This window comes from Sheuella amnicola, assembly GCF_010499255.1.
GTDB classification, from domain to species: Bacteria; Pseudomonadota; Gammaproteobacteria; order Burkholderiales; family Burkholderiaceae_B; genus Zwartia; species Zwartia amnicola.
Genome location: NZ_JAAGRN010000001.1, coordinates 346,029 through 402,738, shown reverse-complemented (window position 1 = coordinate 402,738; position 56,710 = coordinate 346,029). Strand labels below are relative to the sequence as shown.

The window sequence follows — 56,710 nt, the reverse complement described above, 5'->3', positions numbered from 1 at the left end:
TTCCCGCCGGACAACAATTGATGGGCTTTGCACAATTGTCCGATAAGGGCGAAACGGCCTGTGGCAACTGGATTTATTCGGGCATGTGGAACAAGGACGGCAATATGACAGCCCGCCGCGATCCGACCGATGCCTCCAGCCAGGGCTTGGGCCAAACGCTCAAGTGGGGCTTTGCGTGGCCAGCCAACCGTCGCATTATCTACAACCGCGCTTCGGCCGATTTGCAAGGTAAGCCTTGGGATCCGAACCGTGTCGTGTTGAAGTGGGAAGGCGATAAGTGGGGTGGGGCCGATGTGCCGGATATGCGTCCTAATGCAAAACCGGACGAGAACGTCATGCCCTTCATCATGAATCCTGAAGGGGTGGCGCGTTTGTTTGCGCCTGCCATGGCGGATGGCCCGTTCCCCGAACATTACGAGCCGTTCGAGTCCCCCTTGGATAAGAACCCGCTGCATCCTAACAATCCCAAGGTCAAGTCCAATCCTGCCGCCCGCGTCTACAAGGGTGACATGGAAGTCTTTGGCAGTAGTAAGGACTTTCCTTACGCAGCGACAACTTATCGCTTGGTGGAGCACTTCCATTACTGGACCAAGCATGCTCAGCTCAATGCCATAATTCAGCCTGAGTCCTTCGTTGAAATCAGCGAAGCGCTTGCCAAGGAAAAGGGCATCAAGGGCGGTGATCGCGTCAAGGTGACATCTGCTCGCGGTTGGGTGCATGCCAAGGCGGTTGTGACGATTCGCATGAAGGGACTGAAGGTTGATGGCAAGACTGTTCACCACGTCGGCATACCGATCCATTTCGGATTCAAGGGGCAGACTAAGCAGACCCAGCTTGCCAATACGCTGACTCCGTTTGTCGGCGACGCGAACTCCCAGACGCCTGAATTCAAGGCTTTCCTGGTTAACATTGAAAAGGCATAAGGAGAGACGACATGGCTAAGCAAGCATTACACGTCGTCGCCTCATCCGCCACGACAATGAAACCACCTGCAGATGCGGCCAAGACGACAAAAGTCGCCAAGCTGATCGATATTTCTACATGTATCGGTTGCAAGGCATGTCAGGTCGCCTGTATGGAATGGAATGACACGCGTCCTCCCATCGGCGAGAACAACGGCACTTACAACAACCCGACCGATCTGACACCTCAGGCCTGGACTGTCATGAAGTTCAACGAAATCGAAAACGCCCAAGGCGGAATCGATTGGTTGATACGCAAAGACGGCTGCATGCACTGTGAGGATCCGGGCTGTCTGAAGTCTTGTCCGAGTCCCGGTGCCATTATCAAACTAGATAACGGCATTGTGGATTTCAATTCCGACAAGTGCATCGGCTGTGGTTATTGCACTGCTGGATGTCCGTTCGATGTGCCGCGCATTTCTCCTGTGACTAACAAGGCGACCAAGTGCACTCTGTGTTCGGATCGCGTATCCGAAGGGCAGGATCCGGCCTGTGTTAAATCATGTCCGACACAGGCGCTGACCTTTGGTCCCAAAGAAGAGCGTATCCAGTACGCGAACGAAAGGATCAAGGACCTCAAGGGCCGCGGATACGACAAGGCGACACTCTACAACCCGAAAGGAGTGGGTGGCACGCATGTCATGTACGTATTGCCTCATGGCGACAAACCGACTGCGTACAGCGGATTACCGGCCGATCCGACCATCGCTCCGACCGTGGGTCTCTGGAAAGGGATCATGAAACCGATCGCCTTGATTTCCATGGCTGCAGCCGCCTTTGCCGGCGTACTGCACTATGCGGTCAAGGGGCCGAATACGGTCGAAGAAGATGAATCAGATGAACAGCACAAGGCTTAAGGAGAACAACCATGTCTAATCAAAACGGTTTGGTTCGTTACACCGGGTCGCAACGTCTGAATCACATGGTAGTGGCCTTGTTGTTCGTGGTCGCCGGCTTGTCCGGTCTGGCGCTGTTTCATCCGTCTATGTTCGGGCTGACGGTTCTTTTCGGTGGTGGGTCTTGGACGCGCATTCTGCATCCGTTTTTCGGTGCGGTCATGTTCGTCGCGTTTGTCGGAATGTTCTTCCGATTCTGGCATCACAACCTCATCACCAAGAACGATCGTCAGTGGTTAAAGCAGATAGGAGATGTGATAGGCAATCATGAAGAGCGCCTGCCGGAAGTCGGGCGCTATAACGGTGGCCAGAAAGTAGCCTTCTGGGTGATGGTGATTTCGCTGATTGCCTTGGTGGTTACGGGCGTGATGTTCTGGCGTCCATATTTCTCCCAGTACTTCACTGTCGATGTCAGACGCATCGCGGCTGTTGTGCATGCGATTGCTGCCTGGGCGTTGATAATCACCGTGATCGTCCATGTGTACGCGGCGATTTGGGTCAAAGGCACTTTGTCGGCCATGAAAACCGGAATGGTTAGCCGTGCCTGGGCACGCAAGCATCATCCCGGTTGGTACAAGGAAGAAACCGGTCAGAAATAGTTGTTGTTGACAGGTCGGATCGGAACGCGCAAACACTGATATGCTTGCGATTCCGGTCCTTTTTATTTGAGTGGATGCTATGACGGTTTCAGCCGTAAAAATTATTCAGCCTGGCGAAATTCAGGGGATGCCCGATGACGATACACCTTTGTTGGTGTTGGCTGATGCGAAATCTCTCTTCACTGACCGAGCCGCTCGCCTTGATCAGTTGTCCGTGCGGGAACAAGGATCGCCGTGGCTTGAGTTTTGCGCACAATTGTCGCGCGCCCAGGCGGCCAGTTTGAATCTTGTCGATTCAGCACCGGTATCCGAGCATGTGGTGCGCGAATCCTTCAAGCATCATATGCCTCCGCTTTCGATTTCATCCGCTCAGCCGGGGCCGAATTTCACTTCGGTGTTGTCATCGATTTGCAAGGCAATCAAGCAAGTCAATTCATCTGAAAAAGTTTTGCAAGCTGTAGAAGGGCTGCTGAAACTTGCGCCTCAGGACCAGATGGCCCAGGCGCATGCCATGCTAGAGGCTGATGATGCGAAAGTGACTGTTGAATACGCGCCTTTTATTGGTGCCGCATTGCAAGTGATCTGGACAGTTCGGGCAAGACAACTCGAGTCGCTCGTATCATTGCATCATGGTGAATCTGGTCTATGTCCGGTGTGCGGATCACATCCAGTGGCCAGTACGATCAGAATGGGAGATCGTGCAGGTCATCGATATTTGAATTGCTCTTTATGCAATGCGGAGTGGTACGCCCCTCGAGCCCGTTGCACTAACTGCGATACGCCCAAAGAGGTTTCAATGTTCGGTCGTACGCGTGATGATGCTGTTCAAGGCGAATGCTGCGATGATTGCAAGGGTTATTTGAAACTGATGTTGCAATCTAAAGACCCCCTGATCGATGCAATGGCTGATGACCTGGCAACGTACTCATTGGATGTCGCTTTGGCGGATGAGGGCTACATGCGTACGTGCCGCAATCTTTTTTTTATTTCCTGACTTAAATTCATACACATACCTGAATAATGAACAATATAGACGTGGCGCGTGCGCCCGTGACAGACCTGCTTTCCAGGATTCCTTCCGTAGACCGACTATTGTCTTTGCCTGATTCCCTGTGCATTCAGTCCACTTACGGTCGACAGTCATTTATTGAAGCAACGCGTACCGTTTTGGATTCGATGCGAAAGGATATTTTGAATGGATCCACGCATCTAGACATCTCGGAACAGTCGATTCTGGGGCGTATAGATCAATATCTCATCGACAGACAAAAACCCAAATTGCGGCAAGTCATCAATTTGTCCGGCACGGTGTTGCATACCAATCTCGGCCGTGCCGTGATGCCCGCCGAAGCCGTTGAAGCGATGGTGGCAGCTGCAACTGAACCGTGTGCCCTTGAATATGATTTAGGCGAAGGCAAGCGTGGCGACCGCGACGAGATTGTCGAGGAATTACTTTGCGAATTGACGGGCGCCGAAGCGGCAACGGTTGTCAACAACAACGCGGCTGCAGTTTTTTTGTTGTTGCAGGCATTATCAAACCGCAAAGAAACCATCGTTTCCCGTGGCGAACTCATTGAAATAGGCGGAGCGTTCAGGATTCCCGACATCATGAAGCGTGCCGGAGCCAAACTTGTCGAGGTTGGCACCACAAACCGGACTCACGCAAAAGACTTTCAGGAAGCATTGGGTCAAAAGACTGCGCTCATCATGAAAGTGCACACGAGCAATTATGTTGTTCAAGGTTTTACGGCTGAAGTTCCCGAAAAACAACTGGCAGATATCGCCCACAGTCACGGCATACCTTTTGTTGTTGATCTAGGTTCGGGCACACTGATCGATCTAGCGCTTTACGGTCTGCCGACCGAGCCCACTCCCGCGCAAGCAATAAAAGTGGGTGCCGATCTGGTCACTTTCAGCGGCGATAAATTGCTTGGAGGCCCACAGGCCGGCATCATCGTAGGCAAAAAGGAGTTGATTCAGAAGATTAAACGTAATCCTCTGAAAAGAGCATTGCGAGTCGGCAAAATCACGCTTGCCGGTCTTGAGGCTGTTTTACGGCTTTATCGTCATCCAGAAGCGTTGCCGCAGCGCTTGACGGTACTCAAGCAGCTTACGCGCAATGAGACGGACATACAAGAACAGGTCATGCGTTTGATCGAAAAACTACGTCCTGTATTTGCTTCGTTATCCTTGGAGTTGCGGTGCCTAGCGGTGAAGTCGCAAATCGGTTCGGGTTCATTGCCTGTTGAGCGGTTATTGTCTGCCGCCCTGATGATTCAGCCGTTGAGTAAATCCGCTGAAAAATTAATTCTACGCATCGAAAGATCTTTGAGAGCAGGCCAGACTCCCGTGATTGGGCGTGTGCAGGATCGTGCCTTGTTGTTTGATTTGCGCTGTTTGCGTCCCGATCAGGAGGCCGACTTGATCGCTCTGATGACAGACGCGTTGAAACGTTCTACAGAATCCAAATGATCATCGGAACTGCCGGCCATATCGATCACGGTAAAACTTCTTTAGTCAAAGCGCTGACAGGCGTAGATGCCGATCGGCTTCCTGAAGAAAAAAAGCGGGGCATCACAATCGAGTTGGGCTTTGCGTATGCACCGACCTCTAGTGGTGAAATGATCGGATTCGTGGATGTTCCGGGTCATGAAAAATTTGTTCACACCATGGCTGCCGGTGCCTGCGGAATGGATCATGGATTGATCGTGATTGCCGCCGATGACGGCATCATGCCTCAAACGCGTGAGCATTTGCGTATTCTGGATTTGCTTGGCATCCCGGGATTGACTGTCGCGATCAACAAGTCTGATCTTGTCGACGATGATCGTTTGCGTCAGGTTCAATACGAGATCAAGGCTGAACTTGCACAATCCAGATTTTCCACAAGCCCGCTGTTTACAGTTTCATCCCATACTGGGGCCGGAATCGATTCATTGCGGAATCATCTTTTTGCGATCAATCGATGTGCGGATAAAAAGTCGGGTGACTATTTCAGGCTTGCCGTAGATCGTGTTTTTGTCGTTAAAGGGATGGGGGTCGGTATCACGGGCGCAGTCATTTCCGGACATGTTCAAGTCGGTGATTTGTTAGTGACGTCCGGCTCAAATCATCGTGTCAAGGTGCGTTCGATCCATGCTCAAAATCAGTCCGTCGAGCGGGCAGAGGCGGGTAGCCGCTGCGGCATTGTCTTATCAGGCATAGAAGTTAAAGATATCGAGCGTGGAGAATGGCTCTTGTCGGAGGAAATTTCCGACTCCAGCAAGCGAATCGATTGCAAGCTTTTCATGCCGGCAGACTCTTCCCGATCATTGAAGGATGGTGAACTTGTTTTGTTGCATCACGGTACAACACATGTTTCGGCCCGCATGATATTGCTTGATGCAGCCGAATTATTGCCCGGTCAAACATGTAAGGCGCAGTGTGTCTTATCACGGGCACTGCCTTTTTGCTGGGGTGACAGGCTTGTGCTGCGCGATGGAAGCGCCCGTCATACTTTGGCCGGCGCGCGTGTTCTGGATACGGATCCACCTGTGCGTGGCCGCAAAAGATCCGAAAGGCTCTCTCAATTGGATGCCATAGATTGTGCCGATTCTCATGATGCGATTGCTGCACTTTTGTTAATGTCAGATCAACCTTTGAACATGACGCATTGGGCGCATGCAACGAACCAGTCTTTCGACTCGCTCAAATTAATATTGAAGTCTCGAATCGCTGAATCGCACATCGTAGATTCCCAATGTTTCATTTGCAGTCAATCGTTTGCGGATGATCTCAACCTAGTTGTGCATCGATGCCTTGAAAAGTTTCATCTTTCGGATCCCGATGAGCCGGGCCTTGGGGTCGAGCGTTTGAGGCGTATGTGCCGCCCCGATTTGACACAGCAGTTCTTCCATTCATGGATCAAATCGCGCATAGAGCAAGGTGCCGTTGCCACATCGGGCAGTTTTATACATCTGCCAGAACATCAGGTTGTGTTGAGCGAATTGGAGCAAAGCTTGTGGGACAAGGCGTATCCTGTTTTACTTGAAGGTGGATTCGATGCGCCGTGGGTGAGGGATGTGGCGCATTCAATTGATGCAACCGAGGACGCTGTGCGCCTATTGTTCAGAAAACAAGCACGCCAATCGCATTTGACCCAGGTCGTCAAAGATTTGTTTTACCCTCAGGCGACCATGAATAGAATCGCTGATACGATGCAATATTTAGTTTCTACTCATGGGTTTATTACTGTAGTGCACTTCAGGGATAGCCTTGGTATCGGCAGAAAGCGGGCGATCCAGATACTCGAGGCCCTGGACAGGATCGGATTTTCCAGGCGGTTGATTTCTGTATCACGCAGCGCTCAGACGACAGATAAAGATCAGCGTATTATTAGAAATGCTAATCTTTTCGGTTAAAAATAGTTTGACAGTTTTTAAGTTTTATTTACGGAAGAGTCGCGATCCCGGGTGGGACGTCCGGACTTCAAATCCGGGAAGGGCTGTCGTACAGTCCTTGGTGGGTTCGACTCCCATACTCTTCCGCCATCGATCATATCGGGATGGGTCTTATGAGTGAGGTGCGCGGTTGCTCATTTCCGGACGACTTGTTGTATGACAGCGATCTTAATCTCTGGTTTCGTCAGGTAGAAAAGGACACTTTCGAAGTCGGCATCACGGTGTTCGGACACGCATTGTCGGGTGACCTTTACATGTTCAATCCCAAACCAATCGGTAGAGAAATTGAAGCTTCGCGAGCATTCGCTCTTGTTGAGGCGGCTAAAACGGTATTGCCGGTACGTACGCCATTCGATGCCATCATCGTAGAAACCAATCCGGATCCTCAACAGAGACCTAGCATCATTAATCAGGCGCCTTATCAAGCCTGGCTGGTCAAGCTGCGAGCTTTACGCTGTGGCGAGGCTAATGAAATCTTGTTGCATGGTGACCAGGTGGCACATCGCGCGAGATCGCTCATGGATATGTTCAATTTTGAATCGCTGGATACATACGTAAAGGGCTCGGCTTCTTGAAAACATTGATCATCCAGCTCTGGCAATCAAGCTGTGACGATGTCAATCGCGCAGCGACCCCATTCGTGCTTGCGTTAACGGCTAGGGCAATGGAAATGACTGTTGAAATACATGCGCTAGGCGCCAGTATCGAAATGTTTGTCTCGAACAACGATCGTCGTCATCTACTAGTGTGGCCACTGATGCGTCCTTTGTCACAGTACATCCAAGATGCACTTGATGCTGGCGTGGTGATTCAAGCATGCAGCTCGGCTTTGCGCGATCGAAGTTTGATGCCGCAGGATTTGATTGCCGAATGCGGTCAGGTGATCGGTATGGTTTCCATGCTTGAGCGTGCAACGGCTCCGGATACGACCGTGTTGACTTACTGAAGCTAGCCGGCAATTTGCCAGAATGACGGCAAAAAACATTCCGCAACAAGCAATGGGGTGTTTTGGCGCCAGAACACCGATCTTCTGGCCAGTAATTTATCGTATGAACAAGCCTTTTTAAGTACCCTATGACAAGTTGCATAAATAGGCATTTGCCGGTTGATTTGGCAAACTTCGAAGGCGGATCGGACGATTGACCTGTCCTGATAAAGAATATCGGCCAGTGGTCGACTTTGTAATTTTCTGATGCCTTGCCAGATACCGTGAGAGGCGATCAAAGGTGTGACGCTACGCGCAACAACGCAGTCCAGGCCATTGATGCTCATGGCGACTTCCCGCACCCAAATCGGCGAGCGGACGTGGCGTAACAGGCCGGTTGATTCGTCAGGCGTCAGTCCTGAAGCGAATTCAGCAAGCACACGCAACTCGAGTGAGCCAAATGACCTCAAGCCGGCAGTTAAAGCCCCCGGGCGCATCAGCCATTTTTTTTGAGTGGACGTAACAGCCGGACGCGGATGTGACGTCCAGATCGATTGATGGTGATTTCTGATCATGCTGTGTATTATCGCAACTTATGGAAAAAGTACGAATTTCAAAACTTCTGGCCGAACGCGGCCTTTGTTCCCGCAGAGAAGCGGATACCTTCATTGAGCGCGGCTGGGTCAAGGTAGACGGCAAAATTGCTGCATTAGGAGAACGGGCTTTACCGAGTCAGGTGATCACTCTGGATCGCGCCGTTTCGACCCAGCAAAGCAGTCTGGTTACCATTTTGCTTCATAAGCCGATCGGCTATGTGTCCGGTCAGGCCGAGGATGGGTATACCCCCGCTGTAGCGTTGATTCAGGAGCAGTCACGTGCGCAAAATGATCGGAGTTCAGCACGCTTTCAACGCAATCATTTGCGGGGGCTCGCAGTTGCCGGGCGGTTGGATATCGATTCGACGGGGTTGCTGATCTTGACGCAGGATGGCCGAGTCGCCAGACAATTAATCGGAGAAAATTCTGATATCGAAAAAGAGTATCTGGTCCGAGTGCAAGGAAAACTTGATGATCGTGGCCTTGAGCTTTTGAACGATGGTTTATCGTTGGACGGCAAACGTTTGCGCCGAGCTCAAGTACGTTGGCAAAACGATGATCAGCTTCAATTCATACTTAAAGAAGGCAAGAAGCGTCAAATACGCAGAATGTGCGAATTAGTCGGACTAAAGGTAATAGGCCTCAAGCGTGTTCGCATCGGTCGTGTCAAGCTTGGAGATTTACCGCTTGGACAATGGCGTTATCTCAGAGCCGACGAATCGTTTTGAAGCGGATCGCATTTAGTCTGTTTTATTTTCAACAGTGAATCCGGCGCGATCGTCTTGTCCGAGTTGATTGGATAGCCAGGGCAGTGCTTCTTTCATGCTTGCCGCAAGCGTCCAGGGCGGATTGATAACAAACATTCCGCTACCATGAAGTCCAAGCCCGTCGGGGGATGCGCGATGCACTGTGATTGTGGCGTTTAGCCATGTTTTGGCGCCTAGCTTCTCAAGTTGACGTGGCAGTTCGATTGCTTCGCGACGTTGCACCAGCGGATACCAGACAGCATAGCAACCGGTCGGAAATCGTTGCATAGCGTCTTTGACCGTATCTACAACCCGACGATAATCCTTTTTATCCTCGTAGGACGGATCAATCAGAACGATTGCTCTGCGACTGGGGGGAGGGACATGGGCTTTGAGACCGGCGAATCCGTCACTTGCAAACAAGGTCGTCTGCTTAAGCGTTCTGGCACCACGTTGCTCCAGATTCTTTCTGAGTACATCAGCCTCGGTCGGATGCATTTCGAATAATCTTAATTTGTCGATTTCGCGACAATGTTCGAGTGTGATCCAGGGCGATCCGGGATAAATCCTGAGTTCACCATCGGGATTCAACTCCTTTATCACGTCTAGGTAGTCGCGAACCGCGGGTGGGCATTTGGTTGTTTTCCAGATTTTTCCGATTCCGTCTGCGAATTCGGACTTCTTTTGAGCCCATTGCCCCCCAAGATCGTACAGACCGGCTCCGGCGTGCAAATCAATAAACCAGTAGGGCACATCTTTCTGGTTGTAATAATCAATGATTTGCTTCAAAACCATGTGTTTAAGCACATCCGCATGGTTTCCGGCATGAAATCCGTGTCTGTAACTAAACAATGGGCGCTCCGTGATTAAATTGTGATCAATAAATGCTGTTCACGTTGGTTTTCAATAAGGGCGAATCTGGTCGATGCTATCGGTAATCACCGCATCAATTCCCCAGTCCAGCAACTCTCTGGCTCGATCGCTATCGTTGACGGTCCAGGCAGCGACTCGATAGCCGGCCGTTTGTAAGCATTCGAGAACATCTTTCGTAATGGCTTCATGGTGCAAGTGAACCGAAACACAATCCAGGCCGGATAAGATGTCTTGCCAGTTTACGGGTAATTGTTTTGATAAGAATCCGCGGGGCAGTTCGGGTGCTTGAATACGAGCGGACTGAAGTGCCTCGATCGAAAACGACGTCAGCAGAGGGGGGATGTCAGCCTTGGCCCAAAGCTCCCGGGCGGCACTGGCTACCAGGCGGCCGGTGAGCTGTTCGACACCGGGTGAGGGTTTGATCTCGATATTGCTAGCCATTCCGTTGGCAACGGTAAATCTAGCGATGGCTTGCAGCGTTGGGATGGTTTCGCCGGCATATTTTGCGGAATGCCAACTACCCGCGTCGAGTTGTGCCAACTCTGAAAAACTTAGTTTTCCTGCCGGCCCTTGGCCGTTCGACGTGCGGTCCAAATCACTATCGTGGAGCAAAATCACAACTTCGTCAGCTGACAATTTTGCATCGTATTCAGCCATTTTGTAACCCATTTCTACCCCAAGCCTTATGGCGGACATGGTATTTTCAGGCGCCAGTTTTCCGGCACCTCTATGCGCGATCAATTTTGGATAAGGCCAGTTGACGGCTTGGGACATAGGGCAATCTCGCGTGTTTATCAATGCAAATGCAAGCATACCTCACCGAGTGGTAAACTTTATCGCCCTTTGATCGCCTCTTATATAAGGTGTGCGCCAGATCCATGTTTGATTTCATCCGTAACCATAGCCGCTGGATGCAGTTGATCCTTTTATTGCTGATCCTGCCTTCTTTTGTTTTTTTCGGAGTTCAGAGCTACACCAGTTTCATGGCCAGCGAGCCCGAGCTCGCTTCGGTCGACGGTCAGGCCATCACGCTTGGTGAATTCAACCAGGCTCGGCGTTATGAGCTTGAACGTTATCGCAGCATGCTCGGCGGACAGTTCGATGCAGCAGCGTTCGACACGCCTCAATTTCGCGAACAATTGCTTAATCAGCTTATAGATCAGCGTGTCATTTCCACAGCCGCTACAAAAGGTCAATATTCTGTTTCCGACGAAACACTGCGGCGTACCATCGCAAGCATCCAGTCGTTGCAAGTAAACGGCCAGTTCTCTACTGAGCGATACCGACAGGTCTTGGCAGGGCAAGGAACCACACCAGCCGCTTTTGAAGCTGGAATGCGTCGCGATCTCGCTTTGGCGCAGGTTTTGCAACCGATTGGGCTGACTGCGAGCGTTCCAGCCGAAATTCCACAAAAATTGATCGCATTATTAACTGAGCAAAGAACGATTTCCAGACTGGAATTCAAGTCGTCCGCATACGAAAACTCCATAAAGGTCGACGATAATCAAATCAAGTCCTGGTACGACGCAAATCAGGCTAAGCTGCAGATTCCGGAAAATCTCGATGTTCAATACATCGTTCTAAATGAAGCCGCCGCCACGCGCGACATCAAGATTTCCGAAGACGATATCGGCACATACTACAAACAGAATCTATCCCGCTATGGTCAACCTGAGCGTCGCAAAGTCCGCCACATCCTGATAGAAGTGCCTGCGGGTGCCGACGAAGCCGCCAAGACTGAAGCACGTAAAAAAGCTGAAGATCTTGCTAAGCGGGCTTCCGCCGATCCCAAGACGTTCCCTGCGCTTGCCAAAGAGTTTTCACAAGATCCCGGCTCTGCAAGCGAAGGTGGTGATTTGGGCTGGATCGGCAAAAACATGCTAGTTCCCCAGGTTGAGGACGCTGTTTTCACCTTGTCCAAGGGGGTGGTGTCTGGCGTGGTTGAAAGCCCGTTCGGCTTGCATGTCATTCTGATTGACGATATTCAGGCTGCAACACCAAAACAGCTTTCCGAAGTCAGGGAAGATATCGTGAGTGAGATCACCAAGCAAATCGCCGCTGACCGCTTTGCGACGATGGCTAACAAGCTGACTAAGTTGATTTATGACCAGCGAGATAGCTTGAAGCCGATTTCCGATGAACTTGGTTTGCCACTGCACCAAGTTGACGGCCTATCGCGCGATGGCTTGCTCCATACTGAGCAGCGTCAGCCCGGTTCTCCTGCGTATACGGATTTGGATAGAACCGTGCTGGGGAATCCAAAAGTCAGACTGACAGCGTTCTCAACAGAAGTTTTGAAAGATAAATTCAATTCCGGTGCGATTGAGTTGTCACCCGACACTATCGTTGCATTGCGCGTGACAAAAGTGAATCCCGCAAGCACACCGCCACTGGCTCAAGTCAAAGATTTCATCCGCAAAATTCTAGTTAATGAAGGTGCCACTAAGGCTGCTCGTGAAGCCGGAGCCAAAAAACTGGATGAACTGAAGTCATCGGCCAAGCCGGATACTAAAGGATTTGAGCCTGAGCAGGTTGTCACGCGTCAGAATCCTCAGAAGCTCACACAGGTACAGCTTGAAGCTGTCATGAAGTTAAAGAACGAGAACTTGCCCGTATTTGTGGGTGTAGATGATGAGTCGGGCTTTGCCATTCTCGAAATGACGAAAGTCGAACCTGGACCCGCGCCTGAAAAAGGCCAGATCGATCAGTTGAAATCCCAGTTGTCGCAAGCTTGGGGCGCAGCCGAAGAACAAGCTGCACTGAAGATTTTGCGTGCTCAATACAAGGTCAAATTGCTTCCGGACGCATCACGTTTGATTAAGGGCGAGCTGGACGAGGCCAAGCTTTAAGCAGCATTGGCCTTAGGGCTGACAGCACAGTTTCCATCATGATGGGCTGTGCTGCTTCATTAGGATGAATTCCATCGGATTGAAACATTGAACGGTCTGCTGCAAAACCTTCAAATAAAAATGGAACAAGCCCGGTTTTGAACTTTACGGAAACTGCCGAAAACATTTTTTCAAAGGCTTCAGTGTATTGTTTGCCGTAATTCGGCGGTATTTGCATACCGATCAGCAAGACTTGCGCTCCTGAATCCTTTGACAGATTCACCATTTTTTCGAGATTGCCTTGCGATGCCTGAAGTGACAGGCCTCGTAGCGCATCATTGGCTCCCAACTCTATGATGACCAGGTCCGGCTTTTCTCTGGACATCAGTGTGGGAAACCTTGAGGCGCCCCCACTGGTCGTATCACCGCTAATGCTTGCATTGACAATTGTTACGGCTATATTTTGCTCGGCTATTTTTTGTTCCAGCAATTTGACCCATCCGGAATTTCTTTTCAAGCCGTACTCTGCGGATAAACTATCGCCTACAACGAGGATTTTTATTTTTTCCGCGCTCTGTGTTTGCGCCTCGACACAAAGCGGAACAAAAAATAAAGCGGTAAAACTTGAAATCAGTTTGCGGCGGTAACGAGAGAATTCTTTCATGTCTGTTCAACATTCTATCGAAGTGGTCGGGTTGTCTAAACAAGTTTCGGAAGCAACAGGGATGCTGACGATTCTGGACAACATTCATTTTACGGTTTCGCCCGGTGACTCCGTTGCAATTACCGGCCCCTCTGGTTCTGGCAAATCAACTTTGCTCGGACTGCTCGCTGGATTGGATACGCCTACCTCCGGCGATGTGATTGCCCAAGGGCAAAGTCTTTTTACGATGGATGAGGATGGCCGTGCGACCTTCAGGTCAAAACATGTTGGATTCGTTTTTCAATCTTTTCAATTATTGCCAAACTTAACCGCACTGGAAAACGTCATGTTGCCGCTGGAACTGGCAGGTAAATCCGATCCTGAACCGGCCAGGAAAATCCTTGAAGACGTCGGTTTAAGCCATCGTTTGAACCATTTTCCTTCGACTTTATCGGGTGGTGAGCAGCAACGGGTTTCAATTGCAAGGGCATTCGTTCAAAATCCGGAAATTCTTTTTGCCGATGAGCCTACCGGCAGTCTGGATGAGGCGACTGGTGCAAAGATTATCGATTTGATGTTCAGGCTGCACCGCGAACGCGCAACAACACTGATACTCGTGACCCATGACCCGGTTCTAGCAGCACGCTGCAAGCGACAGATCACCCTACATTCGGGCCGTTTAATGCCAGCCGCGTGATGGGCAGGGTTAACCCAATGTTTGATGTGGACTTTGGAACATAATTAAGTTGTTTCTTATGGTTCGATTGGTAGAATAACCAGATCGACATGTACGGAGCGGTTCGCATGAAATGGATTGGGCAAATTGCCTTCCTTTTTTCTTTAATCATGAGCATTCAAGCAACGGCTCAGGAGCTCCCCGCTGCCGAGCTTAAAGTCTTGGGAGGCCTAAGTTCGCGCCCGACTTACAAAGAAATCGAGTTGCCCTTCTGGACAAAAACAATTCCGACCGACTCCAAGGGACAAATTACTGCGGAAGTGAAGGCTTACGACGACATGGGGTTGAAAGGCCCTGAACTTTTCAAGCTGATGAAGCAGGGAGTCATTGAGTTCGGTGTTGTGCCGTTTTCATATTACGCCAATGAGTTCCCTGTTTCCGAAGCAATTGATATTGCGGGACTGGCAACCGACCCCAAAACCGCTCGAACGGCTGTGAGTGCATATACCTCCGTTCTATCCAAAGCTATTTCCGGATCTTATCAATCCAAGCTTCTGGGGGTGTCTCCTTATGCCCCACAGGTTCTTTTTTGCAACTTTCCGATTCAAAACCTTCAAGGATTGCGTGGAAAAAAAGTTCGAACCGTCACAAGATCGCAATCCGAATTAATCGAAGCGCTGGGTGCCAAGAGTACGACAGTCGCTTTTAATGATGTTCCATCTGCATTCAAGAATAAGTCAATCGCTTGCGCAGTTGCAGGTGCGATGTCTGCTTATCAGGCCAAGTGGTATACGGTGACAACACATATATATGCGTTACCGCTAGGCTGGAACATGGAGGCGCATGCTGTCAACCAAAAAGCCTGGGATCAGCTCGATCCGGCTGTTCAGGGATTTTTGACTGCAAAAATATCCACACTCATCGATAGTCTCTGGAATTTTTCTTCACAGCAAACACAACTCGGCTACGACTGCAATACCGGCCAAAAAGCTTGCCCGTTTGGTTTAAAGGGAAAGATGAAATTGGTTCGACCGTCCCCGGACGATATTGCCTTGGCTAAAAGGCTGTCCATGCAAAAAGTTGCACCAAAATGGGCCGCTCGCTGCTCATCCCAATGCGTCAGCGATTTCAATCAAACAATCGGCAAGACTTTCAAATTCACGCTTAAAAAATAGCCTGGGGTTCCGACTTAATTGCTTCAGGTCATCCTTTAACGCGGACAATCCTTTGTATTTGAGGCACTCGTCGAATAGATCTAAAAACCTGAGCCAGGTGCTTGCGACTATCAACTTGTACAGTCAGATTCAGAACAATATCTGCCATGGCATCGTCTGTCATTGTTACGTGGATGATATTTGAATCTGCTTGTGCAACCTCTGCAGCAATACGACTTAAAACACCTCTCTCGTTTTTAGCCATGATGTCGATTCGGGCAGAGAAGTGTTTTGCAGTTTCCTTATCCCAGGCGATATCCACCCATCGATCGGGCTCTTTTGCGCGCGCCCGCATGGCCACGGGACATTCGGCCGTATGAACGACCAAACCGTGTCCTACGCGAATACCGGCGATAATGGCATCGCCCGGCAATGGACCGCAACAGGGTGCTAGCTGGACTGCCTGACCTTCGTTGCCGTGTATGGTAATAGGGATACTACGGGCGGCTACGATTTGTTCGTCTGCTGCCGCAGTGGTTGCGATCAAGGGGTGGTCCGGTGTAAGCATCCTGGCCACGACAGCTGCGAGACGTTTGCCCAGGCCGATATCGGACAGAATTTCTTCTCTCGATTTTGCGCCGCTTGAACGGGCGAGCTTATCCCACACAGCATCATCTTTGGCTGGCATGATCTGATTGAGTTCACGCAAGGTTTGTTCGAGCATTTTTTCGCCGAATGCAACGGATTCGTCATACTGAACTGTTCGCAAATAGTGTCTGATTTCCGATCGTGCGCGTCCGGTTCTTGCGTAATTCAACCATTGCGCGCTTGGACGTGAAGTCGGTGAAGTGAGGATGTCTACGGTGTCACCACTCGAAAGCTCGCGTCGCAGAGCCGCCGGTTCACCATTGATCTTGCAGCCACTCGCTGAGTTGCCAACGTCCGTATGAATCGTATAGGCAAAGTCGACAGGCGTTGCGCCTCTGGGCAAGGAAACGATCTTGCCTTTTGGCGTAAATACGTAAACTGCGTCCGGAAACAGATCGACTTTGACGTGCTCAAGAAATTCGCCCGAGTTGCCTGTTTGGCTTTGTATGTCAAGCAGGGATTGCAATGATTTGCTTGTGCGGGACTGAATATCGTGCAGGGATGCGTCTTCTGACTTGTAAAGCCAGTGAGCCGCCACGCCTTCCTCGGCGACTTGGTGCATGTCGTGTGTTCGAAACTGAAACTCTATCGGAGTGCCGAAAGGACCGACGAGTGTCGTGTGCAAAGACTGGTAACCGTTTACTTTCGGAATCGCAATGTAATCTTTGAATTTTCCCGGAACAGGGCGATATAGCTGGTGAATGATGCCTAGCGCGAGATAGCATTCCGGCAGTGTGTTGACGATGACTCGAAAGCCATAGATATCAAGCACATTGGAAAACGATTTATTTTGTTCGACCATCTTGTGGTAGATGCCATAAAGCGTCTTTTCTCGGCCATAAACTTCAGCGTCAATGCCGGCAGCGGGCAGGGCATGCTCGATCGTTTCGTTGATACGGGTCAAAACTTCCCGCCGATTACCGCGGGCAGCTTTGACCGCTTTTTCGAGCACTCGGTATCTGTTTGGATAGATGGCTTCGAAGCATAGATCCTGAAGCTCCCGATAAAGCGCATTCAAACCCAGTCTGTGCGCGATTGGAGCATATATATCAAGTGTTTCCCGTGCGACACGTCTGCGTTTTTCAGGGCTGACGGCATCGAGTGTGCGCATGTTGTGGCATCGATCGGCCAATTTAATCAGGATGACTCGAATATCGCGCGCCATGGCGAGAAGCATTTTGCGAAAGCTTTCAGCCTGCTGTTGCGCCTTCGTTGCGAATTCCAGCCTGTCAAGCTTGGACAGCCCGTCGACAAGATCGGCAACGTCATTGCCGAACTTTTCGAGAAGCTCCTGCTTGCTTATGCCTTGATCCTCCATGACATCATGAAGCAGGGCAGCACAGATCGCATCATGATCCAGCTTCCAGCCGGCGCAAATCTCGGCAACGGCGATCGGATGCGTAATGTACGGGGATCCGCTTGATCGAAACTGTCCGAGATGGGCTTGATCGGAAAAGCGATAAGCCTCGCGAATCAGATTGACTTCTTTGGGGGAAAGGTAGGTTTCGAGAACTGACTGAAGACGCGCCATCGTGGCGATGGGGGGTTCATTCTCGGTTTCGACAGGTTTGGCCGAACCAGCAACGGCTACTGTCTTGTCTTCGGATTCACTGCTTTGTTTCTTTGTAAATCGCGTGCCGGCTTTAAGTGCGGCACGCAGCCCGGATGACGCATATCGGAAACCGGGGAAAGCCATGATGTTGATCGATCAGGTCGGAACCTTGCGCAACATTTCCAGTCCTGTCAGGCCGGCTGCCATTTCACGCAAAGCGGTGACGGTGGGCTTGTCTTTGCTGTCGATGCGAGGTGCATGGCCTTGTGCAAGCTCACGCGCACGGTAGGTTGCGACGAGGGTCAGCTTGAAGCGATTGGGGATTTTTTCGAGACAATCGTCAACGGTAATGCGTGCCATGTTAGTCCTGTTAATGTTGAATATCAGCCAAAGTATAACGGCTAGCCAATCGATGTTTGTCCGGGTTGGAGACCAAAAGTCGAAAAGAACTCAGCGTGTCTGTTCGATTGGCTGTTATAGCGAAGTCTTGCGGAATGTATGATTAGTTCAAGATCCCGCAGTGCAACGCTAAAGTCTTGATTAATAATAACATATTCATACTCGGATGCGTGCGAGATTTCTTCGCTTGCGGCAAGAATCCGCTTCGAAATGATTTCCTGCGAATCCTGTCCACGAAGCTGAAGCCTTTCTTCGAGTGCGACGATTGATGGCGGCAGGATGAAAATGCCTATTGTGCCGGGAAATAGCTTTTTGACCTGGCGAGCACCTTGCCAATCAATTTCAAGCAGGACATCTTGTCCATTATGCGTAGCCTGATCAATTAAATCCCGGGGCGTGCCATAGTAGTTGTCATGAACCTTTGCCCACTCGATAAATTGATTTTTGCGCTGAAGATCAAGGAATTCATCGACACTTAGAAAACGATAGTCTTTGCCATCGACTTCGCCCGGGCGCGGTGCACGCGTGGTGCAGGATACGGACAATCTGATCGATTGATCCTTTGCCAACAGCGCATTGACCAGGCTTGACTTGCCGGCTCCGCTTGGGGCAGAGACTAAAAATATGTTTCCTGCGGCCAGTGTCATGAGTGAAAATGAAAAAAGTTATAAATTGACGTTAAAGCATAGCATTGTCGTCGTACCATTTTCATCATCACACACTTCAAAATGACAGGAACAGACCATGTCGATATCCCCGCTGATTAAAGCCAATGAACTACACCAACTTTACGTGCAAGACCCCGGTCGCGTGCTGATTCTGGATTGCCGTTACGATTTGGTCGATCATGATTTGGGGCGACGCCAATATGGTGAATCTCATATTCCGGGCTCGGTCTATGTCAGCGTTGATCAACTAATGAGTGATCCAAAAACCGGAAAGAACGGCCGTCATCCTTTGCCGACGCGTGAGACTTTTGCCAAACGCCTTTCGCAGCTGGGTGTTACTGGAGATACCACTATCGTTGGTTACGACAGCACGGGCGGATCTTATGCTTCCCGACTCTGGTGGATGGCAAGGTGGGTAGGACATTCAAAGGTTCGGGTTCTGGATGGCGGCTTACAGGCCTGGGTTGCGGCAGGTTATTCGCTGACAACCGATCTGCCTGCTGCGCGTCCAGTATCCGATTTTAAAGTTGGAGAGCCACTGGCTTCCAAAGTTGATTATGCATATGTTCTTGCAAGTCTCAAGCAACCCGAACAGTTGATTATCGATGCGCGCCCGAATGATCGTTTTCAAGGCCAGAACGAAACATTCGATGCAAAAGCTGGGCATATGCCTGGCGCAGTTAGCCGTCCCGCAAAGGATAATCTCGACGCCAGCGGTTTTTTCAAGGATCGCGCAACACTCACTTCGGAACTGAAGGCTCTGATCGGTGATAGAACGCCCAGCCAAGTCATCGCTAGTTGCGGCTCTGGCGTTGCAGCTTGCCATTTGTTATTGTCAATGGAGATTGCCGGGTTTTCCGGAGCTTCGCTTTATGGCGGGTCGTGGAGCGAATGGAGCGCTCAGCCGGATTCTCCGGTTGAAACCGGACCTGGCCGGTAATGCCGCGAGTCGAAAGTAAACACGCAAAAGAGGAAGATAAATGTCGAATTTGAAAGTTGCTGTTGTGACAGGCGCGGGTTCCGGTATCGGACGTGCGACCTCTCTCGCGCTGGCTGCCGCCGGTTATCAAGTTGCCCTGGCCGGTCGTCGCGCCGACAAGCTGGATGAAACGCGCCAATTGGGCGGAGCAAACCAGGACAGGCTGCACCCGATTGTCACCGATGTGACTGACGAGCAGTCGGTTGCTGCGCTTTTTGCAGAAATCAGCCGCCGCTGGGGGCGGTTGGATGTTTTGTTCAATAACGCTGGGCGTGGTGGTCCTCCAGTGCCGATTGAAGACTTACCAGTTGATGTCTGGAGGGATATCGTCAATATCAATTTGACTGGTATGTTCTTGTGCGCTCAAGGTGCCATCCGCATCATGAAATCACAAAATCCCATGGGCGGGCGCATCATCAATAATGGCTCGATCTCTGCTCATGCGCCAAGGCCATTTTCAATCGGCTATACAGCGACCAAACATTCCGTAACCGGCCTGACCAAGTCTATTTCGCTCGATACGCGTAAATACAATATCGCCTGCACCCAGATCGATATCGGTAACGCTGCGACCGAAATGACTGATCGCATGGCAAAGGGCGTTTTGCAACCTGATGGTTCGACTCGTGTCGAACCCAGGATGGATGTCAACCACGTTGCCCAATCGATCGTTCAGATCGTGGGCTTTCCACTTGAAACGAATGTGCAGTTCATGACAATCATGGCCACAAATATGCCTTATCTTGGGCGTGGTTGATCGCTTATCGACACGCTTACTCGATATTCATCGCTTGTTCGCGCATTTGTTCGATCAAGAGTTTTAAATCCATGGCGGCGCGAGTCATTTCGAGACTTCCCGCCTTGGATCCGAGCGTATTCGCTTCACGATTCATTTCCTGAAAAAGGAAATCCAGTCTCTTTCCGGTGCTTCCCGAATTTTTCCCCGTCGATTTTGTTTTTTGCTCTGACAAGAGGAACTCGAGTTCGGACAAGTGCGATTTAAGTCTTGCCAACTCTTCCGCGACATCTATTCGGAGTGAAAATAGACTTGATTCACCGGCGATTCTTTCTGATAGCTCAGCACCGGAGATATGAGTAAACCCGGATGGAAAGGCGTTTTGAATCGTTTCGCGCAGTTTGTTGGAGAGCTTTTCCCGTTGTTGCTGCAATAACTCGGGCAAATGCGATTCAACCATAATTACGATTTCACACACTTGTTTCGACGTTTCGAGCATGGCCATCGCAAGGCGTGAGCCCTCTCGCAATCTGGCTTCGGTGAGTTGAACTAGTGCAGGCTCAAGCGCTTGCATGCAAGCATTGGCCCAAAGTTGAGGGTCGATTGCAGTTTGTTGCTGATCGCTTGCCAGCGAGATGATTTCAGGCAGTTGTGGCGAATTGGTTTCAGGCAAATAACGCCTGACATGACTTAGTTGGTCAGCAATGTTCGTGAGCGCCTGTTCAGTGAGTCTTTGCTCAAGCGCGGGTACATTGCGCGCAAAACTTGCGCGTACCTCGACTTTTCCTCGCGCGAGGGATTTAGAAATTCGGTCCCTCATTGGTTGTTCCGCGAAACGCAGTTCGTCCGGCATTCTGAACTGAATGTCCAAATACCGGCTATTGACGGATTTAAGCTCGACAGTGACGGACCCGAAATCCATGGTGGCCTTTCCCTGGCCGAATGCGGTCATGCTTGCTGTCATTTCTTTTGCTCGATTCCGATTGCCGACCCATCTGGATTGCGTGGATCCGATGCGCCGTAAAACTGTTTATTTTCGTACTGCACTGTTTGCACTCTACCCATGGTCGGCATCACCTTCACATCGTGCCCCATGGCCTTGAGCTTTTCGATCGTATCCGGGCTGATTCCACGCTCGACCCTTAAAAAGTCTGGCAACCATTGGTGATGCATGCGTGGCATGGATGCAGCTTCAGCGATGTTCATTTTAAAATCGATGACGTTTACGATATTTTGCAGCACAGTTGTAATGATACGTGCTCCGCCGGGCGAGCCTGTCGCAATCCACGGCTGGCCATCACGCATCAGGATGACTGGTGTCATCGAGCTAAGAGGCCGTTTACCGGGAGCAACCGCGTTTGCGTCTCCACCGACAAGTCCGAAAGCATTGGCGACCCCGGGTTTAATCGAAAAGTCATCCATTTCGTTATTGAGCAAAATACCTGTGCCGCCAGCTACGATGCCTGATCCAAAGTTCAGATTTAATGTGTATGTCGTGCTCACTACATTGCCACGATCATCCATGACTGAGAAGTGCGTTGTCTGATCGCTTTCGTAGTTTTGCGGCTGACCGGCTTTGATGTTTTTGCTGGGAGTCGATTTTTCGATGTTGATGAGTGGCGAAATAGAATCGGCGTATTTCTTTGATACGAGTCCCTTGCCCGGCACTTTGAAAAATTCCGGATCACCTAGGTGCTCTGCGCGGTCGGCGTAAGCAAGTCGCGCGCTTTCAGCCATCAGATGAATGCTTTTCGCACTACCAAATCCGTAATCCTGTAGAGGATAGCGCTCAAGAAGATTCAACATCTGAATAAGATGAATGCCTCCAGAGCTTGGAGCTGGCATCGAGAGTATTTTGATGCCTCGATATGTACCCTCGACCGGCTTGCGCTTTACTGTTTTGTAATTCGACAGATCTGCAAGCGTCATTGTCGACACACTATCAGTCAGTGATCGGACGATATTCTTGGCGATCTCGCCTTCATAAAATCCTTTTGCTCCATGTTGGGCGATCAGGTTCAAAGAATGCGCCAAATCCTTTTGAATCAGTAGGTCGCCTGATTTATAGGGCTCTATTTCTGCGGCAGGACATTCTTCTAGACGGCACGTTGATGCAGGTGATTTGTGCTTGAAGAAAATCGCTTTCGTGGCGGGCCAGCGCTCGAGGTGAGTGCGCTGGTTGTTGAATTGTTCAGCCAGTACCGGACTAACCCTGAATCCTTCAGTCGCCAGTTTGATTGCCGGCGCCATCACTTTGGCTAACGGCATAGTGCCATGTTCAGACAATGCCTGAGTCAATCCGGCAACGGTTCCGGGAACGCCAACGGAGTAGGGCGTGCGAGTTGATTTCCCCGCAATCACATTGCCCTTGTCATCGAGGTACATATCCCTGGTCGCAGAAGCAGGAGCCACCTCGCGAAAATCCAGGGCGATTGATTCCGATTTTGCTGAATCGTGTATGAGCATGAAACCGCCGCCACCCAGATTGCCCGCATTCGGCAGGACGACCGCAAGAGCAAACCCGACCGCGACAGCCGCATCGACTGCATTTCCGCCTTGTCGCAATATCTCAGCACCCGCCTGGGTCGCCAGGTGTTGTTCCGTTGCGACCATTCCTTTCAAACCCCACACAGGCTTGAATATTTCGAATGAATTGTCATATTTGACGACTGCAACATCCTGAGGCGCTGAGCTTGATTGGACTGCAGGTGATTGTGCAATCGAGGCAGGGATGGGCAGTAAATATGCCAAGGCCAGACACGTCGCGACCGCCTTGCGTATACTAGGGTTTCGATTTTTCATTGTTTTTCCCACGAAATTAGAGAATTCATTGTGTCAAATACTAGCATTGCGGACAATACGCCAAGACCTTCCGGACGTGCAGTCGATGCATTGCGCATGGTCAGAATTCAACGCAAGTTTACGCGTTACGCAGAGGGATCGGTGCTAATTTGCATGGGAGAAACCCAGGTCTTATGCACTGCAAGCGTCCTGGACAAGGTCCCACCATTTTTAAAAGGCAAGGGGCAGGGATGGGTGACTGCAGAATACGGTATGTTGCCACGGTCGACCCATACCCGAAGTGATCGTGAGGCCGCACGCGGCAAACAATCCGGGCGCACTCAGGAAATCCAGCGATTAATCGGCCGCAGTCTGCGGGCAGTCATGGATATGACAAAACTTGGCGAACGCACCATTCAAATCGATTGTGATGTTTTGCAAGCAGATGGCGGAACCAGGTGCGCGAGCATCACCGGCGCATGGATTGCAGTTGCGGATGCTGTGGATAGTTTGATCACAGGAGGATTGTTAACCAGCAATCCTCTGATCGATTCGGTCGCAGCTATTTCTGTGGGCAATGTGGGAGGGCGTGCGGTTCTGGACCTGGACTATCTGGAGGATTCCGGATGTGATGCAGACATGAACGTTGTCATGACCGGATCCGGGAAATACGTTGAAGTGCAGGGAACGGCCGAAGGACGCACTTTCGACCGGAACCAACTGAACGACTTGCTTGGCCTAGCTGAAGCTGGTATCCGTCAACTGACAGAACACCAACTTTCCAGCCGCCGTTAGGCGACAAACCGCTTAAACGGTTCGTCCTCCATCGACCGGTAATTCGACGCCGGTCAAAAAGGATGCCTCTTCCGATGCCAGGAATACAGCTGCGTTTGCAATATCGCTCGGTACGCTCAAGCGTCCCATTGGAATGGTCGAGATAAATCTGGCGCGGTTTTCAGGCGTGTCCGGGACTCCCATGAAGTCACCCAGCATGCCTGTATCACCCATTACCGGGCAAATAACGTTCACGCGGATGTTATCCGGCGCCAGTTCGACGGCAAGCGACTTGGTCAATAGGTTGGCCGCACCTTTGGATGCGTTATACCAGGTCAATCCCGGGCGCGGACGAATGCCGGCAGTAGATCCAACGTTGATGATGCAACCGGATTTTTTGGCGCGCATCATGGGTACGACTGCGTTAATCATGTGATAAATGGCTTTCACATTCACATCAAAGCAACGATCGAACGTAGCTTCATCAACATTGAGAAATGGCTGATTTTTGTGGGTATAGCCTGCGTTGTTCACAACGATGTCCACGCCACCGAACTGACTGATCGCCAAGGCGACAGCGGCATCAACATCGGGGCGCTTGCTGACGTCGCAGCGAATGGCGACTGCAGACGATCCGATTTCGGCGGCAACTTTGCGCGCACCTTCCTCGTTCAGGTCGGCGATGACGACTTTCGCGCCTTCGCGTGCATACATACGTGCAGTTTCAGCGCCGAAACCACTTGCTGCTCCGGTAACGATCGCTACTTTATTTTTTAATCGCATTTTTAAATCTTCCAGTTTGCCGTATTGATTAAGGCTTTGCCAACAAGGGACCCAGCTTGTCCTGTTTACGAATATTCCAGACAGTTTGAATCAATTGTTTGACCTGATTATCAGTTGCGGCGCCAAGATAGGTTCCCAAGCGCATGGATTTATCTTCGATTTCGGGACGGGAAAGTGTATTGCCCGGATCACCTTTGGGCTCGTCGACACGACCTTCGAACACACGGCCATCACGGGTTTTGACAGTGACTTTGCCAATCCAGCGCTGCGGATATGCGGTATCGACTTCTTCGTCCAATTCCATCGTAACAAGGTCGCGGAACGCGGCGACTTCCTGATCTTTGAGCGCACGATCGAAGTTAGCGAGGTCTGCCGAGTTTTTCAATGCGATCAAGGCAAGAACCGTACCCATGGAAAACTTGGACTGATGTACCGTTTGTGGATCGGTGACTGGACCAAGCACGTCAATTGCACCCTGATGCACACGCGTAATGACTGATGCAATATCGCTTGCCTTCAAGCCGTGTTCACGCATGACGAATTGCAAGGCATCTGCTGCCGGATGAGTATGACGGCATGAGGCATGGTATTTGAATGATGTTTCCGCCAGCGCCCAGCGTGTCCCGAGACGATCGACCAGTTTGGCTGGATCTGCGTCAAGTGACATGCCTGCGCCCATGCCCTGCAAGCCTTCAAGAATACGACGCGCACCTGTAAAACCGTCCTGTGCCAGATAGGCGGCAGTCAATCCACTTGCGGCTGCATGAGCTGTATGCAATTGTTTCGAGTCGGCGGCATCCCTCAAGAACTCCCATAAACCAGCGGCCTGTGTGCCACCCGAACCAATTGCATTGAGCATTTGCTCGGGATTCAGCTTGAGCAGGCGTCCCACTGTAACGGCGGCAGCCACCGTGCCGGCAGTTCCTGTCGTATGAAAAATCTTGTAATGCGAACGACCTAAAAACTCGCCAATACGAATGCCGACCTCATAGCCAGCTACTGCAGCTGTTATGAGTTCTTTGCCCGATGCCCCGATGGCCTGAGCCACCGCGATTGCAGGGGGGAACACAACTGCTGCCGGGTGGAAAACAGAGCCGTTATGCACATCATCCTGTTCGACAACGTGGGCTGCGGCGGCATTCACCATGGCTGCGAACATGGGTGAGGTCAGGTGACGATTCACATAGTCTTCCGACTGTCCGTTTGCCGGACCCATGAGTTCCGCGTACTTGGCGATCGCCTTGACGGGACGGGCTGTCGAACCGGCCAAAATCGAAGCCATGGTGTCAAGCAGCAAATCTTCGCAGCGACTCGCTACGGACTCAGGGATGTCCGCAAAGTTCAAACCAGAAGCAAATTTTGCCAATTCCGCACTTGGGTGCAGGACGCTTGGCGCACTTGGCGATCGTAAGGCCGTCATAATGAATCTCCGTGGTTTTTATTGGAATGATTAGAACGAACGCGGCAAGCCGAGAACGTGCTCTGCCACATAAGACAAAATCAAATTGGTCGAAATCGGCGCCACCTGATAAAGGCGTGTTTCGCGGAACTTGCGCTCGACATCATATTCGCAGGCGAAACCAAATCCACCATGGAATTGCAAGCAAGCATTCGCGGCTTCCCAGGATGCATCGGCGGCAAGCAGTTTTGCCATGTTAGCTTGCGTGCCGCAATGTTGCTTGGAATCGAACAGGCGGGCTGCTTCGTAACGCATCAAGCTTGCGGCTTCCACATTGATAAACGCACGTGCGATCGGGAATTGAACGCCCTGATTTTGACCGATAGGACGACCGAATACGACACGATCCTTTACGTATGCAGAAACGCGATCGACGAACCAGTAACCGTCACCGATACACTCGGCGGCAATAAGCACGCGCTCTGCATTCAATCCGTCGAGAATATATTTAAATCCTTTGCCTTCTTCGCCGATCAGGTTTTCAGCTGGAATTTCAAGGTTGTCGAAAAAAAGTTCGTTTGTTTCATGGTTAACCATGTTCAGAATGGGACGCACTTCCATCCCTTTACCAATCGCCTCACGAAGATCGACGATAAAGATCGACATGCCTTCGGATTTTTTAGCAACCTGGTCCAGAGGGGTGGTCCGTGCAAGCAAAATCATCAAGTCAGAGTGCTGGATGCGGGAGATCCATACTTTTTGACCGTTGATGACGTATTTATCGCCCTTTTTGACAGCAGTTGTCTTGATTTTGGTTGTGTCAGTGCCGGTGGTAGGCTCTGTGACCCCCATGGATTGGAGTCGTAATTCACCTGCAGCTATTTTGGGCAGGTAAAGATTCTTTTGAGTCTCGGATCCATGGCGCAACAAGGTTCCCATGTTGTACATCTGGCCATGGCATGCACCCGAGTTGCCGCCGGATCGGTTGATCTCTTCCATAATGATGGAGGCCTCGGTCAGGCCAAGTCCGGAACCGCCGTATTCCTGTGGAATCAAGGCTGCAAGCCAGCCGGCTTGGGTCAGAGCGTTAACAAAATCTTCCGGATAACCACGTGCTTCGTCAATTTTGCGGAAATATTCATCGGGGAATTGTTTACACAGGTCGCGAACGGCGTCACGGATGTCTTGGTATTTGTCTGAGTGCGAAGTCATGAGGTTGTCTTATGATTGCGGTTGATATACAAGCGTTAATGTGCCCCAGGCAGCGATAATTGCCAATTGACGTTTAGTTAACACGGGCTTTTTGATTGATTAAGTTCAGGCTTGAAACATGGCAAACCACTTCGATTTAACCGACTTGCAGCTTATCGTGAATATTGGCGACGCCAGCAGTCTGACACGTGGAGCAGAAAAGTCACATCTTTCTCTGCCTGCTGCCTCAAACCGCGTAAAAAATCTTGAGGATCATTTTGGTACGCGCTTGTTTCATCGAAATAGCCAAGGCGTGACCTTAACGCCTAGTGGAGAGGCTTTTTTAAGGCACGCAAGGCAAGTTCTGCGTCAAATCGAGCATTTGCGTGGCGACATTCATGAGTATGCACGGGGTATCAAAGGGCAAGTCAGGATGATGGCCAACACGACAGCCATGACAGAGTTCATGCCAGCCGTGTTGAGCAGTTATTTAGCCTCACATCCGGATGTCACTGTTGAGTTGCGTGAACGATTGAGTTATCTCATCGTCAAGGCCGTTTCAGAAGGGGCGGCAGACATTGGTATCGTGGCCGGAAGGCCGGCTGCCTCCGACCTCGAGTTTTTGCCCTATCAGGAAGACCGGCTTGTTCTCGTGACGCCTTTAGACCATCAGCTTGGGGGCCTTGACGAGGTGTCGTTCGCCGATACGATGTCTTTTGAATACGTCGGCCTTTCTGAGTGGAGTGCAATTCATGCCTTTCTGATCCAGGCTGCGAACAGTATCGGTCATCCTTTCAGATTCAGGGTGGAAGTGAGTAATTTCGAAACGGTTTGTCGCATGATCGAAAAGGGAGTTGGAATCGGCGTGGTTCCGGAGCGGGCCGCACAGCGATATGCGCAACGTCTAAATATTAAATTGGTTCGAATTTCGGACGAGTGGGCAGAACGCAAATTGCACGTATGCGTGAGAAGCCTGGAACAGTTGCCTGTATTTGCACGCGAACTCGTCAACATGCTGACTCGTGATGTTCCCCAGCAAGTTTTGACCAGTACCCAATTTAAGTCGAAAAAAACATGACCATCCTGAATCAAGTTGTGCTTGCGTCAAGCAATCCCGGAAAAATCAAAGAGTTTTCTGCCTTACTCAACCCGTTGGGAATTGAACTCATACCACAATCGACGCTTGGTATTTCAGATGCCCAAGAGCCATTCCTGACTTTTGTCGAAAATGCTTTGGCCAAGGCTCGACATGCAAGTCATTATTCGGGTCGCGCCGCCATGGCCGACGATTCCGGGATTTGCGTCTCTGCACTGCAAGGTGAACCGGGAGTGCATTCGGCCCGCTTTGCCGAGCAAGAGTTTGGATCGAGATCTGACGAAGCCAACAATCGCAAGCTCATAGGGCTGTTGCAGGATCAAGCCGATCGTTCGGCGTGGTATGTCGCAGTCTTGGTTTTGGTCCTCAGGGCCGATGATCCACAGCCGATCATCGCCCAGGCAATCTGGAAAGGCCAAATAGTCGACCAGCCTCAGGGAAACAATGGATTCGGATACGATCCTCATTTCTATCTTCCTGAAGAAGGATGTACTGCCGCATCCTTATCGATTGAGCGCAAAAACCAAATCAGCCACCGGGCGAAAGCTTTGAAAATGCTTCATGCACAGCTCATCGAGCACAATCTGATTGCATGAAAAAAGTCATTGAAATCGTCTCGGAATCGAGTCTAAAAAATAATCATCGAGTCGCTGGCGTATCCGGCGTGGGTGAGGCGGATTTTTCAACGCCGCACTTGATGGCGTTGCCGCCATTAACACTCTACGTTCATGTGCCTTGGTGCGTTCGCAAATGTCCTTATTGTGACTTTAATTCTCATCAGGCTCCGGACTCTTTGCCTGAGGAACTTTATCTGAAGGCGCTTGAGGCGGATTTGGAGCAGTCCTTGCCCGAGATATGGGGGAGGCAGGTTCATGCCATATTCATTGGAGGTGGCACACCAAGCCTGCTATCCGAAGGCGCGATCGACAAGATGCTTGCCATGTTCAGATCAAGGTTGTCCGTTTGGCCGGATGCAGAAATTACGCTTGAAGCCAATCCCGGTACTGTCGAGGCAAACCGCTTCTCATCTTATGCGGAAAGCGGAATTAACAGGTTATCGATTGGCATTCAGTCATTCAATGATCATGCCTTGAAGAAACTGGGTCGCATTCATGATTCTGCGCAGGCCCGCAAGGCGATCGACATTGCGCAGCGAGCGGTGCCGCGTATCAATCTTGATCTGATGTTTGCTCTACCGGGTCAAACTCTTGCTGAGTGCATCGCCGATGCGAACCAGGCACTTTCATTCGGCACAGAACACTTGTCCATGTATCAGCTGACGATCGAGTCGCAGACAGTATTTGCAAAATATCCTCCTGAGTTGCCTGAAGATGACTTGTCAGCCGAAATGGAACAAACGATCGAGCAGATGGCCAGTCAGGCTGGGTTTGAGCGTTATGAAGTTTCGGCCTTTGCTAAAAAAGGCGCACGATCGAGACATAACCTCAACTATTGGGAGTTTGGTGATTATCTTGGTGTCGGGCCCGGGGCGCACAGCAAAATTTCTTTTCCCGATCGAATCATCAGATATGCCCGAACTCGCAATCCTGAGTCGTGGATGCAGGGCTCAATCGCAAGAGATGGATCCCATCTTTCCGAAACGCGCTCTTTGACCGCTCAAGATCTGCCGTTCGAATTCATGCTGAACGCGCTTAGATTACGGGAAGGGGTGCCGTTATCGCTGTACACTGATCGTAGTGGTCTGAATGTGGCGACACTATCGCGCCCCCTCCAGACGGCGATCCAAAAAGGCTTGCTATTTCCTGATCCCACGCGGTTTAAGGCAACACAGCAAGGCTGGCTCTTTTTAAACGAACTGCAAAGTTTGTTTTTATAATTGCACCATTAAAGTGCATATTATTTGCACCAATATGGTGTTTAAGCACTATTATGGTGCTTATATAACTAATTTTATGCGTGACCGCTTAGTTAAAATAGCTGGCATGAAATTTGCTTAAGCAATATCAAACAGTGAATTTTTGTTTTATCACTAACAATTCAACAACCACATTTACTTGTACCGGAGCCAAAATGAGCACTCCTCAAGATGTTCTGAAAATGATCGCTGAAAATGAAGTCAAATTCGTCGACTTCCGTTTCACGGATACCATGGGCAAAGAACAGCACGTTTCCGTGCCTGTTAGCCAAATTAACGAGGATAAACTCAAGGAAGGCCAGGCTTTTGATGGCTCTTCAATTGGCGGCTGGAAGGGTATCGAAGCTTCCGACATGCTGCTGATCCCAGACATGGCTACGGCCAATCTGGATCCTTTCCGTGAAGAATCGACGCTGATTCTGACTTGCGATGTCGTTGAACCGACCGACATGAAAGGCTATGAGCGTGATCCACGCTCTTTGGCCAAGCGGGCCGAAGCCTACCTGAAGTCGAGCGGTCTGGGTGATACCGCCTTCTTTGGTCCTGAACCAGAGTTTTTCGTATTTGATGGCGTCACCTGGGGTGATGACATGTCAGGCTGCTTCCTCAAAATCAAGTCTGATGAAGCATACTGGTCAAGCGGTATCGACAGCGAAGGCGGCAATCTTGCCCATCGCCCGAAAGTCAAAGGCGGATATTTCCCCGTTCCTCCCGTTGATTCAATGCAGGATATGCGCTCCGAAATGTGTATCCTCCTCGAAGAAGCCGGCATCCCGGTCGAGGTGCATCACCACGAGGTCGCAGGTGCGGGTCAGCTTGAAATTGGTACCAAGTTCAGCACGCTGGTTCAGCGCGCCGACTGGAACCAGTTAATGAAGTACATCATTCATAACGTTGCGCATGCATATGGCAAGACGGCTACTTTCATGCCCAAGCCAATCGTTGGCGACAACGGTTCGGGCATGCACGTTCACCAGTCGATCTGGAAAGATGGCCAGAACCTTTTTGCCGGCAACGGTTACGCAGGACTGTCCGAATTTGCAATGTATTACATCGGCGGCATCATCAAGCATGCTCGCGCATTGAATGCCATCACCAATCCCGGCACCAACTCCTACAAGCGTTTGGTTCCGCACTACGAAGCACCGGTCAAGCTTGCCTACTCGGCACGTAACCGTTCTGCGTCGATTCGCATTCCCTACGTCGGCAATCCCAAAGGTCGTCGAATTGAAACGCGTTTCCCCGATCCTTTGGCCAACCCATACCTGTGCTTCTCAGCACTGATGATGGCTGGTCTGGATGGTGTTCAGAACAAGATTCATCCTGGCGATCCCGCAGACAAGAACTTGTACGATTTGCCACCCGAAGAAGACGCAAAGATCCCGACAGTTTGCAGTTCGCTCGAGCAGGCGCTCGATGAACTCGATCGTGATCGCGAGTTCCTGACCCGTGGTGGTGTGTTCACCAATGAAATGCTTGACGCGTATGTCGCTCTGAAGATGCAGGAAGTTAACCGCCTGCGTATGACGACCCATCCGGTCGAGTTCGACATGTACTACAGCCTGTAATTAGCTGAAAAGGGGGTCGGCTCAACTTCAACCGACCCGACTCCCATGAAGTTCGTAGAAGCCTATGACCTACTTGCTACAACAGTTCTATTACTGAACTCTGAGGGCGAGGTGGTTGTGGCGAACTCAGCCGCCGAAGCAATGTTTGGGCGGTCGAGACGCCATTTGATTGGTCAGCCAGCCGTTCAGCTGTTTGATCGTGATCCATCAGTCGAGCAATCTATTCGCCAAGCTTGCCAAGGCGAGTTAGCTGATTGTCGTCAATTTGCAATGATCCGTCGCGGTTTCGAGCCTGTTGAAGTAGCGGTGACTTCCATTGCGTTGACTCAACAACCATGGAGTGCATTGCTTGAAATCAAAGATATCGAGCAAAGTGTCCTGGTCGACCGTAGCGTCAGAATTGTCGAGGAAATCGACAAACAACATGAGCTTTTACGAAATCTCGCGCATGAAGTAAAAAATCCGTTAGGCGGATTGAGAGGAGCTGCGCAATTACTCGAGTCCGAGTTGCCGGACCCTTCTCTGCAAGAATACACGCGCGTCATTATTTCCGAAGCGGACCGTCTGCAGACACTGGTTGATCGTTTGGCCGCGCCACAACGCATGCCGGTTCAATGGCAATCCGTCAACATCCATGAAATTTGTGAGAGGGTCTGTGCGCTGATACGAGCGGAATTCCGGGATGTTGCGATATTGCGTGACTATGACGCTTCGATGCCGGAGTTCAAAGCAGATCAGGCACGACTGATGCAAGCTCTGTTGAATGTGGTCCGGAATGCGGCTCAAATTCTCAGTGCTAATCCAGCAACGACTTCACCACGGATTACGATTAAGACACGAGTCGCACGTCAAGTGCTGCTTAAGCATAAACAACATCGAATGGCTGTTGTCGTTTCTGTTATCGACAATGGCCCTGGTGTACCGGATACGTTGAGAGACAGGATTTTTCATCCGTTGGTCACTGGACGTGATGGTGGCACAGGCTTGGGCCTAAGCCTGGCACAAGACTTTTTGCAACAGCACGGTGGCGTGATTGAGTTCGATTCGCACCCCGGTCATACAGAATTTAGATTGTTATTGCCCCTGGAGCCCTTATGAAACCAGTTTGGATAGTCGATGATGATCAGGCCATTCGCTGGGTCCTCGAAAAGGCCTTGAGTCGTGCCGGAATACAGACAAGAAGTTTCGCTTATGCAAGCGATGTGACCGAAGCGTTAGCAACTGACGTTCCCTGCGCATTGATTTCGGATATCAGGATGCCGGGAATGAATGGTCTTGAACTGCTCAAGAGTGTCAAGCTTAAGCATCCATCCTTGCCGGTGATCATCATGACGGCGTTTAGCGATCTGGATAGCACGGTTTCGGCTTTTCAAGGAGGAGCATTCGATTTTCTCGCTAAACCTTTCGATGTGAATGAAGCCGTAGCCTTGATTAGCAGGGCGATTCAAGAGTCGGTGACGGAGAAAGCGAGCGATGCGCCTGCACCTGTATCTGAACCTCAGGCTAAAGGGCTGTTGACGCAATCTTCATCAGTTGCTATGCAGGAGGTGTTTCGAGCGATAGGAAGACTTGCACAATCGAACGTCACTGTTTTGATTACCGGAGAGTCAGGCACGGGTAAAGAACTTGTCGCGCATGCCCTTCATAGTCATGGAATTCGGGCAAAGGGTCCGTTTGTTGCATTGAATACCGCCGCGATTCCCCGCGATCTTCTCGAGGCCGAGCTCTTTGGTCATGAGCGTGGCGCTTTCACCGGTGCAAATACACTTCGTCGTGGTCGATTTGAAGAAGCGAGTGGAGGAACTCTGTTTCTGGACGAAATCGGCGATATGCCATTTGAGTTGCAGACTCGTTTACTGCGGGTACTTTCCGATGGCACTTTTTATCGTGTGGGTGGTTCGCAGCCTATCAAAGTTGATGTTCGTATAGTTGCGGCAACGCATCAGCCACTTGAAGCTCATGTTCAGGAAGGAAAATTTCGTGAAGATTTGTTTCATAGGTTGAATGTTATCCGCTTGCGCTTGCCTCCACTCAGAGAGCGACGCGAGGACATTCCCGAGCTTGCGCGTCACTTTTTGAGCTTGAGCGCACGCGCGTTGGGTGTTACTGTCAAACGTTTATCGGATGAAGCGATCGAAGCCCTGGTTCAGTTCAATTATCCTGGAAACGTTAGGCAACTTGAAAACTTCTGTCACTGGATAACGGTCATGGCACCCGGACAAACAGTCGATTATGTTGACCTACCTCCCGAGGTAAGATCAATCAATGAATCGACTCCCCAGATTGGCGAAACAGTTCAATCGATGGTCTCAATTCAATCATGGCAGCAACTTTTGTATCAGGACGCCAATCTCAGGCTTTTAAAGTCCGAGCCAGAAGTTTGGGCGACGCTCACTAATCAGTTTGAACAAACATTGCTTAAAGCTTCGCTGGATGTGTCTCGTGGACGTCGAGTTGAAGCAGCGACCAGACTCGGTCTTGGTCGCAATACGATTACTCGCAAGCTGCGTGAGCTTGGTATGGATCGGTCGCTGATTGAAACCAGCCAGTAAATTCACCATTCCTGATTTCGCCGATTCTATCGCCTACAGTTTTCGCTTCTTCTAGGCTATGAGTCACCATCAGGGCAGTACAGTTTGTTGATTTCAGGATGTCACGCACTTGTTGCGCAAGCGCAGCGCGTAAATCCAGATCAAGATTTGAAAATGGCTCGTCAAGAAGCAATAATGCAGGCGAGGGTGCCAGCGACCTGGCAAGGGCAACACGTTGCTGCTGCCCGCCAGATAGTTCGTGAGGATAGCGCTTGCCCATTTGACGCATACTGACCAGGTCCAGCATATCCTGTATTCGCCTGTTTTTATCGGCATGACTTAGCTTGTTTAATCCGAATCCGATATTGCCTTCAACGGTCAAATGCGGAAACAGTGCATAGTCCTGAAACATCAGGCCGATATGTCGATCTTCAACGGGCATACTGTAACCGGGGTTCGCAATCAAATTCCCGTTCATGTAAATCGAACCAGAAGACAAAGTCTCGAATCCGGCAATAGCACGCAGCAAGGTCGATTTGCCGCAACCGGATTTGCCCATAAGACAACCAATTTCCCCCTTGTCTAGCTCAAGTGTCAAATTTCGGATAAGTGACCGGCAATCACTGCGATCATTAATATTGATCGATAGATTATTGATGGATAGATATGAATTCATGATTTCAATTGCCTGACTTGTTGTAGTCTCGTCAAGTAAATCAAGGGGAGTATTCCGATCAGTACTATCAGCAATGCTGCAGTCGCACCGTCTTCATAGCTTCCTCTCGAGGCATCTGCATAGAGTAATGTGGCTAAGGTCTCAGTGCCGATCGGTCGCAAGAGTAACGTGGTCGGAAGCTCTTTCATCGTTTCGACAAATACAAGCAGTGCGGCACTGAGCAAGGCCGGTCTGAGCATTGGGATATGAATCAAAGCAAGTATCGATGTCGCGCTTCGTCCAAGGGTACGAGCCGCCTGGTCCAAGCGAATTGAAATGCGTCCGTATCCAGCCTCGATATTACTGACTGCCATACCCAGAAATCGTATCGTGCATGCGGTGACAATCCCGGCACTGGTTCCCAGCATGACAAGGTTAGCGTTTCGAATTTCAAAAAAATGAGCAATCTGCTTGAAAAAGCTATCCAGAAAAGAGTAGGGCGACAATAATCCGATCGCTAATACAGTACCGGGTAAAAAATATCCAATCTTGGTCGAATTCAAAATTAGATTATTTGGATGATTCCGGTCGGTGCGCTGTTTGAATCGAGTCATCAGCCATACGACAACGGTTGCGATAATGATCACGATCAATGTCACTATCATTGAGATTTTGAAAGAGGAAGCCGCAGCTGCAAGCAATTCACGACTAAAAATCGGTTGATGAGAGGCGCGCTGAATCACTTGGTGCAAAAGATATCCTGCAGGCAGAACGAATCCTAGAAGAACTGGTACCCAACCTAATGCAACGATCACTGACCCCTTCAATCCTCTCAATGGTTTAGGCTGCATGGGGTGTGAGTTTTTAGGCTGCGAATATTTAATGCGATGTCTGGACAATTTTTCGATCGATGAAACAATCAGCATCATCAAAACGAGCATCAATGCGATTCGAGCTGCGCTCGTCAGATCCCCTTTCGATATCCAGGTAACGTAAAGTTCGACCGTAGCGGTTCGCACACCCAGAAACTCTGAAGCACCGACATCATTTACGACCTCAAGCAGAGCGATGCCGACGCCAGCAGCAATTCCGGGCCTTGCATGCGGCAGTGCCAATCTCCAGAATACACTTTTTGATGAGGCCCCCAAAATACGCGCAGACTCGATCAGGTTTGCCGGTATTGTCAAAAACATTGCCTTGCTGCTGATATAAACATAAGGAAACAAAACAAATCCAAGCAATAGAATCGCCGCGAAGATGTTTCTGATGTCTGGAAGTTTCAAATCCTTTGGACTAGAAATGTCGAGTGTTGATCTGATGAGCGTCTGAATCGGTCCGAGAGGATGGAGTAGATCCAGGTAAGAATAGGCCATGATGTACGTCGGTATAGCCATGGGCAAAAGCAGGGCAAACTTTAATATCTGCCGACTTCTGAATTGGTAAGCTGTTACCAGCCAGGCCAGACCAGTCCCCAGAATGGCGACAAGAAGCCCCACACCGGCAGATAGAATGACGGTTTGAGCAAACGACCTTAAGCGCTGAAATCCTAACAATTCGCTCCATGCGGCTTGATCGAATTTGAATCCAATGGTCAGTATCGATAAAACCGGCACCATGATCGTTAGTGCAACGATTGCAGGTAACAGATTTTTAAATTTGACGAGGGTCATTAAATAAGACTTTGCTTAAGTCATGAATTTGTATCATTTTAATGCAAACGATAACGATTCGTATTTGAATATAATAGCATACGACTTTTTATTCGTTTCTATCGATTCAGTCTATTGATGTATAAAATTCAATAGTCATTACACAAGGAGCTACTTCTATGCCGAAATCAATCATTCATACCAATGCAGCACCGGCTGCGGTCGGTCCGTATTCGCAGGCAGTGGTCGCCCCCACAGGCACAACTATTTATCTTTCCGGGCAAATAGGTTTGGTTCCGGCAACCGGTGAAATGATCTCAGACAAATTCGAAGACCAGGTTAGACAATCATTTGCAAATATGAGTTCTGTAGTCGAAGCTGCCGGGGGCAGGCTGGATCAGATTGTCAAGCTGACCCTGTTTCTGACCGACCTTGGGCAATTCGCAATTGCCAATGGCATCATGGCCGAATTGTTGCCTGAACCATTTCCTGCCAGATCGACAGTAGGAGTAGCCAGCTTACCCAAAGGTGCGCAATTCGAAGTCGAAGCTATTCTCGTTATCTGATTGGTCTGGCCACGTGAGTTCGTGGCGATGAATCAAAATTTCATGACCACTGCATCCTCAACAGCCAAGACCTTATCAGCAACCGAGGCTAAATTTCATCGTCTCGGTTTGTTGACCCCGCAAGATTTCATTTTGCATCTTCCAATTCGTTATGAAGACGAAACAGAGATTCAACGCATTGAAAATATACACGCGGGGCAGCGTGCTCAAATTGAAGCGGTCGTTATCGACTCACAGGTCAGGTATCAACCCAGGCGACAATTGTCAGCGACTGTTCAGGATGAAAGTGGATCCATCTCACTTCGGTGGATGACTTTCTATCCGAGTCAACAGCAACAAATGCAAGCCGGTCGGAAATGGAGAATACGTGGTGAGGTCAGAGCAGGTTTTCACGGGCTGGAAATCATCCATCCGAAAATTTCAGCCCCAAGCTCTCCGCTACCGGCTGCGCTGACCCCCGTATATTCAACTACGGATGGATTGCCTCAAACCGCTTTGCGCAAGGCTATTTCCTCTGCGCTGATTCACGGTGACGTTACCGATACATTACCGTCAGTTATTCTGAAAAAACTCGGCTTGATGCCGTTTGAAGATGCTATCAGGATATTGCATGCTCCCTCGCCCAACGAGGATGCCCAATCCCTGATTGAACATCATCACCCGGCCTGGTTGCGCATTAAATTCGACGAATTACTTGCCCAGCAACTTTCGCTTGCGGCGGCAAGAGAGTCGCGAAGGCAGAAACGTAGCCGCCCTTTAGCAAAAGCGCCCGGTTCTCTAAGCCTATGTGAGCGTCTTATTGCGGCTTTGCCTTTTAAACTGACCGATTCTCAAGTCCGTGTCATCAATGAAATATCGAACGATCTGACAAGATCATTTCCGATGTACCGCTTGCTCCAGGGCGATGTCGGCAGCGGAAAAACTATTGTCGCAGCCTTGACTGCACTGCAAGCGATTGAAGCTGGTGTGCAGGTCGCCATGATGGCGCCTACGGAAATCCTTGCGCAACAGCATTACGAAAAAATCAAATCCTGGTGTGAGCCATTAGGCGTCAAGGTATTTTGGTTAACCGGCAGCATGACTTCCAAAAGCCGAAAGCTGGCGGCACAGGCAATCGAAGATGGCACGGCACGTTTCGTGATCGGTACACAAGCCCTCATTCAGGATACGGTGCATTTTAAAGAGCTAGGTTTGATCATTGTTGATGAACAGCATCGCTTTGGCGTTGGACAACGCCTGTCACTCTCGCGTAAAGGAGAGACAGGCGACACTGTAAGCTCTCAGTTCGAAGCCGCCAAAGATCAGGATCTCGTTCCTCATCAGCTGACAATGAGCGCGACCCCTATACCGCGCACACTCGCCATGACGTTTTACGCGGATCTGGAAGTATCGTCCATTATCGGCCTTCCTCCTGGGCGAACTCCTGTCACGACAAAACTGATCGCCGATTCAAGGCGAGATGAAGTGATTGCACATGTCGCCAATGCGGCTGCACAAGGAAATCAAATCTATTGGGTTTGCCCGCTGATAGAAGAAAGTGAAGCGCTTGAGCTTCAAACCGCAGTGGATACTCATCAAGCTCTGTCCATGGCATTGCCGAACTTGAACGTTGGTCTTGTGCATGGTCGAATGTCCAATGCGGACAAAGCAACAACCATGCAGGATTTTCGTAATGGCATCACTCATGTACTGGTTGCGACGACAGTGATCGAGGTCGGAGTGGATGTTCCGAATGCTTCTCTGATGGTGATTGAACATGCAGAGAGATTCGGTCTTGCCCAGTTACACCAATTACGTGGCCGAGTCGGCAGAGGACATGCTACCTCAGTGTGCGTGCTGTTATATCAAACGCCCTTGTCCTTAATTGCAAGGCAGCGTTTGCGCGCAATGTATGAAACGCAAGACGGCTTTGAAATCGCCCAGCGCGATCTTGACCTTCGTGGTCCGGGAGAATTACTAGGATCCCGGCAATCCGGCGTGGCGTTGTTACGATTTGCCGATTTGGCGGAAGATGGCGGTCTGGTTCAGGCAGCAAGGGAAATGGCTGTCATGCTGAGACAAAAACATCCGGACATCGCCGAAAAGCACCTGAATAGGTGGATGAGAGGCAAAGAAGATTTTCTTCGTAGTTGAATCGTTGGTGACCAAACATGACACTTACTGAACTTAAATACATTGTTGCGGTTGCACGCGAGCGTCATTTCGGACGTGCGGCCGAGGCCTGTTTCGTTAGTCAGCCTACCTTATCGGTTGCGATCAAAAAGCTTGAGGATGAGCTGGGCGTGACCATCTTCGAACGTGGCGGTACAGAAGTCGGTGTGACTAATATTGGCCTTCAACTTGTGTCCCAGGCTCAAAAGGTCCTGGAAGAGAGCGCAAGCCTTAAAGAAATTGCGCGTCTCGGACATGACCCGCTTGCCGGGGCGTTGAGAGTGGGCGTCATTTATACGATCGGACCCTATTTGTTGCCGCGACTTGTTCCAATGCAAATCGAACGTACGCCTCAAATGCCATTGATCCTCCAGGAAAACTTCACACATCGTCTGGTGGAGCTGCTCAAGCAAGGGGAAATCGACTGCGCCATCATGGCGCTACCGTTTCAGGATTCAGGGTTGGTTACGCAACCACTTTACGACGAGGATTTCGTCGTAGTTGTACCGTCCACGCATCCATGGACCAAGCGGCAAACTATTCCTTCGAATGACTTGAAGCAAGAAAACATGTTGTTGCTTGGCGCCGGCCACTGCTTTAGAGATCAGGTACTTGAGGTATGTCCCGAGTTGTCGCGATTTGCAGCAGCTAGCGAGGGAATTCAAAGAACATTCGAAGGATCGTCGCTTGAAACCATTCGTCATATGGTTGCAGCCGGAATCGGGATTACGGTCATGCCGAAGTCGGCCGTTCAATCAATCGACAGACAAAGTAAATTACTTACGTATCTACCATTTTCGAAACCTGTTCCGCAAAGAAGAGTGGTATTAGCCTGGCGAAAGAGTTTTACTAGAATGGCCGCGATTCAAGCCTTAACATCGGCTATTTATGCATGCGGTCTCGAAGGAGTCACCATGCTCGAGACGCCTTTTGGTGATTGATTTAGGTCATCTCGCTTTAAATTTATCTGGACTTGTCAATTTTGAACCTGATTATCGACCGCCTGAATTTGTACGCCAAACTTGTGAGGTTAGATAAACCTATCGGCATATTGTTACTTCTGTGGCCAACGCTTTGGGCGCTCTTCGCTGCATCCAATGGATGGCCTGAAACTCGTTATCTGGTTATTTTTATTTTGGGTACCGTGTTTATGCGTTCAGCGGGTTGTGCGATGAACGACTATTTTGATCGAGATGTTGATTTGCACGTCAAACGAACAAAGGAACGTGTACTGACCTCAGGAAAAATACAGCCACATGAAGCACTATACGTCGCGGCATTTCTTGGTTTACTGAGTTTGGGCCTGATAACCTCGCTTAATGGTCTGACATGGTTTCTTGCCTGCATTGCAGCCGTACTGGCCGTCACGTATCCGCTGATGAAGCGGTTCTTTGCCATTCCGCAAGCTTATCTCGGCATTGCATTTGGTTTCGGGATTCCTATGGGATTTGCCGCGATTTCAGGTGAAATTCCCTTTGCAGGGTGGTGCATGCTTATCGCCAACATTTGCTGGTCAATTGCGTATGACACTGAGTACGCCATGGTGGATCGCGATGACGATATTCGTCTTGGCCTGAAAACTTCTGCGATTACATTTGGACGCTACGATACCGTATGGGTTGGTGTATTTTATTTGCTCACTTTGCTTCTGCTTTGGATCGCCGGTCGTTCGCTCGGCTATGGTGCGCCATTCAATATAAGTTTGCTGGTGGCTGCAGTGATCGCATGCGTTCATCTTTATTGGATCAGGGATCGCGATAGACAAGCTTGTTTTAGAGCTTTTCTGCACAATACTTGGATCGGCATGACTATTTTCATCGGAATTTTTGTTGAGACAACACTTAGTCGTTAACACATCATTTAATTTTCAAATTTGCACACAAAATGAATACTTTTCCAAAAATAACAGTGATCGGTGGTGGCAATATGGCGAATGCCTTGATCACCGGATGGTTAAAACAGAATTGTCCCCAGCAATCTCTTCAAGTCATTGAAGTATCCGAGGAGTTACGCAAACAGTGGCAGGGCAGGGGTGTACGCGCGTGCTCGCTGCCTGATGCCTCTCTTGCCGAATCGGACGTCTGGATATATGCCGTAAAACCTCAACAAATGCGTGAAGTTGTTTTATCGACCAAACCATATCTGGGACAAAATACTCTTGTCATCAGCATCGCTGCAGGTATTTCTATTGACTCGCTTTCTAAGTGGCTTGGATCGGATACTGAGCCTTACAAGCACATTGTTCGTTGCATGCCAAACACGCCTGCACTGGTTGCCGCAGGTGTGACCGGAATGGCTGCATCGGATGAAGTGAGCGAATCTGAAAAACAAACAGCCACTAATCTGCTAAGTGCAGTAGGCGAGGTCGTCTGGGTTGAAAACGACCATGCAATCGATGCGGTCACTGCGCTATCCGGAAGTGGCCCGGCTTACGTATTTTTGTTTATCGAATCCTTGATTTCTGGTGCGATGGCTCTAGGTTTGACCGCCGAGCAGTCGCGCACACTCGCTTTGGCCACCTTGTCGGGTGCCACATTGCTTGCAACCAAGTCCCCTGAACCTCCATCCGTTTTGCGTGAGCGCGTGACATCCAAAGGTGGAACGACAGCTGCCGCGCTCGATGTATTCACCCAACAGAATTTGACGCATATCATTCACCAGGCGATGTCCGCCGCGGCTAAAAGAGCTTCCGAACTCTCAACCGAGTTTGGCGTTTAGGCACAGGATTCAATTACACTACGGTAATTAAGCTTTATTTATATACTTATCTTTTTTAAAAACATTCGGATTTCTAACTCTATGAAACTCAAGAACTTCGCGATCAGTCTAGGTGCACTGATCGCTATTGCCGTCTGTGTGTGGCTAGGCAGCAGCATCTATATTGGGCGAACCACCAGTCAAAGAATCGAGACGTTGATTTCCAAACAATTGAATCCGAACGCGTCGATTCGAATCGTTGACCACAAGCACGAACAAAGTCTTTTCTCGTCAAAGGGTCAGTTCGAGATTCGATTCAATGACATTCCGGTGGACGCAGATACCGGTAAGCAGTTTTTCGCCGTTGCCTTTAATTATCAGGTCAATAATTTACTTCTGCCTGAATCGGTCATGCGTTTCGAATGGATGGCTAAACCAACTGGTGAAGCCGGAAAAGAAATCGATCGCCTATTTAGTAAAGAAATCAATCTGAATGGTAAGGGTAAGCTTGGATATGGCGGTAAAGCGCTTTCTTCACTCAAAATGCCTGAACTTGTGATGAACCAAGGCAGTGACAAACTTTTGATCACGCCTTCAAATGGCCATATCTCCTGGAAGGAAAAGTCACTGAATTTTGATTGGAAAACAGATCGTATATCTCTTGTCACTGATGGATATTCATATGATGTTGAAGGCATCCAATTCATGACAGACATTCAAAATCGTCAACGCGGATTGGGCATGGCTGAATTCTCGGTAAATAAAGCCAGTTCGAAGGATTTCACTTTCACCGGGTATAAGTTCAAAACACTAAGTACCGAGCGCGGTGATCGACTGGATTTCACGATCAATCAGAAACTGGACTCTATTTCGGCCGCTAGCGAAAAAATTTCGAATGTTGTCATGGATTTTTCAATGACCGACCTTGATGCTACAAGCGTCGAACAATTGACTGATATTCTGGATAGCGCGTCCGATCGTATTCAAAGCTGGACTGACGACGATAAGCAACGTGCGAAAAAGGCTTTGGCTACGATGATCGGAAAAGGCTTCAAAATTTCAATCCCTAAAATTTATGCCGAATACGGAAAGGGTAGTATTGACGGGAGCGTTCAACTTGATGTCCTGAAATCAGACTCCAATCAGAATGCTTTCGACTTCTCTAAATCGGTTCGTGCTTCAGGCCAGATTTTGGGCAATGGAAAGTTGCTCGATCAATCGCAGAAGGCCATGGTAGTCATGATGGGCATAGCAAAAGATACGAAAGAGGGCCTGAAGGCTTCGTTCGAATTTTCAGGCAATAAACTTGTCATCAACGGCAAGTCTCAGGACGTTACCGATTCGGTGTCGATGTTGAACGAAACGGTAAATGAATTGCTATACAAGTAAATAAGCACGCATCCGTCACGGGTGCGTCAAAAGAAAAAAGGCCGGAAACCCGGCCTTTTTCTTGCGTTTGCGATCTGATCAGATCGGCGTAAACATTGGGACAGGTGGCCCGTCGCCCTCAGTGGGCTTGAAGACGAGCTTGACCTTCATGCCAATCTTGAGTGACTCCAGATCACAGTCCACGATTTGGGTCATCATAGTCACGCCTTCATCAAGTTTGACATAGGCAATGCAGTACGGATTTGGATTGCCGCGCTGCATGACGCTCAGCGTATAGATTTCGCCTTTGCCTGATGCTTCTTTCCAGTCTGTTTCACCAAAGCAGAAAGGGCATAGCGTACGTGGATACCAGTGTGGCTGGTTGCATGACTTACAGTACTTGATCAGGAATTTACCTTCTTTCGCGGCTTCCCAGAATGGTTGCGAACCTTGTTCGATTACCGGGGCGGGATAAGGATTGGGTTGATACATCATAGTCATGTTTATTCTCGCTCAAGAATCAGGGTAGCACTACCGTGGCGCGATCCGAGAAAGCCGCCCGTACCGTGAGCCAATGCGATGTCGCAGTTCTTGACTTGGACGGCAGGATGCGCTTCGCCACGAAGTTGACGTACGGCTTCAATCACTTTCGTGATCCCGCCACGATTGGCAGGGTGGTTGTTACACAATCCACCGCCGTCGGTATTGAAAGGCAATTTGCCTACGCCAGAAATGAGATTGCCGTCCGCAACAAATTTACCGCCTTCGCCCTTGGCGCAGAAACCAAGATCTTCAAGTTGCATGATGACCGTGATGGTGAAGCTATCGTAAATCGATGCGTACTTGATATCGCGTGGTGTCAGTCCGGCTTCGGCAAAAGCGATTGCACCCGATTTGCGGGCGCCCGAATAGGTTAGGTCTACTTTGCCGCCGAGCTGACCCTTGACCGATTCGCCCGCTCCGCGAATCTTGACCAGGGGACGCTTGAGTTTCTTAGCGATATCAGGATGAGCCACGATTAGCGCACCACCACCATCACTGACGACGCAGCAATCCAGACGCTTAAGCGGTGTCGAAACCATGGGTGAATTCAACACGTCCTCAACCGTAACTACATCCCTCAACATGGCGTGGGGGTTATGTTGAGCGTGGTGAGAGGCGGCTACCTTGACCCAGGCCAATTGTTCCGGTGTTGTGCCGTATTCATACATATGTCGTGCAGCTACCATCGCATAGCTGTTGACGGTGACAGAGCCAAAAGGTGACTCGAAAGGGGCATCGGGCAAATCAGTGCCCCAATTTCGGGGCTGCAGACCGGATGAGCCTGCTGAACGTGGACGTCCAGCCAATGTGATCAAAGCAATGCTGCATTTTCCGGCAGCAATGGCCTCGGCAGCATGCGCAACGTGGATCAAATAGGATGAACCGCCGGTTTCCGTGGAATCAACGTGCCTGAGGTTGGTTAATCCCATGTAATCGGTCATGCTCAGCATGCCTAGTCCAGGCGCATCGCCAGCACAGAAATAGCCGTCGATATCACTGTGCGACAGTCCCGCGTCTTCAAGTGCTCCTTTCGCGGATTCTGCATGAATCTGCGCAACTGACTTGTCTGGAGCTTTACGAGTGGGATGTTCGTATGCACCGACGATATAAGCTTTGTCTCGTATGGTCATTTGAAATTTCGATTAAAGGTTAAAAATAATTGAAAAACCGGCAAATCTTACATGATTGTAAGATTAGTCCCCAATTTCGATTTTAAGATTCGTTTACTTTTTGGTGTTCATCATTGCGAAACATCCTGATAGTGCAAGTAAAAGCCAAGCACACATCAGCAAAGCTCCGCCTGTCGGCGCCATTTTGGTTGCCTGAACGATTCCGAAAAAATATTTTGTGTAAATGGATCCGCTAAACAGTGCAATACCTAAAAATAGGCTGTATCGGGCTAAAGATGCCAATTTTCCAGTTAGCAGCGTTGAAAACAGAAGGACAGAGGCATGAATTAACTGATATAGCGACGCGCGTTCAACGGATGCCGCAGCCTGAGCATCACTCATTGCGTGAGCGCCAACAGCTCCGATCAGAACAGCAGTGAAACCCAAGATGCCTCCAATCACTCGCCAAATCTGGTCCTTAATCGGCTGATTCATGCACTATCCTGAAAAAAGTTAATATCTCGGTCATATTATGCGATGAAGATTACATTCATCTTCAGAGCGTTTTTTAACACTTTGGAGCCGCTGATGCTTCGTAAAATTTGCGTTTTCTTTTTGATTGGAATGCTCGCAGGATGCAGTGGTGTAGGTTCGAATTCACCCTCCGTGACATTCATAGCGAAAGTGAACTACAAGGATGTGTTCGAGCGTGCCAAGGAGCAGGCCAATTATTGCTGGAGAAGTGAAACGCAATATCCTATCGTTTCACAGATCAACGATACCGACCGAACAGTGCTGGTGTATGTCACCGGCTTGCTGGGTTCAACCAAAATGGCGGAATTGTCTGCTCGAGCCATTGATCGTGACAGCACCGAGGTGAAAGTAGCTGTGAACGGGATGAGTATCTGGAATGGCGCTGCCGTGAAAGCGATGAAAGAAGCGGTCGAATTTGGCGTGCCCACCTGTACAAGCTACATGCCGTCCAAGGATTGAATACCATTGGTCGAAACAATCAAACTTATCTAAACAAGCTGAAGACCTATTTATCGTTATGAATGTTTTTGCAACAGATTCACATCAAAGCTATTTCGGATTCAAAATACCGTACTTGGAATTGTTGGGCGTTGAGCCGATTTCCTGTGAAAACGACACTGCAGTCACCCGCATGAAAATGCGTCATGATCTTCGCAACAGTCGCGGTCATATTCATGGTGGAGCGATCATGAGTGTTCTTGATTTCACATTAAGCGCTGCAGCCAGGTCGATCGATCCGACCGGATTTGGTTTGGCGACGATTGATATGACCACGAGTTGTTTTGAGCCTGCCGTCACTGATTTGATCGTTGAGGCGCGTTGCTTGCGCCGGGGCAAATCCATTGCTTTTTGTGAGGGAGAAGCGAGAGATCCGAGCGGAAAACTAATCGCCAAAGCCTCAGCTTCTTTCAAAATCATGAAAATCGACCCCCCGGCAATAAGGGACGCTATCTAAGGGTTAAGGGTGCGATTCAAGGGTGCGATTCACCAAGCACTTCTTCTTTTCTTTTAAGTGCTTGGATTTACTTAGTTTAGTTTTGCCTTAACTTTGGCTGATAAAGAGGACATGTCTGCTTTACCAGCCAAATTTTGCTTAAGAATTGCCATGATTTTGCCCATGGCAGGAGCCCCTGTAACACCTTGCGCAGAAACTTCTGCCATCGCGGCATCAATAGCCGCGGATATCTCTGCATCCGTTGCAGCTTGAGGTAGAAACTCCTTCAACACTGCGAGTTCAGCGGTTTCCTGAGCTGCGGTTTCGGTTCGGCCGGCTTGTTCAAAAGCGGCTATTGATTCGCGACGCTGTTTGACTTGTTTTTCAATGATGGAAGTGACATCCGCATCCGTCAGTTCGCGCCTTTCATCGACTTCCTTTTGTTTGATTGCAGCTTGCAAAAATCTGAGCGTACCGAGACGGTCAGTGGCCTTTGCACGCATGGCGTCCTTTACGGAATCCGAAATTCTGGTTTTGAGATCTGACATATCAGCCTTAATCGTTTGTTATTTGACCTGTCGAATTGTACTGAAAGGAGCCGAATTCAGGATTGAAAAGCCAACTCTGATCGTCCGATATGTTTCCCAGCGGATCGAAACTTCGTTCAAAAAAGTATATCTTGCCGTAACGATGTTTAAAAATAATCGAAGTGCTTCGCGTGCCATACAGCGGGTCGACAATAAAGGGGCTACTCAAAAGCCGTTCCCTGTCGGGAGATAAGCCTGTCTTTGGCATATCTGTTTCGCCAGCTTGCCTACGATCGGAAAATATCTCGAAAAGTACATTCGATGCAGGTTCGTTATGCGACATGATGTGGTTTCTGACTGCGTCTCGCGTCCGCACCAATTTAGGCCAGGGCGTGTCAAGAGACGCATTGGAAAGACCATATACTCCAGGCGCGAGTGGATCAGACAAAGAACTGGCACCTTTGAGCGATGAGCGATTTGATGTGAAGCATACATTCCTGTCATCGCTTAGAACAAGATTGAAACCATTGTATTCATGAAACCCGGTTTGAGTATCCTGAATGTATTGGTGCGCCTGAACCGATTCGGATAAATAGTGCTCGATCAGATTGCCCCGTGAAAGGGCATTCGGATCGTTTTTTCCGGGTTCCCTGTAATTAGTGAGCAATCCGATATGGCCTTTGAGATTTACACCCAACCAAGTGCCTGATGCACGCAAGTCTCTTGCGCCGAGTATGCGATTGCCCTTATCAGGCCAAGGCGCCAGCGACGCTGTCGGACGTTCGTGAAACTCATCGCGATTGGCCACAATGATCAATGGCCACTTCGGTAAAACATTGACAGCGATGACAGCAAGACACATTGTTCAACTCGACCAAATTATTCCGGCTTAATTCCTGCATCTTGAATCAGCCTTTTCCATAACTGCAATTGCTCTTGCACAAAGCCGGCGAACTGTTGTGGCGTACCGCTAAACGCATCAAAACCCAGAACCGATAGTTTTTTCTTTGTCTCCGGATCGTTCACAATTTGATTGATTGCCGCATTCACCTTGCTGACGACATCGGGAGGTAACCCGGCCGGTCCGAAATAACCATTCCATGAAATCAAATCAAAGTCTTTTACGCCTGCTTCAGCCATGGAAGGCAACTCCGGAAGTAATTCGCTACGCTTGGCGGTGGAAACGGCAATAGCGCGCACTTGACCGGATTTGACGAATGGCATTCCAGAAGCAACATCGGTAAACATCATGTCTACTTGACCACCAACAAGATCCGTCATGGCTTGTGGCGTACCTTTATAAGGTACATGCACAATGTCGATTCCGGCTCTGGACGCAAATGTCGCACCCCCGACAATCCCCGTACTGTTTCCGGATGCGTAGTTCAACTTACCGGGATTTTTCTTCGCGTAGGCAACGAGCTCTTGTACTGAATTGAACGGCAATTTTGGATTAATGACCAATATAAAAGGTAGATTGCCGCCGCGCGCAATTGGCGTGAAATCTTTCACCGGATCATATGAAACATTTTTCATCAACCAAGGTGCTGCCGAATGAGATGTGTTGGTTGTGACAAATAATGTGTATCCATCGGGTTGGGCACGTGCGACATAGGCGGCCGCGATGGTTGCATTGCCTCCGGGTTTGTTTTCGATGACAACTTGCTGCCCAAGTATCTTGCTCAATTCGGTGGCAAAAATACGACCGACTGCATCAGTACCCGAACCGGCTGGAAAGGGTACGATGAGGCTGATCGGTTTTGATGGATAGCTTGAAGATTGTGCCTGCGCAGTTACTGAACAAGCCCCCGCAAAAGCGATAAGGAAACAATTCAGTCCCGATTTGATCAAGCGAGTAAAGTTTTTCATGTTTGATTATGGTCCTCGATTAGAAACGAATAACGCGCTCTGGCGACTCTTCGTAAGGTGGGGAATAAATGATCAATACTCGAACCGGCTCATCGCTAGTTACGGTAAATACATGCGGAACATCCGGCGGGAAATAACAACAGTCGCCTGCAACCATATCTGCCACTTCATCATTGACTTGCGCACGAGCCGTACCACTAAGCAAATAACAAACTTGTTCTATCCCGGGATGAGCATGGGGAAGGGCGCCTTTGCCCTTTTCGATGACCCCCAGCAAAACTTCGACATGCTGTGCGCCAACAGTTTCGCGACTGATGAGTCGGCGATTGAGGGTACCGGTATGATTTGCGGGATGATATCCGGGAATTTGAGCTTCTTTAATTAACCAGCTTGGATGATTCATATGTTTGTTTATCCTCAAATATTTTGGGGTTTTAGCAGGATGATGAGGAGTGCGCAAGCAAATGGCGCTATCGAAAGGGGCTGTTAAAATCCAAATTGTCCAACCTTTCGATTATCCAATACGCTCATGATCGCTACGCCCCCATCCCATGGCTCGACTCTCGAGACTTGGCTGACATATCTGGAGGCTTTGCACCCCAGCGTGATCGATATGGGTCTTGATCGTGTGAAAATCGTCGCTGCACGATTGGCCCTGGACTGCGATGCAATCAAATATGTCGTAGGCGGTACAAACGGCAAGGGCTCCACTTGCGCAATGCTGGAGTCGATTTTGCTCGCATCGGGTTATCGGGTAGGGATGTATATATCCCCCCACATGATTCATTTCAACGAACGAGCCAGAATCAATGGAGAAATCGTTGCGGATGAAGTTTTCATCGAACACTTCGAAGCCGTTGAAAAAGCCCGGGAGAGTGTTTCCCTTACGTATTTCGAGTTCACCACCTTGGCGATTTTGCGTCTGTTCGCCCAAAGCAAGCTTGATGCCATGGTGCTTGAAGTCGGTTTGGGAGGACGGCTGGATGCGGTCAATATTGTAGACGCCGATTGTTCCATCATTACCAGTGTGGACATCGATCATACAGACTGGCTGGGAGATACGCGCGAACAGATTGGTTTAGAAAAAGCCCACATTTTCAGACCTGATCGTCCCGCGATTTGTAGTGATCCCATTCCACCCGAATCCCTTGTAGCTTACGCCAATAAGATCGGTGCAGATTTGTGGCTGTTTGGTCGGGACTTCAATTACTCGGGCGATCGTCAGCAATGGGCTTTCGCAGGGCGCCATCAACGCCGCAATGCACTGGCCTATCCGGCCCTTAGAGGTGCGAATCAATTGTTGAATGCGTCGGCTGCACTAGCTGCACTGGAATCGACAAGAGATAAGCTATCGATACCACAGCAAGCTGTCAGGCAGGGATTATTGAATGCGTCACTTCCGGGGCGGTTCCAGATATTGCCAGGACAGCCGACGATTATTCTTGATGTCGCTCACAACCCACATGCGGCGGCGGTATTAGAGAAAAACCTTGGCAATATGGGATTCCATCCTTACACGTATGCTGTTTTTGGAATGCTGTCAGATAAAGATGTCGAATCGGTGGTGCGTCACATGGCCAAGAGAATCGATAGATGGTTTTGCGCATCACTGCCCGGTGCGCGTGGACTGTCGGGAGCCGAACTTGCGGATCGAGTGAATCAAATCCTGATGGAAAGTCCCGATGTGGATCGGACTGATTCGGCAGTAACCGATTATGAATCTGTCAAGGCAGCCTTAGGGGCGGCGACAGAATTGAGCAACCCGGATGATAGAATCATAGTGTTCGGCTCGTTCTTAACCGTGGCAGGTGCTTTAGAGTCACTTAATCGAACTGTTTAAGATGCAAAACATCATCATTTTTCATCCGGAATTATTCGTTTATCCAGTCGGGAAATCATCATAAATGGGCCTGTTTTCCAGAAAGGATAGTTCAACACTACGCAAGCCGGTAGTCGGCAGGCCGCGTCCATCCGTGTCAAGTGAGGCCCAGGCGGCCGAGCTGCGTGTTCGGGCTCGTCGCCGCCTAGCTGGATCTGTAGTTTTGATACTAACGGCGATTGTGGTTTTGCCGATGTTGCTTGACTCCGAGCAGGTGCCTGTTTCAAACAATATTGCAATACGCGTGCCTGATCGCAACGGGGCATTTCAACCCAATTTATCCGAACCGGCCATCCAGTCAACAACTAGCCAGACTGAAGCTGCGACGGCAATAAAAGCTCCTGAAACACCTAGCGCCTCTGTCGCCCAACAGCCTGCAGCCCCTGCGCCCGCGCCCGTTGCTCCTGTCGCTAAGCCCGAAGTCAAGGCTAAACCTGAAGCTAAGCCTGAAGTGAAGACCGAGCCCAAGCCGGCAGCCAAAAAGCCAACAACCAGATCTGACGATGGCGTAAAGGCGAGCGCACTTCTTGAGTCGCGCTCGACTGCAGAGTCGGTCCCGCCTCCTGGAACGACAACAGCTAGCCCCAAAGCTCCAACAAAGGGGAACTTTGTTGTTCAAGTGTCATCGCTGGAATCGTCTTCAGATGCGCAAGCTCTTAAAGGAAAACTGTCATCTTCCGGCATATCCAACGCGTATGTGGATGGACCGGTTAATGTGAACGGCAAAACTTACTACCGGGTTCGCGTTGGACCATTTACCTCACGCGAATCCGCTGCGGCTAATCAAACACGACTTCGTACGCTTGGTTATCCCGGTGCGTACATCCAGCAGTGACAGGTTTTGATTTCGTTCTGATTGCAATCATCACTGTTTCGGCAGTGCTAGGACTCGTCAGGGGATTGTTGAAGGAAGTGCTTTCACTGGTTGCATATGCATGCGCTTTTCTTGCCGCAATCTGGTGGGGGCCCATGGCATCTGAATGGCTTGCACGTTGGATTGATCAGCCATTCATCAAAATGGCGGTTGCTTATATTAGTGTGTTCGTTTTGGTGCTGATGACCATCGGTTTGTTTAACATGATGCTTTCGGCATTGATCAGTAAAACAGGATTAACTCCGGCTGACCATGGGTTAGGCGCCTTGTTCGGTCTGGTCAGGGGATTCTTATTTGTTTTAGTGCTTGTTGTTCTTGCAGGATATACACCTCTACCTCAAGAGGCGTGGTGGAATCAGGCGATGTTTTCCAAGCCGGTTGTCGGGTTGATCCAACTGATCAAACTTCGCGTGCCGGCACCTGTGAACGATTGGCTGCCTTATTAATTTTTGCCTGCGGTTTAACTGCAATCAGGATTTTTCATGTGTGGAATTGTCGGAGTAATCGGTCGCGGCCCTGTCAATCAACTGTTGTATGACAGCCTGCTGTTGTTACAACACCGTGGTCAGGATGCCGCGGGGATTGCAACCTCCAACGGAAATCATTTCAATATGTACAAGGCTCATGGCCTTGTGAAAGATGTTTTTCGTACCCGCAACATGAGATCTCTTCCCGGCACAAGCGGGATAGGGCAGGTACGCTACCCGACCGCAGGTTCAAGCGAAAGCGTCGAGGAAGCGCAGCCTTTTTATGTCAACGCACCCTTCGGCATCACGTTTGCTCATAATGGCAATCTGACAAACTGGCAGGAACTGCGCGAGTCTTTATTCAAAAACGATCAAAGACATATCAACACAAACTCCGATTCGGAAGTGTTGCTCAATGTTCTTGCTCACGAGTTGCAACGCGCTGCCCATGGCGTATCGCTGGATGAGACTGCGATATTCAAGGCTGTGAAAGCGCTTCATCAACGTGTTAAAGGTGCCTATGCCGTCGTGGCCCAAATATCCGGCTACGGCATGCTTGCGTTCCGAGATCCGCATGGGATTCGTCCACTATGTCTGGGACGTTACGATTCACCTCAAGGCACCGAATGGATGGTTGCGTCCGAATCCGTTGCCCTTGAAGGCTCAGGGTTTGTATTCGAACGTGACATTCTTCCCGGGGAGGCTGTGTTCATTTCCCTAGATGGTAAGGTATCAAGCGAGATGTGTGCGACTGGTGCAGTGCATGCGCCTTGTATATTCGAATATGTCTATTTTGCTCGTCCTGACTCGGTTCTTGATGGTGTTTCGGTTTACGGATCCCGCTTAAAGATGGGAGAGTATCTTGCCGATAAACTTGCCCGCAGCTTAAGGCTTGGTGATATCGATGTAGTGATGCCGATACCGGACTCTTCACGACCGGCTGCGATGCAACTCGCTGACCGATTGAACTTGAACTACCGTGAGGGGTTGATTAAAAATCGTTACGTTGGCCGCACGTTCATTATGCCGGGACAAGCCGTGCGTAAAAAATCTGTCCGACAAAAACTCAATGCCATTGGTATGGAATTCAAAGGCAAAAATGTACTTTTGGTTGATGACTCCATCGTGCGCGGAACAACAAGTCGGGAGATTGTAGATATGGCGCGCGCAGCGGGTGCCAACAAAGTGTTTATGGCATCAGCAGCACCACCGGTTCGCTATCAGAACGTGTATGGCATTGACATGCCAACGCAAAAGGAATTGATTGCGAATGGTCGCAATGAGGATGAAATCGCGCGCATTATTGGAGCGGATGCGCTTATTTATCAAGATATCGATGCAATGACACGCTCAGTCAGTGATTTGAATCCTGCTTTGAAAAAGTTCGATACCTCTTGTTTCACCGGTGAATATGTGACCGGCGACATCACGCCGGAATACCTTCAGAAACTGGGACAAAACCGTCAATCGGCTCAGGACGGGGCAAACGGCCTATTGTTCAACATGGGCTATGCGGCTGAAGACAACGCGTAATTCTCTGAATCAACGCGTTGCATTCTTCATCCGTTGTATCCCATCGACATACGAACCGAGCCCGCGTTGGACTGCGCCGATAGAATTTCACGTTCGATTCGGCTAGTCGATCGAGAACATCAGATCGTGTTTCGACGAAAATCTCATTAGCCTGCACCGGGGCAACGACCGTTACATCCTGAATCTTTTCCAATGCATTTGCTATTAAAGTCGCACTTGTATTGGATTGCCGGGCGAGTCTTAACCATAGATCGTTTTCGACATATGCGTGAATTTGCGCGGATGCGAATCTCATCTTCGACCAAATCATGCCTGCACGGCGCAAATGAAATCCAATCTGATTTGCGACGTTATCATTAAAGACAACGATTGCATCGGTCAATAAACCACCATTTTTTGTCACACCGAAAGAAAGAATATCCACACCGGCACGCCAAGTCAGTTCAGCAGGTGTGCAACCCAGTGTGGCCAAAGCATTGGCAAAGCGGGCTCCGTCCATGTGAACAACCATGTCGTTCTGCTTTGCTATCAACCCGAGCGCCTGGACCTCAGGCACGGAGTAGACAGCTCCCATATCTGTTGCCTGAACAAGATTGAGAGCGCTTGGTTGACTCTTATGCGCAAGTCCACGACCGGCTTGCTCAATGGCATTTTGAAGCGCATTCGGGACTACTTTGCCGTACTGACCTTCAACCGTGGTTACTTTCAACCCTTGGCCAAAAAAGCCTGCCGAATTGCATTCCGAAGTGTGGATATGCGCTTCAGGGCTACAGTAGACCGCGTCGAAACCATTCGTCGCACTCGCAAGAGCAAGAGCATTCGCGCCTGTACCTGTGGGAATAGGGAAGACTCTTACTGATGTTTCAAAAAGCGAGCTGAACCTGTCTGAAAGAGACCGAGTCAGTTCATCACCACCATAGCCTAAAGCTGTGCCGGAATTGGCACGACCGAGCGCGTCAATAAGCTCAGGGGCGGCACGACCGCAGTTATCGCTTCTAAATTCAATTTCAACTTGATTCATTTTTTCGAAACTCAGGTTGTTAAATCAGCAACTGTGTGCCAAGTTCCACAACCCTGTTGGGAGGGATTTTGAAATAACTGGTTGCACTCGTCGCGTTTTTAGACATGAACTTGAACAGAAATGCGCGCCACATCGCATATAGCCGCTTAGGCGCAAGCACAATAGTCTCTCGCGAAAGATAAAAAGTTGTGGACATCATCTCGAAAGTTTGTCCATGATCCTCGCAGAGCTGAAGTGCTTTGGGGATATCCGGATTTTCCATGAATCCATAACGGACAATAATTCGAATAAAGCCTTTACCCATGTCCTCTATGGATACTCTGTCCTTGTTCTGCACCGTCGGGGTGTCGGTTGTCTTGATTGTCATCAACACAACGCGTTCATGCAAAATCTGATTATGTTTCAGGTTATGGAGCAGGGCTGAGGGAACGCCGTCTTTCGACGCGGTCATGAATACGGCCGTACCGGAAACGCGATGAACATCATCGATTGCGCCGATAAATACATCCATGGGGATGACGTTTTTAGCCATTTCTTCAGCAACCAGTTTTCGACCCCGTAACCAGGTTGTCAAAACCGTAAATGAAATAAATCCAATCGCAAGCGGAAACCAACCACCGTCAGGTATTTTCAAAGCGTTTGCTGAGAAAAAAGCGATATCAATCATCAATAAAGGAATGACGATCATCGCAGTCAGCAACTTACTCCATTGCCAGATCAGTACCATCACAAAGGATACAAGTACTGTATCGATGAGCATTGTGCCGGTGACAGCGATACCATAGGCAGCAGCAAGATTCGATGAAGATTGAAAGCCGATCACAAGTGCAACGACGGCTAGATAAAGCGTCCAATTGGTAAAAGGTACAAAAATCTGTCCCTCTTCTTTACCAGATGTGTGAACGATAACCATGCGGGGGAGTAACCCCATTTGAACTGCTTGACGGGCGACTGAAAACGCGCCGGAAATAACTGCTTGTGAAGCAATCACTGTTGCTATCGTTGCCAAAATCACCATGGGGATAAGCGCCCAGTCGGGTGCAAGCAGATAGAACGGATTCTGAATTGCCTCAGGATCAACAAGAAGCAGGGCTCCCTGACCGAAGTAATTCAAGACAAGTGCGGGCATCACAAAACCGAACCATGCAAGCCTGATGGGTAATCGTCCGAAGTGCCCCATGTCTGTGTAAAGGGCCTCGCCGCCTGTGACCGCAAGAACAACAGCGGAAAGCGCAAGAAAGGCCAATTTCGGATGATTCAGAATGAAATGGTAGGCATAAAGCGGGTTCAACCCGACCAGAACATTAGGGTTCTGGAATATTTGAATCAGACCTAGAATTCCGAGCACTCCAAACCAGAGCATCATGATCGGTCCAAAGAACAAACCGACTAGGCCTGTGCCACGCTTTTGAATAATAAACAGTCCCGTCAACACGCCAACGGTTATCGGGATAATGAATTGCTTGAGGCTCGGAGCAATGATTTCGAGACCCTCAACAGCGGATAACACCGAAATTGCAGGCGTAATCATGCTATCGCCGAAGAAAAGCGCGGCGGCAAAAATCCCAAGCATCGTCACGATCCACTTGAGTCCGGAATGCTCGGCCTTTTCTGTAATCAGTGCCAGCAATGCCAGCGATCCGCCTTCGCCGCGGTTGTCCGCACGCATGATGATGGCAACATATTTGATCGATACCAGAACCATGATGGCCCAGAAGACCATCGATAAAAGCCCTAGAATGTTTGCTTCATTGACCACGAGTGGATGATGGCCATTGAAAATTTCTTTTAGCGCGTAAAGCGGACTCGTTCCAATATCGCCAAATACAACGCCAATCGCGGCAATTGTTAAGGTGGGAAGCGGCTGTCTGGATTTCATCTGGTGAAACTACCTTAACTTTTCAATCTTTTATTGTATTAACCTTGGAGTGTAGAAGGAAATCACTCCTTACTGCCAAGTTTTTTGAGTTACAGGATTTGTTGTAAAACAAAAGAAACGGCGGTTTCAAGTACGAA

57 protein-coding genes and 1 tRNA gene (2 of these 58 only partly in view) are annotated in these 56,710 nt (G+C 49.7%); 34 read left to right on the top strand and 24 right to left on the bottom strand.

The annotated features are described in order from the left end of the window. The 9 genes from fdnG to G3I67_RS01945 all read left to right on the top strand — a co-directional run. Positions 1-923: the end of a formate dehydrogenase-N subunit alpha gene (fdnG, locus tag G3I67_RS01985; protein ID WP_203583506.1), read on the top strand. Its footprint begins 2,140 nt before the window's first position; 923 of the gene's 3,063 nt are visible here — the last part of the coding sequence; the start codon falls outside the window, past its left edge; it ends in the stop codon at positions 921-923. Positions 924-934: 11 nt separating this feature from the next. Beyond that, positions 935-1,819 (top strand): formate dehydrogenase subunit beta, encoded by an 885-nt coding sequence (gene fdxH, locus G3I67_RS01980; RefSeq protein WP_163651275.1) that lies wholly within the window; start codon positions 935-937, stop codon positions 1,817-1,819. An 11-nt stretch (positions 1,820-1,830) separates the two neighbouring features. Next, a complete protein-coding gene (locus G3I67_RS01975; protein ID WP_163651274.1) occupies positions 1,831-2,457 on the top strand; it encodes a formate dehydrogenase subunit gamma in 627 nt (208 codons plus the stop codon). A gap of 79 nt (positions 2,458-2,536) precedes the next feature. Continuing rightward, positions 2,537-3,451, top strand: coding sequence for a formate dehydrogenase accessory protein FdhE (fdhE, locus tag G3I67_RS01970; protein WP_163651273.1), 915 nt, complete (start codon positions 2,537-2,539; stop codon positions 3,449-3,451). 26 nt (positions 3,452-3,477) lie between these two features. Then, entirely contained in the window at positions 3,478-4,929 is a 1,452-nt protein-coding gene (gene selA / locus G3I67_RS01965) for an L-seryl-tRNA(Sec) selenium transferase (protein WP_163651272.1), read from the top strand. Then, on the top strand, positions 4,926-6,857 hold the full coding sequence (gene selB, locus G3I67_RS01960; RefSeq protein WP_163651271.1) for a selenocysteine-specific translation elongation factor: 1,932 nt from the start codon (positions 4,926-4,928) through the stop codon (positions 6,855-6,857). Before selA ends, selB begins: the two co-directional genes overlap by 4 nt. Positions 6,858-6,889: 32 nt before the next feature. Further along, a tRNA-Sec gene (locus tag G3I67_RS01955) sits at positions 6,890-6,986 on the top strand. 23 nt (positions 6,987-7,009) lie between these two features. Beyond that, a complete protein-coding gene (locus G3I67_RS01950) occupies positions 7,010-7,471 on the top strand; it encodes a glycine cleavage system protein H (RefSeq protein WP_163651270.1) in 462 nt (153 codons plus the stop codon). Further along, the gene (locus tag G3I67_RS01945) at positions 7,468-7,842 is read left to right on the top strand and encodes a DsrE family protein (RefSeq protein ID WP_163651269.1); all 375 of its coding nucleotides are present in this window, start codon (positions 7,468-7,470) and stop codon (positions 7,840-7,842) included. Before G3I67_RS01950 ends, G3I67_RS01945 begins: the two co-directional genes overlap by 4 nt. Positions 7,843-7,844: 2 nt before the next feature. Here G3I67_RS01945 and G3I67_RS01940 read toward each other — a convergent pair whose 3' ends face one another. Beyond that, entirely contained in the window at positions 7,845-8,396 is a 552-nt protein-coding gene (locus tag G3I67_RS01940; protein ID WP_163651268.1) for a chorismate--pyruvate lyase family protein, read from the bottom strand. A 20-nt stretch (positions 8,397-8,416) separates the two neighbouring features. Here G3I67_RS01940 and G3I67_RS01935 point away from each other — a divergent pair, with 20 nt between their 5' ends. Then, positions 8,417-9,145 carry a pseudouridine synthase gene (locus G3I67_RS01935; RefSeq protein ID WP_163651267.1) on the top strand — a complete coding sequence of 243 codons (729 nt, stop codon included), beginning with the start codon at positions 8,417-8,419 and terminating at the stop codon, positions 9,143-9,145. A gap of 12 nt (positions 9,146-9,157) precedes the next feature. Here G3I67_RS01935 and G3I67_RS01930 read toward each other — a convergent pair whose 3' ends face one another. Beyond that, positions 9,158-10,015: a 23S rRNA (adenine(2030)-N(6))-methyltransferase RlmJ gene (locus G3I67_RS01930; protein ID WP_163651266.1), complete on the bottom strand. Its 858-nt coding sequence runs from the start codon at positions 10,013-10,015 to the stop codon at positions 9,158-9,160. A 51-nt stretch (positions 10,016-10,066) separates the two neighbouring features. Beyond that, positions 10,067-10,810 carry a glycerophosphodiester phosphodiesterase gene (ugpQ, locus tag G3I67_RS01925; RefSeq protein ID WP_163651265.1) on the bottom strand — a complete coding sequence of 248 codons (744 nt, stop codon included), beginning with the start codon at positions 10,808-10,810 and terminating at the stop codon, positions 10,067-10,069. A gap of 104 nt (positions 10,811-10,914) precedes the next feature. Here ugpQ and G3I67_RS01920 point away from each other — a divergent pair, with 104 nt between their 5' ends. Further along, positions 10,915-12,885, top strand: a complete 1,971-nt coding sequence (locus tag G3I67_RS01920; protein ID WP_163651264.1) for a SurA N-terminal domain-containing protein — start codon at positions 10,915-10,917, stop codon at positions 12,883-12,885. Here G3I67_RS01920 and G3I67_RS01915 read toward each other — a convergent pair. After that, a complete protein-coding gene (locus G3I67_RS01915; RefSeq protein WP_163651263.1) occupies positions 12,854-13,528 on the bottom strand; it encodes an arylesterase in 675 nt (224 codons plus the stop codon). The two genes, G3I67_RS01920 and G3I67_RS01915, sit on opposite strands and share 32 nt — an antisense overlap. On the opposite strand from G3I67_RS01915, the gene G3I67_RS01910 reads away from it, so the two are divergent. Together G3I67_RS01910 and G3I67_RS01905 are read left to right on the top strand one after the other, a co-directional pair. After that, positions 13,527-14,204 carry an ABC transporter ATP-binding protein gene (locus G3I67_RS01910; RefSeq protein WP_163651262.1) on the top strand — a complete coding sequence of 226 codons (678 nt, stop codon included), beginning with the start codon at positions 13,527-13,529 and terminating at the stop codon, positions 14,202-14,204. The two genes, G3I67_RS01915 and G3I67_RS01910, sit on opposite strands and share 2 nt — an antisense overlap. 107 nt (positions 14,205-14,311) lie before the next feature. Further along, on the top strand, positions 14,312-15,358 hold the full coding sequence (locus tag G3I67_RS01905) for a TRAP transporter substrate-binding protein (RefSeq protein WP_163651261.1): 1,047 nt from the start codon (positions 14,312-14,314) through the stop codon (positions 15,356-15,358). 28 nt (positions 15,359-15,386) lie between these two features. On the opposite strand, the gene G3I67_RS01900 is transcribed toward G3I67_RS01905, so the two are convergent. From G3I67_RS01900 to gmk, 3 genes are read right to left on the bottom strand one after another with little or no spacing between them, the layout of a single operon-like run. Next, entirely contained in the window at positions 15,387-17,681 is a 2,295-nt protein-coding gene (locus tag G3I67_RS01900) for a RelA/SpoT family protein (protein WP_163651260.1), read from the bottom strand. A gap of 12 nt (positions 17,682-17,693) precedes the next feature. Next, positions 17,694-17,897, bottom strand: a complete 204-nt coding sequence (rpoZ, locus tag G3I67_RS01895) for a DNA-directed RNA polymerase subunit omega (RefSeq protein ID WP_163651259.1) — start codon at positions 17,895-17,897, stop codon at positions 17,694-17,696. A gap of 41 nt (positions 17,898-17,938) precedes the next feature. After that, a complete protein-coding gene (gene gmk / locus G3I67_RS01890) occupies positions 17,939-18,583 on the bottom strand; it encodes a guanylate kinase (RefSeq protein WP_163651258.1) in 645 nt (214 codons plus the stop codon). Positions 18,584-18,680: 97 nt separating this feature from the next. On the opposite strand from gmk, the gene G3I67_RS01885 reads away from it, so the two are divergent. Next, positions 18,681-19,544 carry a sulfurtransferase gene (locus G3I67_RS01885; protein WP_163651257.1) on the top strand — a complete coding sequence of 288 codons (864 nt, stop codon included), beginning with the start codon at positions 18,681-18,683 and terminating at the stop codon, positions 19,542-19,544. A gap of 40 nt (positions 19,545-19,584) precedes the next feature. Continuing rightward, complete coding sequence (locus G3I67_RS01880; protein ID WP_163651256.1) at positions 19,585-20,340, top strand: SDR family oxidoreductase; 756 nt, start codon at positions 19,585-19,587, stop codon at positions 20,338-20,340. Between the two features lie 16 nt (positions 20,341-20,356). Here G3I67_RS01880 and G3I67_RS01875 read toward each other — a convergent pair whose 3' ends face one another. Both G3I67_RS01875 and ggt read right to left on the bottom strand, forming a co-directional pair. Beyond that, on the bottom strand, positions 20,357-21,283 hold the full coding sequence (locus tag G3I67_RS01875; RefSeq protein WP_163651255.1) for a YicC/YloC family endoribonuclease: 927 nt from the start codon (positions 21,281-21,283) through the stop codon (positions 20,357-20,359). Further along, positions 21,280-23,121 (bottom strand): gamma-glutamyltransferase, encoded by a 1,842-nt coding sequence (gene ggt / locus G3I67_RS01870; RefSeq protein ID WP_163651254.1) that lies wholly within the window; start codon positions 23,119-23,121, stop codon positions 21,280-21,282. The genes G3I67_RS01875 and ggt overlap by 4 nt, the downstream gene beginning before the upstream one ends. A 30-nt stretch (positions 23,122-23,151) precedes the next feature. Here ggt and rph point away from each other — a divergent pair, with 30 nt between their 5' ends. After that, positions 23,152-23,895: a ribonuclease PH gene (gene rph, locus G3I67_RS01865; protein WP_311197029.1), complete on the top strand. Its 744-nt coding sequence runs from the start codon at positions 23,152-23,154 to the stop codon at positions 23,893-23,895. Positions 23,896-23,907: 12 nt separating this feature from the next. Here rph and G3I67_RS01860 read toward each other — a convergent pair whose 3' ends face one another. Genes G3I67_RS01860 through G3I67_RS01850 form a run of 3 tightly spaced genes read right to left on the bottom strand, consistent with a single transcriptional unit; the run spans position 23,908 to position 27,268 of the window. After that, a complete protein-coding gene (locus G3I67_RS01860) occupies positions 23,908-24,657 on the bottom strand; it encodes an SDR family oxidoreductase (RefSeq protein ID WP_163651253.1) in 750 nt (249 codons plus the stop codon). Positions 24,658-24,685: 28 nt separating this feature from the next. Then, on the bottom strand, positions 24,686-26,077 hold the full coding sequence (locus G3I67_RS01855) for an MmgE/PrpD family protein (protein WP_163651252.1): 1,392 nt from the start codon (positions 26,075-26,077) through the stop codon (positions 24,686-24,688). A 30-nt stretch (positions 26,078-26,107) separates the two neighbouring features. Next, positions 26,108-27,268, bottom strand: a complete 1,161-nt coding sequence (locus tag G3I67_RS01850; RefSeq protein WP_163651251.1) for an acyl-CoA dehydrogenase family protein — start codon at positions 27,266-27,268, stop codon at positions 26,108-26,110. 118 nt (positions 27,269-27,386) lie between these two features. On the opposite strand from G3I67_RS01850, the gene G3I67_RS01845 reads away from it, so the two are divergent. The 6 genes from G3I67_RS01845 (at position 27,387) to ntrC (ending at position 34,339) form a co-directional block, all read left to right on the top strand. After that, on the top strand, positions 27,387-28,325 hold the full coding sequence (locus G3I67_RS01845) for a LysR family transcriptional regulator (RefSeq protein ID WP_163651250.1): 939 nt from the start codon (positions 27,387-27,389) through the stop codon (positions 28,323-28,325). Next, positions 28,322-28,939 carry an RdgB/HAM1 family non-canonical purine NTP pyrophosphatase gene (rdgB, locus tag G3I67_RS01840; protein ID WP_163651249.1) on the top strand — a complete coding sequence of 206 codons (618 nt, stop codon included), beginning with the start codon at positions 28,322-28,324 and terminating at the stop codon, positions 28,937-28,939. Before G3I67_RS01845 ends, rdgB begins: the two co-directional genes overlap by 4 nt. 101 nt (positions 28,940-29,040) lie before the next feature. Next, on the top strand, positions 29,041-30,180 hold the full coding sequence (hemW, locus tag G3I67_RS01835; protein ID WP_235931629.1) for a radical SAM family heme chaperone HemW: 1,140 nt from the start codon (positions 29,041-29,043) through the stop codon (positions 30,178-30,180). Positions 30,181-30,374: 194 nt separating this feature from the next. Next, positions 30,375-31,787: a type I glutamate--ammonia ligase gene (gene glnA / locus G3I67_RS01830; protein WP_163651247.1), complete on the top strand. Its 1,413-nt coding sequence runs from the start codon at positions 30,375-30,377 to the stop codon at positions 31,785-31,787. Between the two features lie 45 nt (positions 31,788-31,832). Continuing rightward, positions 31,833-32,885 (top strand): nitrogen regulation protein NR(II), encoded by a 1,053-nt coding sequence (gene glnL, locus G3I67_RS01825; protein ID WP_163651246.1) that lies wholly within the window; start codon positions 31,833-31,835, stop codon positions 32,883-32,885. After that, positions 32,882-34,339 carry a nitrogen regulation protein NR(I) gene (ntrC, locus tag G3I67_RS01820; protein WP_163651245.1) on the top strand — a complete coding sequence of 486 codons (1,458 nt, stop codon included), beginning with the start codon at positions 32,882-32,884 and terminating at the stop codon, positions 34,337-34,339. Before glnL ends, ntrC begins: the two co-directional genes overlap by 4 nt. Here ntrC and G3I67_RS01815 read toward each other — a convergent pair. Next, the gene (locus G3I67_RS01815; protein ID WP_163651244.1) at positions 34,281-34,994 is read right to left on the bottom strand and encodes an ABC transporter ATP-binding protein; all 714 of its coding nucleotides are present in this window, start codon (positions 34,992-34,994) and stop codon (positions 34,281-34,283) included. The two genes, ntrC and G3I67_RS01815, sit on opposite strands and share 59 nt — an antisense overlap. Next, complete coding sequence (locus G3I67_RS01810) at positions 34,991-36,643, bottom strand: ABC transporter permease (protein WP_163651243.1); 1,653 nt, start codon at positions 36,641-36,643, stop codon at positions 34,991-34,993. The genes G3I67_RS01815 and G3I67_RS01810 overlap by 4 nt, the downstream gene beginning before the upstream one ends. A 158-nt stretch (positions 36,644-36,801) precedes the next feature. Here G3I67_RS01810 and G3I67_RS01805 point away from each other — a divergent pair, with 158 nt between their 5' ends. The 6 genes from G3I67_RS01805 (at position 36,802) to G3I67_RS01780 (ending at position 43,425) form a co-directional block, all read left to right on the top strand. Next, the gene (locus G3I67_RS01805; protein WP_163651242.1) at positions 36,802-37,188 is read left to right on the top strand and encodes a Rid family detoxifying hydrolase; all 387 of its coding nucleotides are present in this window, start codon (positions 36,802-36,804) and stop codon (positions 37,186-37,188) included. Between the two features lie 42 nt (positions 37,189-37,230). Further along, positions 37,231-39,321 (top strand): ATP-dependent DNA helicase RecG, encoded by a 2,091-nt coding sequence (recG, locus tag G3I67_RS01800; RefSeq protein ID WP_163651241.1) that lies wholly within the window; start codon positions 37,231-37,233, stop codon positions 39,319-39,321. Positions 39,322-39,338: 17 nt separating this feature from the next. Then, positions 39,339-40,280 (top strand): LysR substrate-binding domain-containing protein, encoded by a 942-nt coding sequence (locus G3I67_RS01795; protein WP_163651240.1) that lies wholly within the window; start codon positions 39,339-39,341, stop codon positions 40,278-40,280. A 50-nt stretch (positions 40,281-40,330) separates the two neighbouring features. Then, a complete protein-coding gene (ubiA, locus tag G3I67_RS01790) occupies positions 40,331-41,191 on the top strand; it encodes a 4-hydroxybenzoate octaprenyltransferase (protein WP_311197034.1) in 861 nt (286 codons plus the stop codon). A 32-nt stretch (positions 41,192-41,223) separates the two neighbouring features. After that, positions 41,224-42,057, top strand: coding sequence for a pyrroline-5-carboxylate reductase (proC, locus tag G3I67_RS01785; protein ID WP_163651239.1), 834 nt, complete (start codon positions 41,224-41,226; stop codon positions 42,055-42,057). Positions 42,058-42,138: 81 nt separating this feature from the next. Next, entirely contained in the window at positions 42,139-43,425 is a 1,287-nt protein-coding gene (locus G3I67_RS01780; RefSeq protein WP_163651238.1) for a DUF945 family protein, read from the top strand. Positions 43,426-43,503: 78 nt separating this feature from the next. Here the strand turns inward: G3I67_RS01780 and G3I67_RS01775 are convergent, their stop codons facing one another. From G3I67_RS01775 to G3I67_RS01765, 3 genes are all read right to left on the bottom strand, one after another. Next, positions 43,504-43,905, bottom strand: a complete 402-nt coding sequence (locus G3I67_RS01775; RefSeq protein ID WP_163651237.1) for a Zn-ribbon domain-containing OB-fold protein — start codon at positions 43,903-43,905, stop codon at positions 43,504-43,506. 2 nt (positions 43,906-43,907) lie between these two features. Further along, entirely contained in the window at positions 43,908-45,077 is a 1,170-nt protein-coding gene (locus G3I67_RS01770; protein ID WP_163651236.1) for a thiolase family protein, read from the bottom strand. 93 nt (positions 45,078-45,170) lie between these two features. Then, positions 45,171-45,551 carry a DUF423 domain-containing protein gene (locus G3I67_RS01765; protein ID WP_163651235.1) on the bottom strand — a complete coding sequence of 127 codons (381 nt, stop codon included), beginning with the start codon at positions 45,549-45,551 and terminating at the stop codon, positions 45,171-45,173. A 93-nt stretch (positions 45,552-45,644) separates the two neighbouring features. Between G3I67_RS01765 and G3I67_RS01760 the strand changes: the two genes are divergently transcribed. Beyond that, positions 45,645-46,049, top strand: a complete 405-nt coding sequence (locus G3I67_RS01760; RefSeq protein ID WP_163651234.1) for a BPTD_2524 family lipoprotein — start codon at positions 45,645-45,647, stop codon at positions 46,047-46,049. Positions 46,050-46,107: 58 nt separating this feature from the next. Then, the gene (locus G3I67_RS01755; protein WP_163651233.1) at positions 46,108-46,545 is read left to right on the top strand and encodes a PaaI family thioesterase; all 438 of its coding nucleotides are present in this window, start codon (positions 46,108-46,110) and stop codon (positions 46,543-46,545) included. 71 nt (positions 46,546-46,616) lie between these two features. On the opposite strand, the gene G3I67_RS01750 is transcribed toward G3I67_RS01755, so the two are convergent. The 4 genes from G3I67_RS01750 to G3I67_RS01735 are packed head-to-tail and all read right to left on the bottom strand — an operon-like array spanning position 46,617 to position 49,323. Continuing rightward, positions 46,617-47,072 (bottom strand): GatB/YqeY domain-containing protein, encoded by a 456-nt coding sequence (locus tag G3I67_RS01750; RefSeq protein WP_163651232.1) that lies wholly within the window; start codon positions 47,070-47,072, stop codon positions 46,617-46,619. 7 nt (positions 47,073-47,079) lie between these two features. Further along, complete coding sequence (locus G3I67_RS01745; RefSeq protein ID WP_163651231.1) at positions 47,080-47,913, bottom strand: NRDE family protein; 834 nt, start codon at positions 47,911-47,913, stop codon at positions 47,080-47,082. A gap of 17 nt (positions 47,914-47,930) precedes the next feature. After that, positions 47,931-48,920 carry a Bug family tripartite tricarboxylate transporter substrate binding protein gene (locus G3I67_RS01740; protein ID WP_163651230.1) on the bottom strand — a complete coding sequence of 330 codons (990 nt, stop codon included), beginning with the start codon at positions 48,918-48,920 and terminating at the stop codon, positions 47,931-47,933. Between the two features lie 19 nt (positions 48,921-48,939). Beyond that, positions 48,940-49,323: a cupin domain-containing protein gene (locus G3I67_RS01735; RefSeq protein ID WP_163651229.1), complete on the bottom strand. Its 384-nt coding sequence runs from the start codon at positions 49,321-49,323 to the stop codon at positions 48,940-48,942. A 126-nt stretch (positions 49,324-49,449) separates the two neighbouring features. Here G3I67_RS01735 and folC point away from each other — a divergent pair, with 126 nt between their 5' ends. The 4 genes from folC to purF all read left to right on the top strand — a co-directional run bounded on the left by folC (position 49,450) and on the right by purF (position 53,673). Continuing rightward, the gene (gene folC, locus G3I67_RS01730; RefSeq protein WP_163651228.1) at positions 49,450-50,760 is read left to right on the top strand and encodes a bifunctional tetrahydrofolate synthase/dihydrofolate synthase; all 1,311 of its coding nucleotides are present in this window, start codon (positions 49,450-49,452) and stop codon (positions 50,758-50,760) included. 64 nt (positions 50,761-50,824) lie between these two features. Then, positions 50,825-51,634 carry an SPOR domain-containing protein gene (locus G3I67_RS01725; protein ID WP_163651227.1) on the top strand — a complete coding sequence of 270 codons (810 nt, stop codon included), beginning with the start codon at positions 50,825-50,827 and terminating at the stop codon, positions 51,632-51,634. Continuing rightward, positions 51,631-52,119 carry a CvpA family protein gene (locus G3I67_RS01720; protein WP_163651226.1) on the top strand — a complete coding sequence of 163 codons (489 nt, stop codon included), beginning with the start codon at positions 51,631-51,633 and terminating at the stop codon, positions 52,117-52,119. Before G3I67_RS01725 ends, G3I67_RS01720 begins: the two co-directional genes overlap by 4 nt. A 36-nt stretch (positions 52,120-52,155) precedes the next feature. Next, on the top strand, positions 52,156-53,673 hold the full coding sequence (purF, locus tag G3I67_RS01715; RefSeq protein WP_163651225.1) for an amidophosphoribosyltransferase: 1,518 nt from the start codon (positions 52,156-52,158) through the stop codon (positions 53,671-53,673). On the opposite strand, the gene G3I67_RS01710 is transcribed toward purF, so the two are convergent. From G3I67_RS01710 to G3I67_RS01700, 3 genes are all read right to left on the bottom strand, one after another. Then, positions 53,639-54,694 carry a threonine aldolase family protein gene (locus G3I67_RS01710; protein WP_163651224.1) on the bottom strand — a complete coding sequence of 352 codons (1,056 nt, stop codon included), beginning with the start codon at positions 54,692-54,694 and terminating at the stop codon, positions 53,639-53,641. The two genes, purF and G3I67_RS01710, sit on opposite strands and share 35 nt — an antisense overlap. A 19-nt stretch (positions 54,695-54,713) precedes the next feature. Further along, positions 54,714-56,573 carry a potassium transporter Kup gene (locus G3I67_RS01705; protein ID WP_163651223.1) on the bottom strand — a complete coding sequence of 620 codons (1,860 nt, stop codon included), beginning with the start codon at positions 56,571-56,573 and terminating at the stop codon, positions 54,714-54,716. Between the two features lie 126 nt (positions 56,574-56,699). Then, positions 56,700-56,710, bottom strand: the end of a protein-coding gene (locus tag G3I67_RS01700; RefSeq protein WP_163651222.1) for an IS30 family transposase. It continues 943 nt past the right edge of the window; 11 of the gene's 954 nt are visible here — the last part of the coding sequence; its start codon lies off the right edge, out of view — the gene reads right to left on this strand; the stop codon is at positions 56,700-56,702.

Excerpts from the sequence above, each read along its gene's own strand:
- fdxH (WP_163651275.1), top strand. The coding sequence starts at position 935 with ATGGCTAAGCAAGCATTACACGTCGTCGCCTCATCCGCCACGACAATG.
- G3I67_RS01975 (WP_163651274.1), top strand. The coding sequence starts at position 1,831 with ATGTCTAATCAAAACGGTTTGGTTCGTTACACCGGGTCGCAACGTCTG.
- fdhE (WP_163651273.1), top strand. The coding sequence starts at position 2,537 with ATGACGGTTTCAGCCGTAAAAATTATTCAGCCTGGCGAAATTCAGGGG.
- selA (WP_163651272.1), top strand. The coding sequence starts at position 3,478 with ATGAACAATATAGACGTGGCGCGTGCGCCCGTGACAGACCTGCTTTCC.
- selB (WP_163651271.1), top strand. The coding sequence starts at position 4,926 with ATGATCATCGGAACTGCCGGCCATATCGATCACGGTAAAACTTCTTTA.
- G3I67_RS01950 (WP_163651270.1), top strand. The coding sequence starts at position 7,010 with ATGAGTGAGGTGCGCGGTTGCTCATTTCCGGACGACTTGTTGTATGAC.
- G3I67_RS01940 (WP_163651268.1), bottom strand. The coding sequence starts at position 8,396 with ATGATCAGAAATCACCATCAATCGATCTGGACGTCACATCCGCGTCCG.
- G3I67_RS01935 (WP_163651267.1), top strand. The coding sequence starts at position 8,417 with ATGGAAAAAGTACGAATTTCAAAACTTCTGGCCGAACGCGGCCTTTGT.
- ugpQ (WP_163651265.1), bottom strand. The coding sequence starts at position 10,810 with ATGTCCCAAGCCGTCAACTGGCCTTATCCAAAATTGATCGCGCATAGA.
- G3I67_RS01920 (WP_163651264.1), top strand. The coding sequence starts at position 10,915 with ATGTTTGATTTCATCCGTAACCATAGCCGCTGGATGCAGTTGATCCTT.
- G3I67_RS01910 (WP_163651262.1), top strand. The coding sequence starts at position 13,527 with ATGTCTGTTCAACATTCTATCGAAGTGGTCGGGTTGTCTAAACAAGTT.
- G3I67_RS01915 (WP_163651263.1), bottom strand. The coding sequence starts at position 13,528 with ATGAAAGAATTCTCTCGTTACCGCCGCAAACTGATTTCAAGTTTTACC.
- G3I67_RS01905 (WP_163651261.1), top strand. The coding sequence starts at position 14,312 with ATGAAATGGATTGGGCAAATTGCCTTCCTTTTTTCTTTAATCATGAGC.
- G3I67_RS01900 (WP_163651260.1), bottom strand. The coding sequence starts at position 17,681 with ATGGCTTTCCCCGGTTTCCGATATGCGTCATCCGGGCTGCGTGCCGCA.
- rpoZ (WP_163651259.1), bottom strand. The coding sequence starts at position 17,897 with ATGGCACGCATTACCGTTGACGATTGTCTCGAAAAAATCCCCAATCGC.
- gmk (WP_163651258.1), bottom strand. The coding sequence starts at position 18,583 with ATGACACTGGCCGCAGGAAACATATTTTTAGTCTCTGCCCCAAGCGGA.
- G3I67_RS01885 (WP_163651257.1), top strand. The coding sequence starts at position 18,681 with ATGTCGATATCCCCGCTGATTAAAGCCAATGAACTACACCAACTTTAC.
- G3I67_RS01880 (WP_163651256.1), top strand. The coding sequence starts at position 19,585 with ATGTCGAATTTGAAAGTTGCTGTTGTGACAGGCGCGGGTTCCGGTATC.
- G3I67_RS01875 (WP_163651255.1), bottom strand. The coding sequence starts at position 21,283 with ATGACAGCAAGCATGACCGCATTCGGCCAGGGAAAGGCCACCATGGAT.
- ggt (WP_163651254.1), bottom strand. The coding sequence starts at position 23,121 with ATGAAAAATCGAAACCCTAGTATACGCAAGGCGGTCGCGACGTGTCTG.
- G3I67_RS01860 (WP_163651253.1), bottom strand. The coding sequence starts at position 24,657 with ATGCGATTAAAAAATAAAGTAGCGATCGTTACCGGAGCAGCAAGTGGT.
- G3I67_RS01855 (WP_163651252.1), bottom strand. The coding sequence starts at position 26,077 with ATGACGGCCTTACGATCGCCAAGTGCGCCAAGCGTCCTGCACCCAAGT.
- G3I67_RS01850 (WP_163651251.1), bottom strand. The coding sequence starts at position 27,268 with ATGACTTCGCACTCAGACAAATACCAAGACATCCGTGACGCCGTTCGC.
- G3I67_RS01845 (WP_163651250.1), top strand. The coding sequence starts at position 27,387 with ATGGCAAACCACTTCGATTTAACCGACTTGCAGCTTATCGTGAATATT.
- rdgB (WP_163651249.1), top strand. The coding sequence starts at position 28,322 with ATGACCATCCTGAATCAAGTTGTGCTTGCGTCAAGCAATCCCGGAAAA.
- hemW (WP_235931629.1), top strand. The coding sequence starts at position 29,041 with ATGGCGTTGCCGCCATTAACACTCTACGTTCATGTGCCTTGGTGCGTT.
- glnA (WP_163651247.1), top strand. The coding sequence starts at position 30,375 with ATGAGCACTCCTCAAGATGTTCTGAAAATGATCGCTGAAAATGAAGTC.
- glnL (WP_163651246.1), top strand. The coding sequence starts at position 31,833 with ATGAAGTTCGTAGAAGCCTATGACCTACTTGCTACAACAGTTCTATTA.
- ntrC (WP_163651245.1), top strand. The coding sequence starts at position 32,882 with ATGAAACCAGTTTGGATAGTCGATGATGATCAGGCCATTCGCTGGGTC.
- G3I67_RS01815 (WP_163651244.1), bottom strand. The coding sequence starts at position 34,994 with ATGAATTCATATCTATCCATCAATAATCTATCGATCAATATTAATGAT.
- G3I67_RS01810 (WP_163651243.1), bottom strand. The coding sequence starts at position 36,643 with ATGACCCTCGTCAAATTTAAAAATCTGTTACCTGCAATCGTTGCACTA.
- G3I67_RS01805 (WP_163651242.1), top strand. The coding sequence starts at position 36,802 with ATGCCGAAATCAATCATTCATACCAATGCAGCACCGGCTGCGGTCGGT.
- recG (WP_163651241.1), top strand. The coding sequence starts at position 37,231 with ATGACCACTGCATCCTCAACAGCCAAGACCTTATCAGCAACCGAGGCT.
- G3I67_RS01795 (WP_163651240.1), top strand. The coding sequence starts at position 39,339 with ATGACACTTACTGAACTTAAATACATTGTTGCGGTTGCACGCGAGCGT.
- proC (WP_163651239.1), top strand. The coding sequence starts at position 41,224 with ATGAATACTTTTCCAAAAATAACAGTGATCGGTGGTGGCAATATGGCG.
- G3I67_RS01780 (WP_163651238.1), top strand. The coding sequence starts at position 42,139 with ATGAAACTCAAGAACTTCGCGATCAGTCTAGGTGCACTGATCGCTATT.
- G3I67_RS01775 (WP_163651237.1), bottom strand. The coding sequence starts at position 43,905 with ATGACTATGATGTATCAACCCAATCCTTATCCCGCCCCGGTAATCGAA.
- G3I67_RS01770 (WP_163651236.1), bottom strand. The coding sequence starts at position 45,077 with ATGACCATACGAGACAAAGCTTATATCGTCGGTGCATACGAACATCCC.
- G3I67_RS01765 (WP_163651235.1), bottom strand. The coding sequence starts at position 45,551 with ATGAATCAGCCGATTAAGGACCAGATTTGGCGAGTGATTGGAGGCATC.
- G3I67_RS01760 (WP_163651234.1), top strand. The coding sequence starts at position 45,645 with ATGCTTCGTAAAATTTGCGTTTTCTTTTTGATTGGAATGCTCGCAGGA.
- G3I67_RS01755 (WP_163651233.1), top strand. The coding sequence starts at position 46,108 with ATGAATGTTTTTGCAACAGATTCACATCAAAGCTATTTCGGATTCAAA.
- G3I67_RS01750 (WP_163651232.1), bottom strand. The coding sequence starts at position 47,072 with ATGTCAGATCTCAAAACCAGAATTTCGGATTCCGTAAAGGACGCCATG.
- G3I67_RS01745 (WP_163651231.1), bottom strand. The coding sequence starts at position 47,913 with ATGTGTCTTGCTGTCATCGCTGTCAATGTTTTACCGAAGTGGCCATTG.
- G3I67_RS01740 (WP_163651230.1), bottom strand. The coding sequence starts at position 48,920 with ATGAAAAACTTTACTCGCTTGATCAAATCGGGACTGAATTGTTTCCTT.
- G3I67_RS01735 (WP_163651229.1), bottom strand. The coding sequence starts at position 49,323 with ATGAATCATCCAAGCTGGTTAATTAAAGAAGCTCAAATTCCCGGATAT.
- folC (WP_163651228.1), top strand. The coding sequence starts at position 49,450 with ATGATCGCTACGCCCCCATCCCATGGCTCGACTCTCGAGACTTGGCTG.
- G3I67_RS01725 (WP_163651227.1), top strand. The coding sequence starts at position 50,825 with ATGGGCCTGTTTTCCAGAAAGGATAGTTCAACACTACGCAAGCCGGTA.
- purF (WP_163651225.1), top strand. The coding sequence starts at position 52,156 with ATGTGTGGAATTGTCGGAGTAATCGGTCGCGGCCCTGTCAATCAACTG.
- G3I67_RS01710 (WP_163651224.1), bottom strand. The coding sequence starts at position 54,694 with ATGAATCAAGTTGAAATTGAATTTAGAAGCGATAACTGCGGTCGTGCC.
- G3I67_RS01705 (WP_163651223.1), bottom strand. The coding sequence starts at position 56,573 with ATGAAATCCAGACAGCCGCTTCCCACCTTAACAATTGCCGCGATTGGC.